Source organism: Pigmentiphaga litoralis, from assembly GCF_048632615.1.
GTDB classification, from domain to species: Bacteria; Pseudomonadota; Gammaproteobacteria; order Burkholderiales; family Burkholderiaceae_B; genus Pigmentiphaga; species Pigmentiphaga litoralis_B.
Genome location: NZ_CP184479.1, coordinates 4,771,563 through 4,828,282 on the forward strand (window position 1 = coordinate 4,771,563; position 56,720 = coordinate 4,828,282).

Below are 56,720 nucleotides of genomic sequence, written 5' to 3' on the forward strand. Positions count from 1 at the left end.
GTGGCCGTCGTAGTCGTGCTGGTGCTGTATGGGCGCCAGGCCTGGCCCTGGACGCGTGTGCTGCTGACCAGCGCGGTGGCCGGGATCGTTGCCTATCTGCTGCTGTATGTGGCCGTGCCGCTGGCCCTGGGACTCAAGCCGTTCGGCGTGTTGCAGGGAGTCGCCGAACGCAGTCTGGTGGACCCGGCGTCGGGTCGCCTGGACCTGTGGCGGCTCTCGTGGTCCATGATCCAGTCGCACCCCTGGCTGGGCGAAGGTCCCCTTCATTTCGCGCATCGGGCCATGGCGCTGAAGGCCAATGCGCACCCGCATGACTGGCTGTTGCAGATCGCAGCCGAATGGGGCGTCCCGGCCGTCGTGGCGCTGACGGCCGCGCTGGTGTGCGGCGTCATGGCCATCTGGCGGCGGGGGCGCGCGGTGGCCCCCGATGACGTGGCCGGACAGGCGCTGCGGGCCACGCTGATGGGCGGTGTCGCGGCCACGATCGCCGATGCCTTCGTATCCGGCTCGATGGTTATGCCCATGAGTCAGTTGTGGATCGTCGTGCTCATTGCGTGTGGGGTGGCGTGGACGAAGCGGATGCCGGCGGCGCCCGGCGCCCGGCCCGACGGCGCCGCTGGCCGGGTCCAACGCAAGGTCTGGACCAGCCTGTTCATGGCGCTGGTCCTGGCCTTTGCCGTGGCGTCCGTGTTGCGCGCCATGCTGCCGGAAGCGCTGGACCTGACCGCGCAGGAGCGCGATTTTACGCCGCCAGCCTACCCGTTCTTCGCCCCGCGCATGTGGCGCAACGGGTATTTCTGAGTGTCGTCACGACGCGGGGAGCCGCCCATGGCGTTGCTGCCGGCTCGGCGCCGCCGACAATCAAGCGCGCCATAAAAAAGGGGTACGCCAGTGCGTACCCCTGTCCAAGACGCGGCCGTTGCCGGCCTCGCCATCACACTCAGTTGTGCTCCGCGCTCTTGCGCGGCGCGAACTCGCGCCGGATCTCCGCAAGGTTGGCGTTGCCACCGTCGTTCAGCATGCCCAGGGCTTCCGTCTTCAATGCATGCACGCATTGCGCCAGGAAGCTGTGCACCGCCGACAACTGTTCGTGCTCATAGTGCGCGCCGATGTGTGCGACTTCTTCGGCGACCGACCGCATGTGGTGTTCGATCTCCGCGCACTTGGCCGCCACCGGCCGGATCACGACGATGCGCCGGTCGAGCGGGTGCTTGTCCCGCACGACATAGCCCGCTACCTCGAGCCGGTCGATCACGGCGGTGGTGCCGCCCGAGCTGATACCGGCCAGGCAAGCCAGCTGGCCTGTCGTGATCGGCTCGAACTCGATGACGAGCTCCAGCGCCTTGACGTCCGCCATGCTCAGGTGAAGGCGTTCGGCCAGTGCCGTCTGGTAGAGCGAGGTATAGACCGTGAGACGCCGGCCCAGCATGGTCACGATGTCGTTGACCATGTTGTCGCTGTCCCGCTCTTCGGACTGCATGGTGTGGGTACCGAGGCTTGCACCGCTCATGGCGCCCATCGCGTTCTCCAGTTGAAACATAGGGACTGCTCCTTGTAGTGGTTTACTTACGGCCGCCGAGCAGTCCGCCCAGCAGGTTCTGCACCGGTGCCAAAGCGCCTGACGTGCCCGTCGTACCGGTTGTGGTCCCCGCTTGGCCCACACCCGAGGTCAGACTGTTGACCGCGCCCGTAAGGTTGGTCAATACACCTCCTACAGGATTAGGCGCCGCCGGATTGGCCGTGCTCACAACCGCGCCAGTGCTGGTCACCGCCTGGCCGACACCCGTCACCACGCCGCCGACCGCCGTGCCGAGAACCGGCGTCGTACCGCCAACCTGCGTGCCGGCCTGGGTCAGCGCGCCGCCGACTTGCGTCACGATGGCGTTGATCGGTGCGCCCAGGCCCGTTTGTGCACCCACGGTCTGCGTGGCGGCTGTCACGGGAGCCACGATGGGTGTGACGATCGGATCGAGCGCCGCGCCGGCCTGTCCGAGGCTTTGCGCGGCGCCGACGTTGACGAGGTTGTCGACGGCGCTGCCGGTGTTGGTCAGCGCCGGCTTGGCGATGGGCAGCGGGCTGGACGAACCGGTATTACCGAGCAGCCCACTGGTGACCGGCGCCAGCACATTGCCGGTGCCACCCACCAATTGGTTGAGGTTGCCGGTAATCGGCACTAGTGCGCCAGGCGCCGTGTTTCCCGTGCCCGGCGTTGTAGCCGCGCCACCCAGAATGTTGCCGACGACAGGCAGGTTGGTCAGCGCCCCGTTGTTGCCTGCAACGACCGGTGCAACGATCGGGGCGACGACTGGACCGACGACTGGCAGGTTGGTCAGCAGACCGTTGTTGCCTGCAACGACCGGTGCAACGATCGGGGCGACGACCGGACCGACGACTGGCAGGTTGCCGACGATGGCGCCCAGGCCCGTCGCGGGTGGCGTGGCGCCCGTGCCCGGGGTGGTGGCGCCACCCAGGATATTGCCGACGACCGGCAGATTGCCGACGACGCTGCCAAGGTTGACGCCAACAGCTGCGCCGACGCCCACGCCAACGCCAACACCGGTTCCGGTGCCAGTGCCAGTGCCAGGCGCCGGGGTCGCGCCACCCAGCAGGTTGCCGACGACAGGCAGGTTGGTCAGCAGACCGTTGTCACCTGCAACGATCGGTGCAACGACGGAACCGACCACCGGCAGATTGCCGACCACCGCGCCAAGGCCCGTGGTCGGCGTCGTGCCGCCATTGCCCGGGACCTGTCCGGCGCCGCCGACGATGCCACTGAGCAGGCCGCCTTCGCCCGTCACGCCCAGCCCCGACGTCAATGCCTGCACCGTACCGGTGGCATTGTTCAGGACCGAGCCCAGCGGGTTCGTGGCGGCAGGCGAGGCGTTGACCAGTGCACCCGCGCTGGCCACCGTGTTGCCCAGACCGGTGACAACGTTATTCAGCGCGGTGCCGCCTACCGGCAAAGACCCACCCGTGTTGGTGCCGGCATTGGCGATCGCGCCGCCCACCGAGGTCAGCAGACCGCTGACCGGCTGGCCCAGACCGGTGGCCGCGCCGACATTCTGCGTCAACGTCGTGGCCGCGCCTGCGACCGGGCTGACCAGCGGGTCGAGGCCCGTCCCGACCTTGCCGAGCGTGCTGGCGAGGTTCAGGTTGGCGACGTTGTCGACGGCCTGGCCCGTGGTGGCCAGGCTGGGTCCGAGCACCGGCGGATTGGCCGCGCCGCCATTGACGTTGCCGATCAGGGTCGTGATCGGGGAGAGCAGGCCGCCTTCGCCGCCGACATTTTGCGTCAGGCTGCTCACGGCGCCCGTCAGATTCGTCAAGACCGTTCCGACCGGGTTCGCGGGATTGCCCGTGCCATCGAGCAAAGCGCCCGTGCTGCTGACGGTATTGCCAAGGCCGGCAACCAGGCCGCTTACGCCGCTGGTCAGCGGCGAGTTGCTGGTGTTCAACGCCGTGCCGACGTTGGTGACCGTGCTGCCCACGGTGCCCAGGACGCCATTGAGCGGCGCGCCCAGGCCGGTGGCCGCACCGACGGTTTGAGTGGCACCCGCGACGTTCCCGGCAACGGGAGTGATGACGGGATCGAGCTGCGTGCCGGCACCGCCAAGGGTGGGCGCCGCGCCTACATCGATGACATTGTCAACGACCTGACCAACACCGCCGAGGACGGGGCCGAGCACGCCGGTAAGGGGCGTATTCGGTGTGCCCGGATTGGTGGGCGTGCCCGTGCCGGTGCCCGGCGTCGTGCCCGTGCCAGTACCTGGGGTCGTGCCAGTGCCAGTACCTGGTGTCGTGCCCGTGCCGGTGCCTGGTGTCGTGCCGGTGCCAGTGCCCGGCGTCGTGCCGGTGCCAGTGCCGGGGTCGTGCCGGTGCCAGTGCCTGGGGTCGTGCCCGTTCCAGTGCCCGGGGTCGTGCCGGTGCCAGTACCTGGGGTCGTGCCTGTGCCGGTGCCTGGAGTCGTGCCTGTGCCGGTGCCTGGAGTCGTGCCTGTGCCGGTGCCTGGAGTCGTGCCCGTGCCGGTACCCGGCGTCGTGCCCGTGCCACTGCCCGGATTCGTGCCCGTGCCAGGATTCGTCGGTGTGCCACCGCCACCGCCGCTGCCGCCGCCGGGCGTGCCGGCATCCCCCGAACCACCGCCGACGAGACCACTGGTTCCGCCGGACGAGGAACACCCCGACAGCGAAGAAAGCGCCAGCAGCATGGCGGCGACCAATACGCGACCGCCTGGTTTTGTGATCTGTGTGTTCATGATGTTCCTCTGTCTTTCTGATGCGGCGTGACTGCCTGATCCCCTCATTGCAAAACGTATGCCAATGCATGGATCGACTGCGAAAAGCCACATGCCCGCGCACCTCGCCGAGGACGCTAAGGTCTTGCAAACACAGGAGAAATCAGGGGCCGCGAGAATTCGCGGCGGTGGGATCGACACACTGCGCGAAGGGCTTGGAAAGCGGCGGAAGAGGGCCAGAACGGCGGGGGCGTTACGTAGCGCCGGAAACAGCGTTACGTAACGAGACTGCGTTATTCGAACTGGAACGAATAGTTGGCGTTGAAGCGCAATGGGCGTCCATTGGCGTTGACCGGACGATCGCCGACAGGCTTGGCCAGATTGAGATCGAGCGCATACCGTTTCTGGTCCGTCACCCGCAGTCCTAGGGCCACGGAAGCCAGCTTGCGCGTCGCCAACGTAAAGCGGCTGTCGTTCAACGACGCGCGCGCGGCATCGGCCACGACATAGGGCTGCACCACCGGCACATACGTCAGGCCCGTGGCAAAGCGCCGGTTGACTTCGAATGCCGCGCCGTAACCCTTGTCGCCGCCGACTTCGCCAGCCGGATAGCCACGCGCGAATCGTTGCCCGCCGAACGTGATCTGCTCTGACGTGGGCAGTGAATTCGAACTGTACTGGCCCAGGGCCGACAACGACAGGCCAAATTGCGCGGGCAGCGTCAACGATTGCGTGCCGCCCAACATAAAGCGCGTGAAGTCGAGGTCGTAGTTCACGCCGATGCCCTGCTGGTTCTGCCGTGCATCCAGCGCGTCCAGTCCCTTGTTGATGCTCGCGGTCAGGCGGCGCGATTGCAGCAAGGAACTGTCGGCGTAAGTGACGTCGGCATGCAGTACCCGCAGATGGGTCGTCAGTTGCGCCGATGCGCCCGTCGCCTGGCTGCGGTACGTATCGCGGCTGCTTGACGCGTAGACCCCTGCGGTTCCGGTCAGTGCCTGCTGGTTGCTGATGATAAAGGGATAGCTGATGCTGACGCCGGCCCGCTGGTTCTGGATCTCGCGGTCCAGTCCTTGCGCCTGCAGGATGTCGTTCTGCGGCTCCGCGCGATAGCTGAATGCATCGGCCTTGATCGTCATGCCATCGCTTCCGATCGGCACCACCACGTTGCCTGCGTAGTACTGCAGTTTGTCGCTTCCGCTGGGCACGGCCGCCATCAGCTGCACCTGCTCCGCCAGCGGGGTAAGGCTGCTCGTGGTCGCCGTCACGATGGCATGGGTCCCGGTGCTCAGGTTGCTGATCCCGGCGTCGAAGCGGAAGGCCTTGTGTTCGACGGCCAGCGTCAGTTCCGTCGCGCCGTCGGCCCGTTTGGGCAAGCTCAGTTCCGGCTTCATCTTCATGCCAGCCACGGTGGCCATCAGGTTCAGCTGACGTTCCAGCGTCTTGCGGGTCAGCGGACGTTCCTGCTCGATGACCCGCGCGTAGTCCTGCAGCTTGGCGATGGCCGGTCCAACGTCGCCGCTGATCTGCGTACTGCCGACGTAGCCTTCGACGACCGTCACCTTGACCAGCCCGCCGGCAAAGTCCTGGTTCTGGATCAACGCGAATGACAAGACATAGCCTTGCTGCCGATACAGCTCGGTGATGCGGTCGGCGGCACCGATCAGCTCGGCCACGGTGGTGGGCTTGCCTGCCAGCGGCTCCAGGATGGCGACGACATCAGCAAAGGGAAGCGCCGTGACGCCGGTCACATCGAAGTTGGCGGGCGTGATGATCCTGGCCAGGGTGGACTGCTGCGCGTCCGATGACGGCGTTTGAGGCGTGACGACCGGCGGCGCAGCTGGCGCGGGATTGGCGGGGCGAGGCGGCAGCGTGTCGAGCGGGTTGCCCAATCCTGGGCTGTCAGCCGCATGGGCCATATAGGGCAGAGCAGCAAGCAGCGCTGCGGGCAGCCAGGCAGTGCGCAGACGAGGGTGATGGGGCATCCGAAAAAGCCTCGGGACAGGTGTTATCAGCACGGGTGATTGGTCGCAAGTTTGGCACACGGACGTGGGTGGAAACACCCTGTGGCGCGATTAACTCAGGGTTAACAGCAGCTTTGTTCACGTTGGGACGATTGTGGGACGGTCGTGGTCGATACTCGCTAACTGAAGTATGTCCAATAATGTTTCTTATTAATTGCTCGCGGAGTTTCGATTTTCCCGTCTGTGATGGTGTGATTACCAATTGGTTATTTCGAAATCAACGTTTGGTCGGTTGATATCGCAGCGGCGAGATATTGAAAGCGTTTGATTTATCCCTGTAGTTTAGCTAGTAACAGAGAGTTACCTGGAAAGAGACAGATGCAACCCGGCGACATCATTCCTTTGCAATTCGACAGCGGTCTGGTCGCTCTTTCTTTTGCGATTTCGGTGCTGGGCGCCTATGTCGCGCTGCTTGCGGCAAGCCGGATCCGGACGCCCGACAACCGCACGCACATGGGTTACGTGGTTGCGTCGGCCGTCGCCCTGGGCGGTGTAGGCATCTGGGGCATGCATTTCATTGGCATGGCCGCTCAGATTATTCCGTCACGCGTGGCTTACGGTGCGCCGTTGACGCTGTTCAGCCTGGTGGTAGCCATGGCCTTTTCCGGTGCTGCCCTGTGGTTCGTCGGCCGCGCGCGGTTCACGCTGGCTCGCTGCGCCATCGCTGGCGTCGTGGCCGGGCTGGGCGTCGTGGCCATGCATTACCTGGGCATGGATTCCATGCGTATGTCGGCGGTCTTCGAATGGAACCGCTGGCTGGTGACCGCCTCATTCGTGGTTGCAGTCGTTGCCGCGACCGTGGCGTTGTGGCTTGCGTTCAACCTTTATACCGAATGGCAGCGCATCGGCGCCGCGGTGTTGATGGCGCTGGCGGTGTGCGGCATGCACTACCTGGGCGTGGCAGCTGGCGCCATCGTGTGCACCGTTCCACGCGACTTCAGTGGCCTGCAGTTCGACGGTGATGTCCTGCCGTATGCCGTCTTCCTGATTTCGCTGGTGAGCCTGATCGTGATGCGCGTGGAAATCTACCGCAGCAGCCGGGACAGCCACCTTCAAATGGCAAGCAAGCTTGAGACGGTGCTGACCACGCGCCAGCAGGTTGAAGGATAGATGCAGTAAACGAATGTTTCGGAATCCATGACAAGATTGGTTGGATACCGCAACTTCGATATCGAGATGCATAGACGCGTTCGAATAAGATTATCGAAAAGTCCACTGAAGTTTCGGGAGTAAATAATGCACACGGTTTCCAGGTTTTTCAAGGACGAGGATGGCGCAACCGCCATTGAATATGGTTTGATTGCAGGGCTGGTGGCGTTGGGCATTATCCTTGCTTTGACAGCACTGGGCGGCGATTTAAGCCAGTTGTTTAATCGAATCTCGACGAAGGTCACAGCCATTACTTGATTCCGTACCGGTCGTTCCTTACCGGCTCCGGGATTTTGGACACCCATATGTTCGACGTCATTCACCTGGTCAGTTTTCTTCTGGTCTGTGCGGTTGTCGCAGCCACTGACCTGAGCGTGCGCAAGGTGTTCAACGTGGTGGTCTGCACGGCGCTGGTCGCGCAGGCGGGCTTTCTTGCGTTGGGTGCGGGTGGCGCGAGCCATCTGGTTACCGAACTGGAACCGGCGGTCACCGGTCTCGTGGTCGGATTCGTGCTTCTGCTGCCGCTGTATGCGTTTCGCGCCATGGGTGCGGGAGACGTCAAGTTTTTTGCGGTGTTGGGATGGTGGATGGGTCCTGCGTCTTTGCTGCCGGTGTTCGTGGTTGCCAGCCTGATGGCAGGCATGCACGCCCTGGTCCAGGGCGCCAGCGGATCCCTCTGGCATGTCGCGGCGCGCGATATCGGTGAACGGCTTGTTGCCGTACTGCCGTTGCGCGCGACGTGGCGTTCCACGACCGACCCGCAGGGAAGCCGGCCACGGCGCGGAATTCCGTACGCCGCCTATATGGCGGTGGGAGCGGTGGGAATGCTGGTCTGGCAATCGTGATTTGCCGGCAGCAATAAGTGGACGTTCAAGGAGTCAATCATGCAACAACACATCACGGATTTCCTTCGGGAAGAAGAGGGCGCCACGGCCATCGAGTATGGCCTGATCGCCGGTCTGGTCGCTGTCGGGATCATCGTGGCGCTGACCGCGCTGGGCACCGACCTGTCGGGATTGTTCACCCGTATTTCAACCAAGCTCAAGAGCGCGACGTAACGAGCCCGCTGGGCATCGCCGTTTGAGCCCCGGGCGGGGCAGGGCCCCGCCCAACCATCACAAGGAGACCGCCACGGCCTGACTTCATGTGTTGCGGCACGCAGTGCCGTTCGTATCCCTCGACAGAGGCAGAATTTTTGGGTTGAGCAGGGGAAGCACGATGCGTGGTACCGGCAAGACGAGGCCTGGCAATGGCCGCCGTGTCGACTATGCACCAGGACGTCAGTCCGGGGTTTATGCGATCGAATTCGCCATTGTTTTCCCGATTTTCTTTTTGTTGTTCTACGGCGTGCTGACGTTCGGCCTGATCTTTACCGCCAAGCAGTCGTTGACGCTGGCGGCCGAAGACGGCGCCCGCGCGACATTGCGATATCGGCTGGTGACGACGTCCGGCAGCTCCGTGATGATGGCGCAGCTCAACGAGCGGCTGTCGCTGGCCTGTCAGGTCGCCGCCGATCGTGTGAGCTGGCTGCAGAACGCGGGCGCCGCACCGACCTGTGAGGCCGTCATCAACGGCCGCTGCGCCAACGCCGACGGAACCGCCGGCGCATCGATGTGCAGTGCGCGCTTCACGGGCGGTGTGCCGAGCGCCAGGGTGTTCTGCGGCTATCAGGCAACCGACCAGTGCCAGGCCACGCTCACGGTCGCCTACAACTACCGCGCCAATCCGCTGGTCCCCACCATGCCAGGGCTGGGGCTGGTCGTACCCGGCAATCTGCAAGGCGTGGCGACCGTCACGCTCGATCCGGCCGTGCTGCAGCGCATGGGGACGGGGGCATGATGCTGCGCGCCGCGTCCCATGCCGCCAAGGCGGATTCGCGCCCGGGCCTTCGCTTGCCGCAGCAGGGCCGGCAACGCGGTGTCGCGGCGCTCGAGTTCTCGCTGGTGTGCATGCTCTTCCTGCTGATCTTTTTCGGTATCGCCAGCTATGGCGCCTTGCTCGTGGTGCAGCAGACCTTGTCGCGCGCGGCGCAAGAAGGCGCTCGCGCCATGCTGCAGGCCTCCATCGCGCCGTCGCCGACCGCCACGGCCAGCGCCATGGGCTGTTCGGCAGCCAATGCTTCGATGGTGTGGCTCAATCAATTTCGCCAGACGCTTGGCCAAGGTCCGGTCGTTTGCGCGCCGACCATACAGCCGTGCACCTACAGCGCGGTGCTGACCTGCGGCACGGTCGAGGTCACCTATGCCAACTACCGCAACTACCCGCTCATTCCTGAACTGGTCCCACTGGGCGCGTGGCTCGAAACGGTCTTCGGGCCGGGCAGCAACTGGATTCCCTCAACCTGACGTCCCGCGGCACCGTGCAGATCGGCGCGACCGCGAGCTGAATCGTTTTCCATAGCCATGCTGACCTATAAGGCCCCGAGTCGATGAACAATGTGACCAAGATCGTTGCAGCGCTGCTGGTCCTGGTGGCCCTGCTGCTGGGCGTGTACGCGCTGATGCTGGTCCGGACGCCGGACGCCCCGCCGCCGGCCGAGGCCAGCAACCCCGTCTCGCAGGCCCAGTTCCAGGTCGTGGTGGCGGACAAGCTGCTGCCTGCCGGCACGGTGATCGACCCCGCGTCGCTGAAGGTCGTCCCGCTGCCGATCCATCCCGCCGGCAGTTTCACGACAGTGGCGGCCCTGGCTGGCAAGATTCCCAAGATCGATATCGGCCCCGGCACGCCCGTCGTGGATGCGACGCTGGCCAAGGGCCTGACGCTGCAATTGAAGGAAGGCGAACGCGCGGTCGCGGTGTCGGTGGACGAGGTGGTCGGCAGCGGCAATCGCGTGACCCCGGGCGACATGGTCGACGTCTTCTTCACCCTCAAGCAATCGCAGGACATCAGCAAGACCCAATCGCGTCTGCTGCTTTCGCGGCTGCGTGTGCTGACGTACGGCCAGGACTCGGTGGACGGCCCGCCGGCATCCGAGGAAACCCTGCGCAACAACGGTCCGGTCGTGCCGCGCACGGCCGTTATGGCCGTTCCCACCGCCGACGTAAATCGCCTGTTGCTGGCGACGCAGAACGGCCGCCTGCAACTGGCGCTGCGTCACCCTACCGATCCCACAGTGCCGGACGTGGCCTTGTTTCCCGAGGTGCCGACGGTGCTGGCGGCCAAGGGCACCTTGACGCCCGAGCAGCGCCAGGCACTTGGCAACGCCGACAACCTGGCCTACGCCGGCAACGAACTGAGCGGCCTGGCGGGCGAGGGGCGCACCGCGCCGCCCCCGCGCGCGCCGTCGCAGGCGGCGGCTCCGCGTCCCGCCGCGCCTCGGCCCGTGGCGGCGGCGCCGACGCCACCGCGTGTCCAGCCGAATACGGTGGAAGTAGTGCGCGGCACGCAGCGTGAAACGGTCAGCTTTTAAGTGGACAGAGCATCGATGACGACAGGACTTTCAAGGATGGATCTCCGCAAATGGCCGCTCGCTGCGGCGCTGGCCCTGTGTTGCAGTGCGCCCGCCAGCGCGGCCGATGACGGCCCGCGGCAGGTGTCCGTTGCCGTGCGCGATCAGTATCAGCTGTCGATTCCGGGTGCGCTTGAACGCGTGGCCGTCGTGGATCCGGAAGTGGCGGATGTCGTCCTGGAAAAGGCCACGGAGACGCGCCGCGGCAGCGTTGCGGTGGTGGGCAGGAAGCCCGGCACGACCATGGTGTCGGTGTGGCTGCGCGGGGTTGAAGCCCCGCAGATCTATCTGGTGCGTGTGACCGGCGACCTGGCGACCTTGCTGCCCGACGAGGGCGTCAAGACCCAGATCTACGGTGATACGGCCGTCATGAGCGGCCGTGCCGACTCCCTGCTGTCGCATCGGCGCGCGGCAGCGGCCGCCGACAACGCGGTGGGCGCGCAGCAGGTCTTCGACAACTCGGTGGTCGAAGCAGGCGGTGTGGTGCAGGTCGAGGTGAAAGTTGTCGAATTCAACAAACAGACGCTGAAAGAGGCGGGCTTCAATTTCTCGGCCAGCAATACCCGCGGTTCCTTCAACTTCGGGCTGGCCAGCCAGATTGCGCCCACCGGCGCCATGTTCGACCTTGGCTTGGGCTTGACGCGCGGAAACTTCCTGCTCGACACCAATCTGCGGCTGCTGGAATCGAACGGTCTGGCGCGGGTACTGGCCGAACCGACGCTGGTGGCACTGTCGGGGCAGAGCGCCAAGTTCCTGGCCGGCGGCGAATTGCCCGTGCCGCAGGCGGGCGGTCTGGGCACCACGACGGTGGTCTACAAGCCCTTTGGCATAGGCCTGACCGTGACGCCGACGGTGCTGTCCAAGGACCGCATCGCGCTCAAGGTTGCGCCCGAGGCCAGCGATCTGGACTACACGAATGGCGTCAACATCAACGGCACGCAGATCCCCGCGATCATCACGCGGCGTGCCGATACCACAGTGGAATTGGGTGATGGCGAAAGCTACGTGATCGGCGGGCTGGTGTCGCGGACGACGTCGTCGAACCTGTCGAAGCTGCCCCTGCTCGGCGACCTGCCGATCATTGGCGCCTTCTTCCGAAGCATGAACTACCAGCAGCGCGAAAAAGAGCTGCTGATCGTGGTCACGCCGCGGCTGGTGCGGCCGATCATGAAAGGCGTGGCGTTGCCCTTGCCGGGCGCGTCGCAGGACAAGCGCGATACCCCGGCGAATGCATGGGGCAGTTATGTGTTGGGAATTGCCAGCGGCGATGAGCTGCCAGGCTTTTCCAAATAGGGCTACGAGGTCGCCCAGGAGCAAGACTTATGAACGCGCGAACCAAGGAGTTGGCCAGTTTGCACGATGCCCGCCGTTTCCTGTTCTTCACGACAGACAACACCGCCGCCCAGCACCTGGCCGCCGCATTGGCCGATGACGGGATGATGGTGCAGGAAGACGCGGCATCCGATCGCCTGTCGGTCAGGCTGGCCGAACTCATTCCCCAGATGGTGTTCCTGGATTTCGGGATCGACGAATCGCAACCCGGCAAGATGGCGCAGGCCACCGAGCTGGCGCGCCAGCTGGCCCGCGTCGCGCCGACGCTGCCGGTGGTCGCGGTCGGCTCGATCACCCGGCCCGAAGGCGCGATCGCCGCGCTGCGGGCCGGTGTGCGGGACTTCATCGACCTGGCCAACGAAAACGAAGTGCAGGACGTGGTGCGCCGAGTCCTGCAGTCCAACGGCGGAGGCCGCTCGCGCCGGCCCGGCCGCGGGCAGCTGATCGTGATTCTGGGTGTGCGGGCAGGGGTAGGCGCAAGTACCCTGGGCGCGCATCTGTCGACGCTGGTCCATATGCAGATGAGCGCCCCCCGGCCGCGCCGGAAGCCGGCCGGAAAGCCCCGCGCCCGGCGCCGGCTCGCAGAAGGCGGCGCTGCTTGACCTGGGTTGGCCCATCGCCGACGGGCAGCTGTACCTGAACGTATCGGGCACTTTCCACTTTGCCGAGGCCGTGCGCAACCTGCGCCGCTTTGACGAAACGCTGGTCAATACGGCGCTGTCGCGCAGCGCAAGCGGTGTCACGGTGATCCCGCTGCCGCGCGACCTGAGCGAGATGCGGACGGTGTCCCATGCGGATTCGCTGGGCCTGCTCGAAAAGCTGCGCGAGCACTTCGGTGTGCTGCTGGCCGACCTTGGCGGGTTCACCAATCCCGAGTTCGTCGCCAGCCTGGTGCGGGCGGCCGATCAGACCTGGCTGGTGACCGATCAGGGTGTCGGATCGCTGGTGTCGCTGGCCGACATCCTGCGCGATCTGGATGGCCGCGACGTCGATCGTTCCCGTCTGCGCCTGGTGGTCAATCGGTATGACGAACGGTACGGCATGACGTCCGACCAGATCGCGGAACGTTTTGGGGTCGAGCTGCTGGCGTCGTTGCCCGACCGCACGCTGGCCCTGATGAGCAGCACCAACCAGGGCCGCCTGCTGCACGAGGTGTCCGATCGTGACCCCTATGTGCGCGCGCTGCAGAACCTGGCCGACGTGTTGTCGGAACGGACCGAGAAGGCAGGCACGAACAAGTGGTTGTCGCGCTGGCTGCCCGGTGTGCAGAAGCACCTGGCCTAGCCATGGGCATGCACCGGGCATTTGAGTTCACTGGGATAGAACAGGAATCATGGACATGACGGCTTCTATCGAATTCGCCGATGACGGCGTGGCCTTCGTCAACACGCAACGCTTTCACGACGTGAAGGCGGCCGCGCACGAGCACCTTCTGAGCCGGATCGAAGAACTGGGCGCGGAGTTTGGCCGGTGGTCGCGCGCGGCCATCCAGCAGTTCGTCGACCTGGAGGTCGACAGCTTCGTGCGCCTGCGCCGGGTGCCGATCAATGAAAGCGAACTGCGCCAGGTGTCCGCCGCCCTGACCAAGGAACTCGCGGGCCTGGGTCCGTTGGAAGACCTGCTGGCCGATGCCGCCGTCGAAGATGTCCTGATCAACGGCTATGACAACGTGTTCGTGTCGCGCCGCGGCATCCTGGCCAAGGAAAGCCTGCGCTTCAGCGATAACAATCATCTGTTGCGGATCGTGCGCCGCATTCTCGCGCCGCTGGGACGGCGGCTCGACGAATCCAGCCCGATGGTGGATGCGCGCCTGCCCGACGGCGGCCGTCTGAACGTGGTGATCGAGCCCCTGGCCGTCGATGGGCCGATGGTGTCGATCCGGAAGTTTCGCAAGGACCCGCTCAAACCCAACGACCTGCTCACCCTGGGTACCTTCAATGAAGAGATCCATCGCCTGCTGAGCGTGGCCGTGCGCGAACGCTGCAACATCCTGGTGTCGGGCGGCACCAGCTCGGGCAAGACGTCGCTGCTGAATGCGCTGGCCTTTTTGTGCCCGACACCGAACGTGTGGTGACCGTGGAAGACACCGCCGAACTGTCCCTGAACCACCCGCATGTGGTGCGTCTGGAATCGCGGCAAGGCGGCTTCGAAGGCGCGGGCGCGGTCACCATTCGCGACCTGATCCGCAACAGCTTGCGCATGCGTCCCGACCGCGTGGTGGTCGGCGAAGTGCGCGGTCCGGAAGTGATGGACATGCTGCAGGCGATGAACACGGGTCACGAAGGGTCAATGGCGACCATTCACGCCAACTCGCCGCGCGAGTGTCTGTACCGGATCGAGATGCTGGCGGGTTTTGCCGGCTTCCAGGGCAGCGAAGACAGCCTGCGCCGGCAGATCGCCAGTGCCCTCGACTTCGTGGTGCAGATCGGCCGCCTGTCGAACGGGCGCCGGCGCATCACTTCCATTTCCGAGGTGACCGGGATGGGTGACAACGTCATCGCCACCCAGGAACTGTTCCGCTACGAAAGTTTCGTGACGCCCGATGGGGAAGAAAAGGATCGCTGGATCTCGCTCGGCATCCATCCTCACACGCCCAAGCTGGCGAAGTACCGCGACCAGTTGCGGGCGCCGACGCCGGATGCGCCGGCGCCCGCCGCGGGCGGCAACGGCGGCTTCTGGTCGCGAGGCCGCTGATGAGCGTCGCGGTACTGGGCATCCTCTGCATGGCGCTGCTGCTGGTCGCGGCGGCGCTGTGGCTCTGGCAGTCGTCGTCGGCGCGCACGCGCCGCAACGCCGCGAGTGCGTTCGTCGAACAGCAGCTTGGCCGGTCGGTGGCGTCGGTGGCGCCCGCGGCGGCCCCGCCTCCAGAGATCCAGACGGGTCGCGCGCCCATGCGCGTTTCGGGCATCGGCGGTCATTGGGACAACCTGTTGCTGCGCGCCGGCATGACAGGCGACACGCGTTTCTATGCGCCCATGATCGGCCTGCTGGTGATCCTGCCCCTGGTGGCGCTGCTGTTCAGCGGCGTGCTCGGGGCGGTCATTACCGCCGGATTGGTTGTCGTTGGCACCTATTTCCGCCTGTGGTACGCAGCGAGCAAACGCAACGCAGCGATGGTGCGCCAACTCCCCGGACTGATCGATGGGCTGGTGCGCCTGATCACGATCGGCAACAGCCTGGGCTCGGCCTTCCATACCGCAGTGCCTGGCGTCGAGCGCCCTTTGTTCGACGTGCTGGAGCGCGCCAATCAGTTGAACCGGGCCGGCATGGAACTGGATGCGTCGCTGTTCTATGTCGCGCGCCTGTATCGCTTTCGCGAACTGGAACTGGTGGCCGCCGTGATCGGCGTCGCGCTGCGTTTCGGCGGCCGCAGCGACATGGTGCTCGAGCGGATGGCGGGCTTCATGCGCGACCTGCAACAGGCGCGCGAAGAATTGCACGCCTTGTCGGCCGAGGTGCGTCTGTCGGCCTGGATCCTGGCGCTGCTGCCGATCTTCGTGGCCGGGTTCATTGTCATTTTCAACAATGCGATGTTCATGGGCATGTGGGACGACGCGTCGGGCAAGAAGATGCTGCTGGGCGCCGTGTTCCTGCAGGTGGCCGGGTCTTTCTGGCTGTATCGCATGGCCAAGTCGGTATGAAGGAGGCCGCATGACCCCGCAACTTCTGACCGCAGCCGCCTTGGTGGCCCTGGCCGCCGCCTTGTTGCTGGCGGGTCTGTCGCTGCTCTCGCGCTCGTCACGCCAGACGCGCAGCCAGCGCACCGTCAATTCCGCGATCACGGCGCGCGAGCAGCCCGAACTGGCAGACGCCATGGCCCGCGCCGCCGCGCCGGGCTCGCGCGACCGCATGCGCGCCATGTTCGACAGCACGGCCGAGCTGGGCCGCAAGTGGGGCGAGGGCCGCATTGGCGCACAACTGCTGGCCGCCGAAGACCGCTTGCTGGTCGATCGCTGCGGCTTCAAGGATCCGGTGCGGGCACGGTCCCAGTTCATCTTCGCGCGCGCGGTGTTGGGACTGGCGCTGCCCCTGGCGATATGGCTGTATCTGGAAGGCTCGCATTCCTTCAAGGTCATTGCCTTCGGTCTTTTCATCGGTTTTGGTATCGGCTACATGCTGCCCAAGTGGGTGCTGCAGAAAGTGGCGAGCGCGCGGGTCAAGCGGGCCGCCGACGAACTGCCGCTGTTGATCGACCTGCTGCGATTGCTGCAGGGCGTGGGCCTGTCCATCGACCAGAGCCTGCACGTCATCGTGACCGAGTTCGGCCGCGTGATTCCCGTGCTGGCGGGCGAGCTCGAAATCGCCACGAACCAGCACGCCCGCGGCCTGGGGCGGGAACAGTCGCTGCAGCGTCTTGCGACCGGCTTCGACAACGAAGACCTGGCCGCCGTGGCCCGGCTGATCGTGCAGGTGGACAAGCACGGCGGCGCGGTGCAGGAACCGCTCAAACAATTCAGCGAACGGGTGCGCGAGCAGCGCCGCATGTTGCTGAAAGAACGGGTCGGCAAGCTGACGGTAAAGATGACCGGAGTCATGGTGCTGACCCTGTTGCCCGCGCTCATCATCGTCACGGCCGGCGCGGGATTCCTGGCCGTGTTCCGCGGTCTGGCTCGATTGGGAAGCTGATGACACACGACACCACATCGCGTTGCCGGAAGGGCGCCGCCACCTTGATCGCGGCGGGCGGCATGCTGCTTGCCGCGGGCTGCACGACGCCGAATGGTTATGGCATGAGCCAGCAGCAGATCAACGAAGAAGCAGTCATGCGCCAACAGGTCGCCAACCAGGAGCCGGTCGCGGACAACCGGGGCATGTATCTGTCGATGATCCGCGAGATGCAGGGCAAGGGACTGTATTTCGCCTCGTTGGCGCACGTCGATGCGTTCGAACAGAAGTACGGCGTGGCGCCCGATGTCGGATTGCTGCGGGCGCACGGCCTGCGCGAATCGGGGCAGGCCGCGCAGGCCGAGGCGGTCTATCGCAAGCTGCAGGATACGTCGGTAGCTGCCGCGGCGTCGCAAGGCCTGGGGCTGGTGGCGGGTGGGCGGGGCGACTTCACGGGCGCGGTTGCCGCGCTGCGCGAGGCGGCCCGGCGCGATCCGACCAATGCCCTGATCGTGAGCGACCTCGGCTACGCCCTGCTGCGCCAGGGGATCTGGCGGCGGCGCGTCTGTCGATCGCGCAGGCCGCCGAGCTTGCGCCCACCAATCAGAAGATCGTCGGCAATCTGGCCTTGTATTTGCTGGTCGCAGGCGAAGAGGGAAGGGCGGACGCGGTGATGGAGAAAGCCGAGATGCCAGCGGCCACGCGTGCCGCCGTGCGCCGCCTGGCCACCGGCCTGCGCGTGCCAGAACAGGCGCGGGCGATGCCTGCGGTGGCGTTGGCCACGGCGGCACAACCGGTGTCGCAGGCGATGTCGCAGACGCCCGGCGGGATGCGTGATCGGGATGCCGCGGCCGTCCAGGGCGCGAGTCCGAGCGCGACCCCACGCGCGCCTGTGCCTGCCTATGCTGCGCCGGCATCGCCGATGAACAGCGCCAATGCCGTCACCGCACCACCGACCGACCGGTCCTTGCCGCCCGAGGCGCCGATGCAATCCCTGCTCGACCGCTTTTCTTCCCCTTAGCCGCCCGTGCCGACCTTGGACTGACGCACGCCTTACCTAGCCTGAATGACGAACGGAAATACGGCCATGACTTCCACCCGCAACACACTGATGTATCGCCTGGCGCAGGCGCTGCCGATTCTGATGACACTTGCCGCGCCGCTGGCGGCGCACGCCCAGAACTCGCCCGTGACCGGGACCATGATGCAGACCGATGGACAGCCGGATGCCGACGCCGCGGCCGCCCGGCAACAGTCGGAAGCCGTTGCCGGCCGCGAACGCGCGCTGCAGGAGCAGGCCATGCAACGGCAGGCCGCCGAACAGACCGCGCAGCAACGCGCGCGGCAACCCGCGCCGCCCGTGGCTGCGCCATCCACGCAGCCAGCCACGGGTCCGTCCGTAGTCCGGCAGTTGCCGAACCCGGCCGCGCCGCAAGCCGCCGCAGCGCAGGCCGCGCCGCAAGCCGCCGCCGCGCAGGCCGCGCCGCAAGCCGCCCCGCAAGCCGCCCCGCAAGCCGCCCCGCAATCCGCGCTGCAATCCGCGCCGCAAGCTGCCGCCTCGCAAGCCGCGCCGCAAGCCGCCCTGCAAGCCGCACCGCCGCGGTCCACTGCCCCCGCCCCGGTCCCTCAGCCCACCATTACCGGCACGCCTCCCGTCGGCGACGTCAGCCGCAGCGCTCTGGCGATGCAGGCGGACGGCCGCTACGCCGGTCCCGCCGTCCCGACCCTCGGCGCCACCACGCGCGCCACTTGGGACCGCTATGTCCAAAGCTTCCGGACGCCTATCCCCGAGTTCTACCCGACGAATTCATCGCCAAAGAATTGAGATCGCCATGACTGCATCGCGCGCCTTCCTCAAGCTACGTGCACAGGCTCCGCTCGCCGGGGGCCGCCACCGCCAGCGCGGCTCGGTGCTGGTGGCGACAGCGGGCGCGCTGCTGGTGTCGGTGACCCTGCTGGCCTCGGCCGATCTCGGCTATCTGTTCTACATGAAACGCGAGATGCAAAAGGTGGCGGATCTGTCCGCGCTGGCCGGCGCGCAGCGCATCGACAAGCGCAATTGCGCACCGGCCATCGCTGCCGCGACAGGCAACGCAAACGTGAATATGAGCCGGTATTCCATGACACTGCCGGCCGCCCAGAATCCGGTCACGTGCGGCCGCTGGGACCCGGCCGCGCCCGCCGCCGCCACGACGGTGGCCACCGAGGTCACGCCCACCGAACGCTATGACGGCAACCTGGTCCGTAGCTACTTCGGCACGCCCGTCACGGGTGCCGACTTCAATGCCGTGAAAGTGGCCTTCACCCAGGAAGTGCCCATGTTCTTTTCTTTCATGGGCACGCGTACCGTCAGCGTGCAGGCCATTGCCATTCGCGACACTCCGCTCGCCACGTTCTCGGTCGGCTCGAAGATCTCGACCATCAACCCGGCGCAAACGCCGTTGGGGGCGGTGCTGCGTCTGGTTGGCGCAAACGTCAACGCGTCGGAACTGGCCGGCTACAACGGCCTGGCCCAGGTCAAGGTCACGCCCAGCGGTCTGTTGCAGGCGCTGGGCATTCCCGTCAGCGCCGATCTTGGCGTGGCCGAATTGAACACCTTGCTGGCCGGCCGCCAGGTGCAACTGGGCACGTTGCTCAACGCCATCACGACCGTGGGCGGGCAGAACGGCCTGGCAAGCGCGAACGTGGCGGTCACCAATGCCTTGCAAACCGCGTTGTCGGTCCCGTCGTTGATGGTCCAGCTGGGGTCCACCGACGCGGTGGGCGGCCTGTTCGCCAAGATCGTCGCGCCGGGCGCCACCGTGGCCTCGGCGCTCAATGCGCAAGTCAGCGCGCTTGATCTGATCACGTCGGCCGTCGGCGTCGCGTCGTCGCAGCGCGCGGTCGACACGGCCATCAACGTCGGCAGCATTGCCGGCATTACCGCGACGGCCAAGCTCGGCATCATCGAACCCCCTTCGATCGGAATCGGCGGGCTGGGGACCAAGGCCTATACGTCGCAGGTACGGCTCTACACCCATGTCACCACCAACGGGGGCGGGTTGGCGAGCAGCCTGCTGAGCCTGCTCGGTACCACCATCGATCTGCCTATCGTCATCGACGTGGTCAGCTCGATGGGCACGCTGACCGATATGAATTGCGGCGCATCCCCGCCCGCTGCCACGATCGCAGTGGACTCGTCGTTGCTCAAGGCATGCGTAGGCAAAGTGAACGAATCCACGTTGTTCTCGACCCGGGAGGTCTGCGATACCGGCTTGCAGGACCAGACGATCGCCAAGGTGCTGAACCTGAATCTGCTGTCGGGCCAGGTGCATTCGAACGCGCTTGCCTCGCCCACCACGCCGGTCACGCTGTCGGTGGGTCAGACCAAGTCCACGGGGCAGAACCCACTCGCAATCGGCGATACGGTGTCATCGCTGGTCAATCAATTGCTGGGCCTGATCCTGGCGCAGCCGTCGTCGGGTGGCACGGGGGGATCGATCGCTGGCATGACGCCCGCAACGGCTGCCGACGTCGCCGACAAATATCTGACCAAATACAGCTACAACCCGACCACCATTGCGGCGCGCATGATCGCCGACGGCGTGACCTGGGGCCGCCCATGCCTGATCGGTGTGCTGACGTGCGCGATGCCGGACGTATGGAAGGGCCAGGTCACGCCGTTGATCGGCACCTGCGACAACACCTGCAAACGCAATGCCCTGATCGCCAGTCTTCAGACCACTGCCAGCAACGGCGTCATCCCGGGTTTGCTGACCGGCGCGGGCGACCTGGTGTCCGGGCTGCTGGGCGGCACGGGCAGCACGACACAGCAGAACCTGCTGCAGTCGCTGCTCAAGCCAGTCATCGAACTGCTCAAGCCCACGCTCAATGCGGTGGGCAGTGCATTGTCTAACGTATTGCTCAACGTGCTCGGCATCGACCTGGGCGTTACCGACGTCAAGCTGATGTCCTTGAGCTGCAGCAACGCCCGGCTGGTCTACTGATGGCCGCCGGTGCATGGACCAGGAAAACGAGCGCAGCATCATGAAAAACCACCGAGCGCAACAGGACGACCTGGACGTCTATGTTTGGGAAGGCAGATCGGATATTGCCGAGCGTGTGGCGCGCGCGCTTGCGGCGCTGAATGTCGATGTCATCCGCGCCGATTCGATTGCCGTATCGAGCGATATGCTGCAGGCCCGCACGTCCGTTGCCGTGATTTCGGTCACGGTGATCGAGCGGCCGAGTTTCAACGCGCGCGACTGGCAGGCGCGTCATGGCATGCCCGTGATCTGGGTGGCGGCCGAGGCGCGCGGCAATGATCCGAGCGTCTATCCTCCGGAGTACTCCAACATTCTGACGCCCGACTTCACCCCCGCCGAACTGCGCGCCCTGGTCTTCAAGCTTGCCGGTGTCGTGCGGGAGAGCGCGCGTCCGGCGCCGATGGCCGACCCATTGATTGCATCGTCCGCCTGCATGCAATTGTTCCTGGCCGAGGTCGATGCATTTGCCGACTGCGATTCGAACGTGCTGGTTCGCGGCGAAACGGGCACCGGGAAGGAACGTGTCGCGCGCCTGCTGCACGAACGTCATCGCCGCTACGGCCGCGGCCCGTTCGTCGCGGTCAATTGCGGCGCCATTCCCGATGGCCTGTTCGAATCGCATTTTTCGGACACGCCAAGGGCGCCTTTACCGGCGCTGCGTTCGCGCACAAGGGCTACTTCGAGCAGGCGCATGAAGGCACCCTGTTCCTGGACGAAATCGGCGACCTGCCGCTGTATCAGCAGGTCAAGCTGCTGCGCGTGCTGGAGCAGAACACGGTCACGCGCCTGGGATCCACCAACGAGATCCCGGTCAACTTCCGGCTCGTGGCGGCTACCAACCGCCCGTTGCGCGACCTGGTGCGGCAAGAGCTGTTTCGCGCCGATCTGTATTACCGGCTTGCCGTGATCGAGCTGATGGTGCCGAGCCTGGAAGAGCGGGGCGCCATCGACAAGATCGCGATCTTCAAGGCGTTTCTTGGCCAGATCCTGCCGGATCAGGACGTGGAAGTGCCGGACTGGCTGGCCACGATGATCGCGCAGACCCGGTTTACCGGAAACATTCGCGAACTGCGCAACATTGCCGAGCGCGTCGGCATTACCGTGCGGCAGTTCCGCGCGTGGGATCGCGCGCGCATCGGCCGCATCTTTTCTTCGCTGGAAGACCGCGCCGATCGGAATGCCGCGGCCAGCGAACGCAATCCGCAAGACATCGCGGAACGCAATCGCATCGTGGTGGCGTTGGACGCCAACGGCTGGCGCCGGCAGGACACCGCATCGTTCCTGGGGATCAGCCGCAAGGTGCTGTGGGAAAAGATGCGCAAGTACCAGATCGTCGGACAGGAAGCCGAGGTCGCTGGAGAATTCGATTGAACCCAAACTATCGCGCCGTCGTCAGGCGCCTTCCATTAAAATGTATCCAACGTTGATCGCAAGCCTCAGACAATCACAAGCAAGGATGGCTGGAATGAAATTGAAGAGCCGCAGCATGATCCAAAGCGTGGGGATCGTAATGCTGTTGTCGGGAATGTCGGCAGGGGCCGCGGCGCAGGGCATCATGTCCTCCGGGTCCACGGTCCGGCCAGTCGTCACGCAAGGCGCACCGGCATCGCAAGGCGCACCGGTTTCGCAAAGCGCGCCCACGCAGCCGGACAACAGCCCGGCCGCCAACAGCACCATCGCCGAATTGCAGGGCCTGATCCAGGCGCGTGGCCTGAACGAGCTGCGCACCACCTACAACGGCAACTATGGCGCAAGCCTGTTGTTCCGCGCCGAAGACCTGGTGTATTACGTGGCCATGTTCCAGCAGAAAAACTTCTGGCGTGTGGTCAAGACGACGTCCGAGCAGCAGGCCGAACAGCTGTATCGCAACTTCGTGGACCAGACCGTGCAACTGGCCGACGTCGACATCCGCCGCATCAAGCTCGACGCCGAGCGGGCCAGCACGGAAAAGCTGATCTCGGTCAACGAAAGCCGCCTGACCGCGCTGCAAAACGACCTGAACGTTCAGCGGCAGCAGGAACAGCAGGTGGCGGCGCGCCAGGATCAGGCCCGTGCCGAAGCGGCTGCGCTGGCCAACGATCGCCAGCAGGCGCGCGAACAGCTCACGACCTTGCAGCGGCAGATCCGTGCGCTGGAAGAGCAGCAGGCGAAGCTGGATGCCGTGGGTACCCAGGCCCCCGGTGATACCGCCCGCCGCGGCAGGTAAGCCTTTGAACGCCGTGCATCGGGGCGGCTCGGTGCAACATTGCGCCCATTTGCACGACAGCAGTTTTTGTTGCTATACTTTCGTTTCTTTGCAGCGCCCGTAGCTCAGTTGGATAGAGTACTTGGCTACGAACCAAGGGGTCGTGGGTTCGAATCCTGCCGGGCGCACCAGAACAAGGCCGTTGTGTATGCAGTAGTCATCATGCAGCGGCTTGAAACGGTCTGAAAGCCAACGCTTTCAGACCGTTTTGATTTAATGCCCCGATGCGCCCGGCGTGTCGTGGTGGCGGTATCTGCAGTATCAGTATTACCCGTACTACCGTATGCGCTGTGCGATTTACAGCAGGAAGCCCGGTCGGCCTGGTTGATTTGAAGCCGCCGCAATTTCCATGTTATAAACACGCCTCGCTACATAGCGCCCGTAGCTCAGTTGGATAGAGTACTTGGCTACGAACCAAGGGGTCGTGGGTTCGAATCCTGCCGGGCGCACCAGAATTTGTTGATTGCATGACACGCGTTGCGCCGGTTGCGGCAACGTTGACCGAAACGGGCGCCCATAAGGCGCCCGTTTTGTTTTGCCCGCCGCGGCCTGCCAGCCCATTACCCGGAACGCCATGAGCATCGATATCAAGACCAAAGCCCAGATCGAAAAGATGCGTCTGTCGGGCCGGCTGGCGGCCGAAGTGCTGGATATGCTGCGTCCCTTGGTCGTGCCGGGCGTGTCGACGGCCGAACTGGACGAGCGCGCCCACGATTACATCGTCACGCGGCTCAACGCCCTGCCCGGCAAGGCCGGCTATCGTGGCTTTGAACACACCTTGGGCACCTCGATCAATGGCGTGGTGTGGAACGGCGTGCCACGCGACAAGGATGTGCTTCGAGATGGCGACATCGTGGGCATCGAAGTCGCACTGATCAAGAACAGCTGGTTCGGTGCAACGACCCGCACTTTCCTGGTGGGCAAGCCCGATGCGGCCGCCAAACGCCTGGTGTCCGCGACCGAGGCCGCGTTGGCGGCGGCCATTGGCGTCGTGCGGGAAGGCGCGCGGCTGGGCGACATCGGGCACGCCATCGAACGCGTGGCCAAGGCCGCGGGCTTTTCGGTGGTGCGGGAATACTGCGGCCATGGAATTGGCCGTGGCTATCACGAAGAACCCGAAGTGGCGCACACCGGGCGGATGGGTTCGGGCTTGTGGCTGAAGAAAGGCATGGTGTTCACGATCGAACCCATGCTGAACGCCGGTGGTCCCGATGTGGAAAACCTGGGTGACACGGTCGAAGTGGTCACTTCCGACGGCGAGCTGTCGGCGCAAGCCCAACACACCGTACTGGTAACCGAAACCGGCGCCGACATCCTGACGGCCTGGCCCAATCGCGAGCGTGCGGCGCCGCGTACGGGTCGCCAGGAAGGATGAGGGTTCAAGCAATGTGTCGGCAGAATGACACACCAGGTCAAGTCAGCACGCGCAGGCATACGTAGAATATCTGTCGTACTGCCTTAGCCAGGAAGCGACGGTGCCCCCCGACAATCTCAAAACCCTGCTGGAACGCGCGGTGATCGATGCCGACCTGCGCGAACGCGTGACCGTGATCCTCTCCGCCTCGTCAGCCCACGTCGCTGACCGGATGGCCATGCTCGCGACGGACCACGGTCTGCCGTTGACGGCCGACGAGTATCGCGTTGCCGTGTCGTCGGTGGCGCAGGTCGTCATCGTGCCCGACAACGGGCCTTGGGTGCATTGACGACGGCGTGTGCGTCCTTACCGGGCGGGCACCAGTTCATAGCCGCGATTGCGCATGCAGGTCATGCTCTGATCCGATCGGCGCATGGCGGCGTCGACCCCCGGTCCGACCTGACCGCGATTGGACGCTTCGAACGATCCCCGCGACATATTCGACGCCTGCTGGCACGCCGCCCGATCGGCCTCCACACGGCTCTCGCTCGCGCCTTCCTTGCGCCATACATAATTGTCGGACGCGCATCCTGCCAGCACGAGCAGCACGCCCGCCAGCACCATTCCTGACTTCATCATTCCAGCCTTGATCGTTTGAACGATTGCGGCCACATGCCGCAATCTCTTGCCGCCATCATTATGGGCGCAATGGCGCCCAGGGCCGCCGTCCTTCTGCGAATCAGGCCGCCGCCTTCCGATTCTTCGCACGGGTTTCCGCTGCCTTCTTCGCCGCCGCGGATCGGCCCGCCGCACCCTTTGTTTCGGCCGCCTTCTTCGCCGCCGCCGACCGGTCGCCCGACGAACGCTTGCTGGCTGCCTTTTTGGCCTGTGACGATAGCGCCTTGGTCGACGCGCCTTCCGTCGACTCCCGTTTCAACGCGGCCTTGGTGGCCTTTGACCGTGTCTTGGACGGTGCCTTCCTGGGCGTCTTGCCGGCTTCCAGATCCTTTTCCGCATGGTTGCGTGTCGACGTCTTCGACGCTTTCTTGGCGGGGGATCCAGCTTCACACCGGCGCGGCGCGCCTCGGACAATCCAATCGCCACGGCTTGCTTGCTCGATCGCACCCCGTGTTTGCCGGCGCGGACCTTGTCGATCTGTTCCTTCACGAATTCACCGGCCTGGGTCGAGGCAGACTTGCCGGCGCGTTTGTCGGCCTGGGCTTTCTTGATGGTGCGGGCTTCGGGCATGGGGGCTCCTGTCAGGACATGCGTTCGAATGGTGACGCGCATGGCCTGGCAGGCAGCAACTTCTGTGCCCCCGTGCCAGGTTCTGCCCCGGTTCTATAATCGCGGCTTCCTTCTGCTGGAGCGCCCCATGGCCCTCTCTTTGCACACTGCGTCCGTTCCGGTGTTCGTCCAGATGCTCGACAGCCTGGCCGCCATCCTGGCGAAGGCAGAGACCTACGCAACAAGCCGCAATATCGAAGCACCCGCGCTGCTGCAGGCGCGCCTGTTTCCCGACATGCTGCCGCTGGTCCGCCAGGTCCAGATCGCATGTGATTTCGCGCGCGGCGTGTGTGCGCGACTTGCCGGGGCAGAGGTGCCATCGGTGCCCGATACGCACGCATCGTTTGCTGAACTGCGCGGCCTGCTGGCATCGACCCGCGACTACATCCAGTCGCTCGACCCGGCGGCCATCGACGCGGGCGCGGATCGCGACATCGTGCTGCGCCCCAATACGCCCAAGGCCAGGCAATTCCAGGGCGCGGCCTATCTGCTCAGCTACGGACTGCCGCAGTTCTTTTTCCACGTGACGACCGCCTACGACATCCTGCGCCACAACGGGCTGGACATCGGCAAGCGCGACTTCATGGGTACCTACTGAATGACATCGCCACCGATCGACGAGGCCGCCGTCAACATGATCGTCCAGCGCACCATGGCGCTGGCCACGCGGATCCAGACCGGCGCGGTCCAGGGTACGGCGATCCGGCGCGATACCGACAAGGTGGTGCAGGACGCGCTGGCTCACTTTCGCAGCTGGAAGCACGCGGATCCGGAAGACACCCGCGCGCTGCTGGTGGACATTCTTCGCACCATGAGCCAGCGGGTGCCCGCATCCCAGCCGCAGTTTGCCGAGGTCATGGTGACCGTGGCGGACCACATCGCGGTCGGAAAGATCACACCCGACGATCACGTCGACACCTAGCGGGGACGCCTGCCATGCCCAGTTTGCCGTTTCGTTCTCTGATTGCCGCCGTGTTGGGCGCCAGCCTGTCCTGCGCATCCAGTGTGTCGGTGGCTGCCGACCCGCAGCAGGTATATCCGCCCGACAGCATGGGCGCCCGGCTCGCCGCCTGTACCGCCTGTCATGGCGCGCAGGGCAAGGCGGGTCCCGATGGGTACTACCCGCGGATTGCCGGCAAGCCTGCCGACTACCTGTTCAATCAGCTGCGGCATTTTCGCGATGGACGGCGGCAGTATCCGCCCATGCAAGGTCTGCTGGAAAACCTGTCGGACGATTATCTGAAGACGATCGCCGGCTGGTTTGCCGACCAGCATCCTCCTTACGAGGCCTCGGCGGCAAGCCGCGCGTCGGCGGCCACGCTGGAACGGGGCAAGACCCTGGCGATGACAGGCGACCCGTCGCGTAAGGTGCCCGCCTGTGCAGCCTGCCACGGTAGCGCGTTGACCGGTGTGCTGCCCGCGATACCCGGATTGCTGGGCGTGCCGCATGACTACATCAGTTCGCAGTTCGGCGCGTGGACCAATGGCCTGCGCAAGGCGTCGGCGCCGGACTGCATGGCGGATATTGCCCGCCGCATGACGCCTGACGACATCAGCGCCGTCGCCGCGTGGCTGTCGCAGCAGCCGGCGGGCGAAGGCCTGCCGGCCGCCTCCTTGCCCGCGCCGCTGCCCCTCGCATGCGGAAGCCAGGCAACGACCGGAGGCGCATCATGATCGGGGGCCAAGACGGGAAGGGCGTTGCCACCGCACGCGTCGCCCGCACCGGCACCCGGCTGCGGCTGGCGTGGATGGCGGTCGGACTGGTGGTCGTGCTGGGCGTGGCCTTTGCGGTGCTGATGTCGATGGGACATCGTGAAGACGAGCGTGATGCGGTGCGTCCGGCAGCAAGCGATCTGTCCGACGCCGCCCGTATCGAACAGGGCCGCTATCTGGCCCTGGTCGGCAATTGCATGGGCTGCCACACGGCCGTCGGGGGTACGCCGTACGCAGGTGGCCGCGCCTTGCCCACGCCCTTTGGCACGTTTTATGGTCCGAACCTGACGTCCGACGCCGAAACCGGTTTGGGCAAGTGGTCGGCCGACGATTTCTGGCGTGCGCTGCATAACGGCAAGGCGCCGGACGGCCAACTGCTGTACCCCGCGTTTCCGTATGCCACCTACACCCAGGTCAGCCGTGACGATGCCGATGCGCTGTTCGCGTATCTGCGGTCGCTGGCTCCGGTCAAACACGCCAACCGCGCGCACGACCTGGTCTTTCCATACGACCAGCGGGAACTCGTGGCGGTCTGGCGCGCCCTGTACTTCCGGCCCGGAAACGACGCGGCCAAGGCGGGCCGACCTGCCGCGACCACGGGCGAGCCTGCAGCAGAGGCCCAACTGCTGCGAGGACGCTACCTGGTCGACGGCATTGGCCACTGCGCCGAATGCCACACGCCGCGCAATCGTCTGGGAGCCCTGCAGCGCGACGCCAGCCTGTCCGGCGCGCGGATTCCTGGCCAGAGCTGGTATGCGCCGCCGCTGTCCGGCGATCCTGTGACGGGACTGGGGAAGTGGTCGGCGCAAGACATTGCCGAATTGCTTCAAACCGGCATTTCGCGCCGCGGCTCCGCGGCCGGCCCGATGGCGGAAGCTGTCCATGTCGGCCTGCAATACGTGCGCGACGACGACGCCAACGCCATGGCGGCCTATCTGAAATCCCTGCCTGGGCAGGGGCTGGATGCGGGCGCCGTCGGCGCGGCGCCCTCGGCCACCGTCATGGAAACCGGCCGCGGCCTTTACGAGGCCCAATGCACCCAGTGTCACAAGTCATCGGGCGAGGGCGTCTATCCGGCCTGGCCGCCGCTCGCGGGCAATCTGTCGGTCACGGCGCCGGATGCCGTCAATGCCATCAGGTTGGTGCTGCGCGGCGGCTTTTCCCCATCGACCGCCGGGCACCCGCAACCGCACGGCATGCCGCCTTTTGGCCAGGCGATGAAAGATCAGGACGTCGCCGCCGTGGTGTCCTATATCCGGAACAGCTGGGGAAATAGCGCGGGCGGCGTTTCGCTGAGCGACGTGCGCAGGGTGCGCGAGGCCCGCTGAAAAACGCATGGGGCAAGGCGCGCCGAGCGGGATCGGCGCGCCTGCGGCCTTACATCTGGGGCGCGGGTCCGTCCCAGTAGGGCTCGGCCTGTTCCAGCGCTTCGCTGGCGCTGAGGGGCTCGTACACAAAGAATTCGAGCCGCCTGGGTTCACCCGATGCGTTGGTCGTTTCAAGCTCGCGACGCACGTAGACCGTGCCGTCGTTGATGGCGACGATGCGGTCTTCGTCTGAATCCGGAACCGGTTCGCCGTGCCGGGTACCACCAATAAACGTCTTGCGCACAGGAAGCTCCTTGTCAGTCATTGCTGCAGTGTAGCAATCCTGGATTTCAGGTTTGCGGCATTCCTCATGCCCTGGTCTTCGAAGTTGGTGTTGAGAACGACGTGGGTGTCGCGGATCGTTCGGGACAGCCTGGCAATGCGTCGGGCCAGTTCGTCGAGTTCTTCGGGACTGTATTCGTACATGAAGCGGCCCGAAGAGGCGGAGGTTCGCGCGTTCCAGGCCTGGGCGTTGCGCCCGTGCAGGCGCACGACGGCCAGGTCGGGGTGCGTGGTGGCCCAGACGGCGGGCGCGGTATTGGGTACGCCGACGGGGCTGTCCACCACCACGTGCACGGCGCCCAGGTCGCGTTCCCAGTCCAGTGTCCGGGCGGCGGCAGATCCGTCGAACCAGCTTGCATCACGAAATTCCACCGCCAGGGTGTGTTCCTGCGCCAGGTGCGCGCAGCGCTCCACATGCCGGATGCTGCGTGCGTGGCGGCGCACCCAGGGCGGAAACTGGAAATGCAGGGCGCCCAGCTTGCCGGCCATGCGCAGGGGTTCGACCGCGATGGTGAAGCGCCGCCACACCTCGGCACGCATGTCCTCGGGCACGTCACGGTAATACACGGCGGCATTGTCGTTGTCGGGCAGCATGCGGCGCAGGTCGCTGGGGAAGGCATCCCGCGGTGTCGGATGCCCGGTGAACAGCCTGAACGCCTTGACGTTGAACATGAAGCCGTCCGGCGTGCGCTGCGCCCATCGATGCGTGGTGGCCGGGTCGGGCAGGCGGTAATAGCTTGCGTCGACCTCGACGAAAGAAAAGCGAGACGCGTAGAACCGTAGCCGCCTTTCCGGCGTGGTGGCATCCGGCGGATAGAAGCGACCGCACGCCAGCAAGGTCGGATCGGTCCAGGATGCGGTTCCTACGTGGATGTCACAGGGCACGGCAGTCGGTTTCAGGTCATCAAGGCTGTATGAATATACAGTATCATGCGTTTCATGAACTGAAGATGAGCGTCATGGAAGCTTCTCCCACCCTTCACGCCGCCACACCGGCATCCGCATCCGACTACCTGTCCGACCTCAACGCGCAGCAGCGCGAAGCGGTTGAATACGGTGTCGGCACGGCGGTCGCGCCGCCCGCCTTGCTGGTGATTGCCGGGGCAGGGTCAGGCAAGACCAACACCCTTGCGCACCGGGTGGCCCATCTGGTGCTGAACGGCGCCGACCCGCATCGCATCCTGTTGCTGACCTTCTCGCGGCGCGCCGCGGTCGAGATGGAACGGCGGGTAGGACGGGTACTGCAGAAGGTGCTCAAGCTGCGTAGCGGTGTTGCGCCGTCCTTGCCGTGGGCAGGCACCTTTCACGGCGTCGGTGCGCGTCTGCTGCGTGAATACGCCGGCCGCATCGGGCTGGCGGAATCATTCACCATCCATGACCGCGGCGATTCCGAAGACATGATCGGCATCGTGCGCCACGAACTGGGGTTTTCGTCGGCGCAAACCCGTTTTCCGCTCAAGGGTACCTGCCTTGCCATCTATTCGCGGGTGGTAAACAGCCAGGCCCCGCTGTCCGAGGTGCTGCAAGGCGCGTTTCCGTGGTGCTCGGCATGGGAAGCGCAGCTCAGGCAGTTGTTTGGCGCCTATGTGCAGGCCAAGCAGAACCAGCATGTACTCGACTACGACGACCTGCTGCTTTATTGGGCGGAAATGATGACCGATCCGGGCCTGGCTGCCGAGGTCGGCGGGTCTTTCGACCACGTCCTGGTCGACGAATACCAGGACACCAACCGGCTGCAGGCAGCCATTCTGCTGGCCATGAAGCCAACGGGGCAGGGGCTGACGGTCGTGGGTGACGATGCGCAGTCCATCTACTCTTTCCGCGCCGCCACGATCCGCAACATCCTGGACTTTCCGGGCCAGTTTGCAGAACCGGCGCACGTCGTCACCCTGGAACGCAACTACCGGTCTACGCAGCCTATCCTGGATGCGTCCAACGCTGTCATTCAGCAGTCCACCGAACGCTACGCCAAGCAACTCTGGACCGACCGCGCCTCGTCGCAACGTCCGCTGCTCGTCACCGTCACGGACGACGCGGGCCAGGCCCGGTGGATTGCCGACAAGGTGCTCGAAAACCGTGAAGCGGGCGTCAAGCTGACGGCGCAGGCCGTGCTGTTTCGCACGTCCAGTCACAGCGCCATGCTGGAACTCGAACTGACCCGGCGCAACATCCCCTTTGTGAAGTTTGGCGGGCTCAAGTTTCTTGAAGCGTCGCATATCAAGGACGTGCTGTCGGTGCTTCGTTGGGCGCAGAACCCGCGCGGCAGGTTGTCCGGCTTCCGGGTCGCGCAGTTGATTCCAGGGATCGGGCCCGTGTCAGCGGGCAGGGTGCTCGATGCCATGGCCAGCGCGCCCGATCCCCTGGCAGCCATGCAAGCCTTCCAGCCTGGGTCCGCCGCCCAGGAAGACTGGCGTGCCTTCAGCCTGACCTATGAAGCCATCGCCGGCGCGGGCGCCAGCTGGCCGGCCGACCTGGAACTGGCGATCCAGTGGTACACCCCGCACCTTGAAAGGTTGCACGAAGACGCGGCGGTCCGCCGGGGCGACCTGGATCAACTGGCGCGTATTGCGGCCACCTATCCGTCGCGCGAAAAATTCCTGACCGAACTGACTCTGGACCCCCCGGATGCGACCAGCGCCGAATCGGGCGCGCCGCTGCAGGACGAGGACTACATGATCCTGTCCACCATCCATTCCGCCAAAGGGCAGGAATGGAAGGTCGTGTACGTGCTGAACGTCGTGGACGGCTGCATTCCTTCCGATATGAGCACGGGCACCAAGGAAGACATCGAAGAAGAACGCCGGCTGCTGTACGTGGCCATGACGCGGGCCAAGGAACAGCTGCAGCTGATCGTGCCGCAGCGCTTCTACGTCACGCAGCAGACCGGCATGGGCGATCGCCACATCTACGGGTCGCGTACGCGGTTCATTCCAGACTCGCTGCTCAAATGGTTTGAACGCATGCCCAAGCCGCCGCAGCCGGCCGGCCTGGCCGAGCGGCGATTGACCCCCGAGGCGGCAAAGATCGATATTGCCAGCCGCTTGCGGGGGCGTGGAAGTAGGGCGGATAGGCCCGTCACAACAGGGGTTGACGGCAAATTACTTTAAGTGTCAAATAGTTTTGTCGATGCGGGTCGGTCGACGTTTTGTCCAGGGTTCAGGACTCGGCGCAACGGAGGCACGATGAATATCGTATGTATCGGCGGTGGCCCGGCAGGCTTGTACTTTGCCTTGCTGATGAAGCAGCGCAATCCCGGTCATCAAGTGGTCGTGATCGAGCGCAATCGTCCCTACGATACCTTCGGGTGGGGCGTGGTGTTCTCCGACCAGACGCTGGGCAATCTCGTCAATGCCGACGAGACCACGGCGCGCAGCATTCTGCAGTCCTTCAATCACTGGGACGACATCGACGTCCACTTCAAGGGCCACACCATCACGTCGGGCGGCCACGGGTTCTGCGGCATTGGCCGCAAACGCCTGCTGAACATCCTGCAGGCCCGCTGTGAAGCCCTGGGTGTGCAACTGGTGTTCGAAACCGAAGTGCTGGACGATCAGGAAATCGCGGCGCGTTACGACGCCGACCTGGTGGTCGCCAGTGACGGCCTGAACAGCCGTGTGCGCACGCGCTACCAGGACACCTTCCAGCCCGACATCGAAAGCCGCTATTGCCGCTTCGTATGGCTGGGCACCAAAAAGCTGTTCCCGGCGTTCACGTTTGCGTTCGAGGAAACGGAGCATGGCTGGTTCCAGGCGCACGCCTATCAGTACGACGGCGACACCTCGACCTTCATCATCGAAACGCCTGACGAGGTCTGGCAGCGTGCCGGCCTCGACACCATGAGCCAGGCCGACGCCATCGCCTTCTGCGAAAAGTTGTTTGCCAAGTATCTCGACGGCCAGCCCCTGCTCAGCAACTCGCCGCATCTGCGCGGCTCGGCCAACTGGATCCGCTTCCCCCGCATCGTATGTGGTTCGTGGGTGCACTGGAATCGCTTCGGCGACAAAAAGGTGCCGGTCGTGCTGATGGGCGACGCCGCGCATACCGCGCACTTTTCCATTGGTTCAGGTACCAAACTCGCGCTGGAAGACGCCATCGAACTGGCGCACTGTTTCGATAAACAGGGCGACGGCAACCTGGAAAACATCCTGGCGAACTACGAAGCCAGCCGCTCCGTCGAAGTGCTCAAGATCCAGAGCGCGGCGCGCAATTCCATGGAGTGGTTCGAGCACGTCGATCGGTATGTCGGGCTCGATCCGGAACAGTTCGCCTATTCGATGCTGACGCGCAGCCAGCGCTTGTCGCACGACAATCTGCGCGTGCGGGACCCGGCCTATGTCGCCCGCTACGAGCAGTGGATTGCCGACCGCGCCTACCGCCAGGCCGGCCTGTCCAAGCCGGCAGGCGACGTGGCGCCGCCGCCGATGCTGACGCCGTTCAAGCTGCGCAACATCGTGCTGCCGAACCGCATCGTCGTGTCACCGATGGCGCAGTACTCCGCCAAGGATGGCGTACCTGGTGACTATCATCTGGTGCACCTGGGCAGCCGCGCCATGGGCGGCGCCGGACTGGTCTTTGCTGAAATGACCTGCGTGTCCGCCGACGCGCGCATCACTCCCGGGTGCCCGGGGCTGTATACCCCCGAGCACACTGCGGCCTGGAAGCGGATCGTCGACTTCGTGCATGCCAACACGCAGGCCAAAATCGCGGTCCAGTTGGGGCATGCCGGCGCCAAGGGATCCACGCGGGTGGCCTGGGAAGGCACCGACAAACCGCTGGTCACGGGCAACTGGCCGCTGGTCTCGGCGTCCGAAACGCAATATCTGGAAGGCATATCCCAGGTCGCGTTCGCCGCCAACCGCGGCGACATGGCGCGCATCAAGGCCGACTTCGTCCGGTCCACGATCGCCGCAGCCGAAGCGGGATTCGACTGGCTCGAATTGCACTGCGCCCACGGCTATCTGCTGTCCAGCTTCATTTCGCCGCTGACCAATCGGCGTGACGACGAATATGGCGGCTCGCTGGAAAATCGCTGCCGTTACCCCTTGGAAGTGTTCGCGGCCATTCGCGAGGTGTGGCCAGCCGACAAACCGATCAGCGTGCGGATTTCGGCGCACGACTGGGCCGATGGCGGCATCACGCCCGACGACGCAGTCGCCATCGCCCGCCTCTTCAAGGAAGCCGGGGCGGACATGCTCGATTGTTCGTCGGGCCAGGTCACCAAGCTGGAAAAGCCGGTGTACGGCCGGATGTTCCAGACGCCGTTCTCCGACCGCATCCGCAATGAAGTCGGCATCCCGACCATTGCCGTGGGCGCGATCTTCGAAGCCGACCATGTCAACAGCATCATTGCCGCCGGGCGCGCCGACCTGTGCGCGCTGGCGCGGCCGCATCTGGCCGACCCGGCCTGGACGCAGCATGAAGCGGCCAAGCTCGGCCACTTCGACCACGTTGGCTGGCCCAAGCAGTACTACGCTGGCAAGCAGCAGCTCGAACGCAATCTGGAACGCGAAAAGCAAATGGCCGCGCAAAGCGCCGGCCTGACGCCGCAACAGATCGCCGCACGGCTGCTGGCCGAGTGACCGGGGCGATGCGCATGTCATCCGACCTTGGGTCTGCCGCCAACGTGCAATCTGTGTCGGCTTCTGCGGCTGGCGGGCAGGCTACGCCGGCTTCCACGGCTGGCGTGCAATCCGGTCCGGCGTCGGCTGGGGGTTTCATGACGGCGCCGGCCCGGTCGCCTGGCCAGGATCTGTCGTCGGTGCTTCCACTAAGCGGCCGGCATGCCTTCGTCACGGGCGGCGCGCGCGGGATCGGCGCAGCCATTGCACGAACGCTGGTTGCGCAGGGCGCATCTGTCACCATCGCCGGCCGGCATGCCGACGCATTGCGGGCAGCGGTGAACGGGCTGGAGGCCAGCCGTCCGGCAGGTTGGGCGCAGGCAGCAGGCGAGGCAAGAACATCAGGCGGGGCGACAGCAACAGGCGATTTGAGGACATCAGTCGGAATGCCAGCCACCGGACGCCCTTCGGATGCGGCCGGCGCCAGTTCGCGCAGCGCTGGCACAGCGACCGGTACCGGCGAGCCGGATGGCGCGTTCGGCGACACTGCCGGCACGAATCCCCGCGCAGCGACCATCGGGTACGTGGCGATGGACGTTGCCGACTCCGAGTCAGTGCGCGCCGCATTTGACGAAGCGCGCAGCCTTGCGGGCACCATCGATATCCTGGTGAACAACGCCGGGCAAGCCGAGTCCGCGCCGCTGGCGCGGACCGACGACGCCTTGTGGCGCCAGATGTTGGACGTCAATCTGTCGGGCTCGTTCTTCTGCATGCGGGCGGCCTTGCCTGACATGGTCGACGCGGGCTGGGGCCGCATCGTTAACATCGCCAGTACGGCGGGTCTGATCGGCTACGGCTACACGGCGGCGTATTGCGCGTCCAAGCACGGCGTGATCGGCCTGACCCGGGCGGTGGCGCTGGAAGTCGCGACCAAAGGCGTGACCGTCAACGCCGTCTGCCCTGGCTTTACCGAGACCGATCTGTTGACGGACGCCGTCGACAACATCGTGGCCAAGACCGGTCGCGACGCGGCCCAGGTGCAGCGTGATCTGGCATCGTTGAATCCGCAGAAACGGCTGGTCAAGCCCGACGAGGTCGCCAACGCGGTGTTGTGGTTGTGCATGCCCGGGTCGGACGCCATGAATGGACAGTCGCTTGCCGTGGCCGGCGGCGAAGTCATGTAGGGATGTCGAGATGACGCGCAAACCCGCAGCGCCAACGCCTGCCGCCCCGGTTGCGGCAGCAACGCCGACCACCGCAGCTGCTGCAACCGGAACTGCTGCAACTCGAATTGCTGCAACCGCAACTGCTGCAACCGCAACTGCGCCTGTCGCGGCGGCCTCTCGTGCCACGACGGCGGCTGCCACGACGGCCACGTCTGCCTCGACGGCTGCTTCCGCCTCGACGGCTGCTTCTGCCGTGGCCGACGTCGCGCCGGTGCTGGACTTCGAGACGCGCATCACTGGCGGGCACCATGAGTCGCTCGTGTTGTGGCTACGCATGCTGTCGTGCACGACACGTGTCGAAAACGAAATCCGGTCGCGCCTGCGCGCCGAGTTCGGCATCACCTTGCCGCGGTTCGACTTGATGGCACAGCTCGAGCGGCAGCCCGAAGGGTTGCGCATGGGAGAGCTGTCGAAACGCATGATGGTGACGGGCGGCAACGTGACCGGCATCACGGATCAGTTGGTGGCCGAGAACCTGGTGGTTCGCGAACCGGCGCCCGATGACCGCCGCGCCTTCATCGTGAAGCTGACGCCTGCCGGACGCCGCGCCTTCGCGCGCATGGCGCAGGTGCATGAGCAGTGGATCGCCGATCTGTTTTCGGGCCTGTCGTCTGATGCAAAGTCGCAGCTGATCGACCTGTTGTCGACGCTCAAGGCCAGCCTGACCTCCCCGCCGACCGCATGACCGCATGACCGCATGACCGCACGACCGCACGACCGCTATACCCGATGGGTGCTGTTCCGACCTTTCGACTCATTGACCTTTTTGCACGCCGCGAACAGGCGAGCGTACGGAGCTGACCATGCGTTACCTACCGGGTGAAAACCGCCTGCTGCACGGCGCGCCAACGACGTTGGCGGACCATGTGGCGCGGCATGTGCTGTTCGAAGTGGCCGATGGCGTTGCGACCCTGACGCTGAATCGTCCGGAGCGCAAGAACCCGCTGACGTTCGATTCATACGCCGAGCTGCGCGACTTGTTCCTGGCCCTGGCGTACGCCGAAGACGTGCATGCGGTGGTGATCCAAGGTGCGGGTGACAACTTCTGCTCGGGCGGCGACGTGCATGAAATCATCGGGCCGCTCACGAAGCTGGACATGCCGTCCCTGCTGGCCTTTACCCGCATGACGGGCGACGTGGTCAAGGCGATGCGTGCCTGCCCGCAACCGATAATCGCGGCGGTGGATGGGGTATGCGCCGGAGCAGGTGCGATCCTGGCGCTGGCGTCCGACATGCGGCTTGCCACGGCGCGCAGCAAGACGGCCTTCCTGTTTACCCGGGTGGGCCTGGCCGGCTGCGACATGGGCGCCTGCGCCTTGCTGCCGCGGGTGATCGGGCAAGGCAGGGCGTCAGAGCTGTTGTATACGGGCCGATCGTTTACCGGAGACGAAGGCGAACGCTGGGGTTTCTTCAATCGTCTGTGCGAACCGGACGCGCTGCGCGAAGAGGCGATGCGGCTGGCCAAGGACCTGGTCGCCGGCCCGACCTTCGCGCACGGCATGACCAAACGCATGCTGCAGCAGGAATGGAATATGGGCGTGTCGGAAGCGATCGAGGCCGAAGCGCAGGCCCAGGCGATCTGCATGGCCACCAATGATTTCCACCGCGCTTACCACGCCTTCGTGGGCAAGCAGCGCCCGGTGTTCGAAGGCGACTGATCCATGGCCGACACCTCTTACCTCGATTGGCCGTTCTTCGAAGACCGGCACCGCGCGCTCGCCGCGCGGCTGGACGCCTGGGCCACGGAACACATTGCCGAGGTCCATGGCCGCGATGTCGATGCCGCCTGCCGCGCGCTGGTGCGCCAGTTGGGGGATGCCGGCTGGCTGGGCCATGCCATTGGCGGAACGGCTTACGGCGGTCACCAGGATGTGATCGACACTCGCGCCATCTGCCTGATCCGCGAGACGCTCGCGCGCCACGCGGGCCTGGCCGACTTTGCGTTCGCCATGCAGGGGCTAGGCTCGGGCGCCATCAGCCTGTTCGGCACCGAGGCGCAGAAGTCAGAATGGCTGACCCGGGTCGCCCGGGGCGACGCCATTGCGGCCTTTGCTTTGTCGGAGCCCGATGCCGGGTCCGACGTGGCGGCGATGTCGTGCGCGGCCACACTGGACGGCGACCAGTACGTTCTGAATGGCGAAAAGACGTGGATTTCGAACGGCGGCATCGCGGATTTCTACGTGGTCTTTGCTCGAACGGGTGATGCACCGGGGTCGCGCGGTCTGTCTGCCTTCCTGGTGCCGGCCGACACGCCTGGATTGACCATTGCCGAACGCATCGACGTCATCGCGCCGCATCCACTGGCCAGGCTGCGGTTCGATGCATGCCGCGTTCCGGCGTCGCACCGCATCGGCGAATCGGGGCAGGGCTTCAAGATTGCGATGTCGACGCTGGACGTGTTCCGCACGTCGGTGGCCGCCGCGGCGCTTGGCTTCGCACGGCGCGCGCTGGACGAAGGCCTGCAACGCGCCACGCAGCGCCGCATGTTCCATCAGACATTGGCGGATTTCCAGTTAACGCAGGCCAAGCTGGCCGAGATGGCGACCGGGATCGACGCCGCCGCCTTGCTGACCTACCGCGCCGCGTGGCTGCGCGATCGCGGGCAGAAGGTGACGAAGGAAGCCGCCATGGCCAAGATGACGGCGACGGAAACCGCGCAGCGCGTGATCGATGGCGCAGTGCAACTGTTCGGCGGGATGGGCGTGGTGAGCGACCATCCGGTCGAGCGGCTGTATCGCGAGATCCGGGCCCTGCGCATCTATGAAGGCGCGACCGAAGTGCAGCAATTGATCATCGCAAGGGAGTTGTTGCGTGCCGTGCCCGTGCCTGTGCCCGCGCTCCCGGCGTGAGTCCCGGCCCGCGCCCTGATCCACCGCCCGCAGCCGAACGCACGCCCACTCCGATCCCGCCTTGGCAAGGCCGATTCCTCATTTCATCAGGACTCCCATGAGCACCCCATCCAGCAGCCATATCGAAGTTCTCCAGCCCGCGGGCTGGCCCCGCCCCAAGGGATATGCCAACGGCATGGCGGCCTCGGGCCGCATGGTGTTCGTCAGCGGCATGATCGGTTGGGACGCCGATGGCGTATTCCAGACGGACGATTTCGTGGGCCAGGTGGCGCAGGCGCTGCGCAACATCGTTGCCACGCTGGCCGAGGCCAAGGCGGCCCCGGAACATATCGTCCGGATGACCTGGTACGTGAAGGACAAGAAAACGTATGTGGCCGCCTATCCGGAGATCGGCAAGGCCTACCGCGAGATCATCGGCCGGCACTTTCCGACCATGACGGCCGTGCAGGTGGCCGACCTGATCGAAGACCGCGCCCAGGTCGAGATCGAAGTCACCGCGGTGGTGCCCGAGCAGGGCTGAGCCGGCAAGTGCGCATCAAGGCGTAACGCGCCGACGATGTGTTCGCAGTTGGATACAGCCTGGAGGCGGCGCCACGCAGCCTGGGGCAAGGCAGCCGGTATAGTCGGGTGAACGCCTTGACTGGCCACGTCAATGAGGAGACTGCCATGACCCGGGACCGTATCGTGATGCACGGCGACTACGACCTTGCGCCCAGTGCCGAGCTTCTGCCCGACAACACGTACGGCGCGCAATTGTTGCTGTCGCGCTATCGCGGCGTGGACGAGACGCGCACCCAGCGGTTCGCGTCGTTCGGCGCGTTTCCCACGGAACGCGAAGCCATCGACCACGCCATCGAATACGGAGTGGACATGATCGATGGCCGCAAGGGTGGCCTCGAGATCTGACCGCGCACGCTGCCGACACCGCCGCTTTACGCACCACTGCGTCACAACAAGGAACGCCCATGACCACGCCCGCGCATGACCTCAAGCCAGGCTATTACTGGTATTACATCGAATCCGACCCGCCATCGATCATCCACATCCGCGACACGGGCGAAGCCAGCCTGATGGGCTCGGACTACGACGTGCCGGCCGAAGACGTCGCGAGCATGATCCAGCGCGGCGAACAATTCGTCTGGATCGAACCGCCGCCGGGCCGCTAGCGCCGCCGGCCCCGACCCAGCCAGCCCTGACGCTGCCGGCCCGGACCCGGCCGGCCCGACCCGGCCGGCCCGACCCAGCCGGCCCAAGTCAGCCAGCCCAAGTCAGCCAGCCCAAGTCAGCCAGCCCCACCCAGCCAGCCCCTTACACCCTGGCCGGCTGCTCCTCGCGCGGGTCCACCACGGTCGCCCGCGCCATTTCCCGCAGCTTGACCTTGGAAATCTTGCCGACGCTGATGCGAGGAAAATCCTCGACGAAATACACGGCCCGCGGGACCTTGAACTTGGCCAGGTCCTGGCGGCACGTGTCGGTTATACGGGCCGCCAGGCCTGCCGGCGCCGCGTCACCTGAACGCGGGATCACGTAGGCAACCGCCACTTCCCCCAACGACGCGTCCGGCCGGCTCACCACCGCCACCTGCGCGACGCCTTCCACCCCCGCAATGACCCGTTCCACTTCGGCTGCCGACACGCCTTCGCCGCCGACCTTGATCAGGTCCTTGTTGCGGTCGCTGAACTGGATGCTGCCGTCATCGTGCAGCGTCACGCTGTCACCCGTACGGAAGTAGCCTTCTTCGTCGAAGGCATCGCGGGTGGCCTGGGGGTTGCGGAAGTATTCGGCAAAGATCGATACGCCCGGCACGCCTTTCACCAGCAGGGACCCGGTCTCGCCAGGGCGGCAGGCATCGCCGCGGTCGTTTTCGATCCGGATGCCGTAGCCCACCGATGGACGGCCGATCGACCCGGGCCGCTGGGGCGCCCACAGGTCCCCCACGATGCCCTGTGCCACCATCTCCGTCATGCCCCAGGCGCCTTGCACCTTCACGCCAAAGACCGCTTCGTGCTGCGGCAAGGACAGGGCGTTGCACCACTGGCGGAAGGCATGACCCGCGGGCACCGGCTGCCCCGCCAGCACATTGCCGCTGAAGATGACGTGCGAGCCCACGGTCGACCGGTACTGCATGGCCGTGGGCCAATAATGCGTGACCGAAAATTTGGGTTGCAGCACGACCGTCGCGCCGGCCCACAACGTCGGCAGCACGGACCAGGACAGGCCCACCACATGGAACAGCGGCAGGAACACCTGCACGATGTCATTGGCGCGAAAGCCTTGCTGCGTCGCGCCCAGCCGGGCCGCCCACAGCGCATTGGCATGCGTCCACAGCACGCCCTTGGGGCGCGACGTCGTGCCGCTCGTAAACAGGATAGACAGGGGCTGCGACGCATCGGGCGCGCGCAGAGGCGCGGGCGGCTGGACGCGCAACGCGTCGAAGCTGTCGGATGCCGACGGCGCCGTCCCGGGCTCGCAAGGGACGCCGGCGTCGCTGGAGGTGATGGCCAGCCAGGCCAGGTCCGGGCAATGAATGGCGAGCTTGGCGGCGAAGCGCGGCTGCGTGATGGCGCCGACCGCCTCGGTCAGTTCGGCCATGTACGTCAGTTCGGGCCCGGCCGCCATGGCATTGGTCGGCACGCAAATGGCGCCGATGTGCGCACACGCGAAGTAGGTAATGAGCAGTTCCGGACAGTTCTCCAGATGCATCAGCACCCGTTGTCCAGGCTGCACGCCACGCGCCTTCAGGCCGGCGCCGACCCGGGCGACGTCATCGGCGAATTGGGCGTAGGTCCAGGTGCGGGCATCCGCCGCATCGAACGGCGCCCAGTGCAGGAACGGGTGCGAGCCGCGTTGCGCCGCGCGCTGTTGCAGCAACGTCGCGGCATCAAGGCGGGCAAATTGCAGAAGGGCATCGGAAAGCGTCATCGTGTTGTCAGTCCTTGCAATCAGGTTGTTCACGGCAGGCAAGGGGAGGGATGTCCACCCGCGCCCCGCGCGGCGTCCACGCGCCCACCTCGAGCCAGTGTTCCAGCATCCACAGCCGGTCCACCCCCCAGATCAACTGGTCGTCGACACGAAAGGTGGGTACGCCAAACACGCCCAGCGCCACGGCTTCGTCGACGGCGGAGCGCAAGGCTTCCTTGACCGCCTCGTCATGCAGGGCGTCATGCAGGTCCGCCGCGGTCACGCCGACGGATTCGGCCACCCCGACCAGCGCCGCCACGTCGCCGATGTCCTGGCCTTCGGCCCAATGCGCCGCGCACAGCCGCCGTGCGTATCGTGCGGCCAAAGCCGGATCCCGCGCCTTCAGGGCCATGAACAGGCGCAGGGACTTGATCGGCGACACGGCGCCGCCCAGCCCGTGTTCGACCAGGGGCACGCCCAACAGCGACGCGAGACGGTGCTTGTCGTCACGCGAGTAGTCGCCTTTCAGCGGCGTCAGCGGCACCGGCTTCAGACCCATGATCTGCAGCACGGTCACGCTCAGCAGAACAGGCCGCCAGTCGACCGTGCGGCCATGCCGCGCGGCCAGCGCCTCGATCTGCGTGGACGCCAGATAGCCGTAGGGCGAGATCGGATCAAAGAAGAATTCGATGGGAGAGGCACTCATCCGGCGCGTCACATTTCCAGCTTGACGTTGGCGGCTTTGGCAATGCCGCTCCAGCGCGCCAGGTCGTTCACGATCTGCTGTGAGAACTCGGCCGAGGTGCTGCTGACCGGCTCCAGACCGAAGGATACGAACTTGGTGCGTACCTCGGGCATGGCCACCACGCGCGCGACTTCATCCTGCAGACGCTTGACGATGGCGGGCGGTGTGCCGGCCGGGACCAGCAGTCCTTGCCACAGGCGCATGTCCATATTCTGCATGCCCAGCTGCTGGAAGGTGGGCACGCCGGGCAGCGAAGGATCTTCCTTTGCCGACGTAACAGCCAATGCGCGCAGCTTGCCGCTTTGCAGCCCGGCGGTAATGGCGACGGGGTCGGCAAACGTGGCGAGCACGTCGTTGCCCATGACCGCATTGACGGCGTCGGTGCTGCCCTTGTACGAGATGTTCTGGAAGGCCGTGCCTGCCTGCAGATTCAGCTGTTCGGCGGCCAACTGGAACGGCGCCGCGGCCGACGAATAATTGGCCTTGCCTGGATTGGCCTTGGCGTAGTTGATGAGCTCGGGCACGGTGCGCGCGGGGCCGTTGGCGTTCACGGCCAGCACCAGGGGCAGGGTGCCGATCAGCGAGACCGGAACGAAGTCCTTGACCGTGTCGTAGCGCATGTTCGAGTACACGGCGGGGTTGACGACCATGGACCCGGTCGCGCCCAACAGCACGGTGTAGCCATCGGGAGCCGACTTCGCCACGTGTTCGCTGGCAATCATCGACAACGCCCCGGGGCGGTTTTCGACCACCACGCGCTGGTTCAGTCCTTCGGACATCTTGGCGGCAACCAGGCGCGCAATGATGTCGCTTCCGCCGCCGGCCGTGAAGCCGACCACGAGACGGATGGGTTTGCTGGGGTAGTCGTCCGCGCTGGCGCCGAAGGCGACGGCAGAAAGGGCAACGGTGGCGAATGCGGCGGCAAAACGCGTCAGTGTCATGCGGGTCTCCGATCAGGGTCATGTCATGGCATGACTTCGTCACGAATAGTAGGGGAGCCCCCGCACAACTGAAGCGCGAAAAAACGATCGCTTCACAACGGGAATCGATCAATCGCCGATCACCGTTCATATTTGAGCGCGCTCATGAAAAGGGCGCAGACCGGATGCTACTCCGTTCCGCGCCCGTTTTGAAGCCTGACGAAAGACCGAGCCTCAGGCCGCCCCAAGGCACACCCGTCGATGCGTCATGCTGCTTCTTTTGCTGCCGGATGCGCCTGCTTGCGATACAGGAATTCGACCACCGCCGCCTTGCATGCGTGATAGTCCGGTTCATTGGCCAGCGCGACCCGGTCACGCGGGCGGGCGAGCTTGACTTCCTGGATCTCGCCTATGGTGGCGGCCGGCCCGTTGGTCAGCATGACGATGCGATCCGACAGCAGCACCGCTTCGTCCACATCGTGCGTCACCATGATCACGGTGCTTTGCGTCTTGGCAACGATCTTCAGCAATTCGTCCTGCAGATGCGCCCGGGTCAGGGCGTCCAGCGCGCCGAAGGGCTCGTCCATCAACAGCACCTTGGGTTCGATGGCCAGCGCCCGGGCGATGCCCACGCGCTGCTTCATGCCGCCGGAAATCTCGTGCGGGTGCTTGTGCGCCGCATGGGTCAGCCCGACCAGTTCCAGCGCGGCGCGAACCCGTTCGCGGACCTGAGCACGGGTTTCCTTGTCGCCGAAGACGCGCTCCACGCCCAGTTCGACGTTTTGCGCGCAGGTCAGCCAGGGCAGCAGCGAATGGTTCTGGAACACGACGCCGCGGTCGGGACCCGGACCGTTGATTTCGCGCTCGGCGCACAGCAGCACGCCGGAGGTCGGCAGCGTCAGGCCGGCGATCAGGTTGAGCAGGGTCGATTTGCCGCAGCCGGAGTGGCCGATCAGGGTGATGAATTCGCCGCGCGCCACCGTCAGGTTGACCTCGCGCAACGCCACGAACGGACCCTTTTTGGTCTTGAAGACCTGGCCGACGTTTTCGATACGAACGAACTTTTCCATGTCGATTCCTTGCTCAGTCAGCCGAATAGGTGAAACGTTTGGCGAGCTGCATCAATGCGACTTCCAGCAGCAGGCCGACGATGCCGATCACGAAGATAGCGATGATGATGTGTTCGACCTTCAGGTTGTTCCACTCGTCCCACACCCAGAAGCCGATGCCCGTTCCGCCGGTCAGCATTTCCGCGGCAACGATCACCAGCCAGGCGGTGCTGATCGACAGGCGCACGCCTGTCAGCATGTAGGGCAGGACGGCAGGCAGCAGCACCTTCTTGATGATCTTCCATTCGGACAGGTTCAGCACGCGGGCCACGTTCATGTAATCCTGCGGCACGCGCGACACGCCGACCGCCGTGTTGATGATCATGGGCCAGATCGAGCAGATGAAGATGGCCCAGATCGCGGCCAGGTTGGCCGCCTTGAACAGCAGCAGCCCCAGGGGCAGCCAGGCCAGCGGCGACACCGGACGCAGCAGGCTGATGACCGGCGAAAACATGGCGTTCAGGGTCTTGAAGCGGCCGATCGCAAAGCCGACCGGAATGCCCACCACGGCCGCCAGGCCAAAGCCGATCGCAACGCGCTGCAAGGACGCCAGCACATTCCAGCCGATGCCCATGTCATTCGGGCCGGCCACGTAGAAGGGATCCGAGAACAGCGCCACGGCCGCTTTCCACGTAACGGCGGGGGTGGGGATCTCGGTCACGAAGGTCGTGATGACCTGCCAGACCAGGATGAACATCACAAAGCCCGCGACCGGGCCCGCCAGCGTCCTGACCACGGACTGGAAGCGTTCCGCGAACGCGCCTGGGCCGGCGGCATTGGCGGGTGCGGCCGGGGCCGCGGCAGCGCGCGCGGGCACGGCCGGGGTGGCAACCGGTGCCTCGGCCGACCGCGAGGCGACGTCCGGATGCAGATCGATGACGGTGGCGGAACCCGCCTTCGATGGGGCCGCCGAGGCGGCCGGCGTAACCGGCAGGGGTTTGGCAATGGCTGTCATGGGATTCTCCTGGTGACCGGGGGTGGCGCTTACGCCTTGATCTTGAAGCTGTCCGCGTACGCGGTCGGGTTGGTGCCATCCCAGGTCACGCCGTCGATCAGCCTGGACGACCGCATGTCGCTCTTGGGCAGCGGCGTGCCCGTGGCGGCCGCGGCCTGCTTGTAGATGTCGATGCGATTGATCTGCCTGGCCACGGCAAGGTAATCCGGATGATCCTTGAGCAGGCCCCAGCGTTTGTGCTGCGTCAGGAACCACATGCCATCGGACAGGTAGGGATAGTTGGCGGCGCCGCCGGCAAAGAACTTCATGGCGTCGGGATCATCCCAGGTCTTGCCCAGGCCGTTGGTGTAGCGGCCCAGCATGCGATCCAGGATCACGTCGGTGTCGGTGTTGACGTAGGACCGGGCGGCGATCGTTTCGGCCGTCTTGCGGCGATTGGATACCGACGCGTCGATGAATTTGCCGGCTTCCAGCACCGCGGCCGTCACGGCGCGGGCGGTATTCGGATACTTCGCCACGAACTCGGCGGTGCAGCCCAGCACCTTTTCGGGGTGGCCCTTCCAGATGTTCTGGGTGGTCTCGGCGGTGTAGCCGATCTTGTCCATGATGGCGCGCGCATTCCACGGTTCGCCCACACAGTAGCCGTCCATCGCACCCACGCGCATGTTCGCGACCATCTGGGGTGGCGGCACGGTAATGACCTTGGCATCATTCATCGGATTGATGCCATAGGTGGCCAGCCAGTAGTACAGCCACATGGCGTGCGTGCCGGTCGGGAAAGTCTGCGCAAAGGTGTATTCCCGCTTCTCGGTCTGCATCAGCTTGGCCAGCGACGGGCCGTCTTTCGCGCCTTTTTCCAGCAGCTTGTTCGACAGGGTGATGGCCTGTCCATTCTGGTTCAGGTTCATCAGCACGGCCATGTCTTTCTTGGGACCGCCGGCGCCCAGATGCATCCCGTACACCAGGCCGTACAGCACGTGCGCCAGGTCCAGTTCATTGTTCACGAGCTTGTCGCGCACGCCGGGCCACGACGCTTCCTTGGACGGCGTGATCTTGACGCCGTATTTCTTGTCGATGCCGAGCACCGAAGCCATGACGACCGACGCGCAGTCGGTCAGCGGAATGAAGCCGATCTTGACCTCCGCCTTTTCAGGCGCGTCGGACCCGGCAGCCCAGGCGCCGGCACGCACCAGCGGATCGACGAGGCTCATGATGCTCACGCCGGCGGCGGCCTTCAAGGTCGTCGTCATCAGCTTGCGGCGTTGCACATCGGATACCGCGGGGCCCTGGGAAGAGGCAACGACGGGCATCGACGGCTTCGGGGTAAACGGCTTCATCCATTGCTCCAGGCAAAAAAACGTCCCGCACGAAAGCGATGCAAAGCATCGTCTCGTTGCGGAACGTCATTGTTCCTACCGCCATGCCGCGGCAAGCAACGACCGTCATTGGCCGTCGAATACCGTTAAGCAAAGCCTGTGCCAAGCTTTAAAAACAGCCTGGAAGCGTTGAATAAATCCTTGCAAATCAAAGCGTTGGCAGGTGTGACGCCACCAGCGTCATGCCTGCTGGCGGGCACGGTCCCAGGGCATGCGGCCACCCCAACCTTGTGCGCTGCACTAGAAGCGTGCGGCTATCCCCGGCCGTGCGAGGCCATGAAATCCAGTACGGGGCCTGCCGGCACCACCGCGCTCGGGTTCACATTCGCATGGCTCATGTAGTAGTGCCGCTTGATGTGATCGAAGTTGACCGTGCCGGCCACGCCCGGCATTTGATATAGCTCGCGCGCAAAGCCCCACAGATTGGGGTAGTCGATCAGCCGCCGCAGGTTGCACTTGAAGTGCCCGACGTACACGGCGTCGAAGCGGACTAATGTCGTGAAGAGCCGCCAGTCGGCTTCGGTCAGGCGATCGCCCATCAGGTAGCGTTGTGTGCCCAGGCGCGCTTCCAGCCAGTCCAGGGTGTCGAACAGGGGAAACACGGCGTCTTCATAGGCGGCCTGGGTCGTTGCAAAGCCCGCCTTGTAGACGCCGTTGTTCAAGGTGTCGTAGACCCGTGCGTTCACCACGTCGATGCCGGCCCGCAGGTCGGCGGGATAGAAGTCGCCAGGCAACGCGCCCACCCCATCGAAAGCCGAATTGAACATGCGGATGATGTCGGCCGACTCGTTGCTGACGATGCTTTTGGTAAAGGTGTCCCACAGCACGGGTACCGTGGCCCGCGTCGTCACGTCGGGGTCAGCCAGGGCATACAGGTCGTGCACGAAACTGGCCTGGTTGACGTGATCGGGCACCACGCCCGGCGCGGGCTCGAACGACCACCCTTGCTTGCCCATCAGCCAGTGCGTGACCGAGACCGGGATCATCTGCTGCAGGCCCTTGAGCTCGCGAAAGATCAGCGTGCGGTGCGCCCACGGGCAGGCCAGGCTCACATACAGGTGGTAGCGCCCGGCCTCGGCCGCGAAGCCGCCGTTGCCGGTCGGGCCGGGGGCGCCGTCGGCGGTGATCCAGTTGCGAAAGACGGCGTCCTTGCGCACGAAGCGCCCACCCGCATCGGCAGGCGGCTCGTGTTCCTGCCAGACTCCATTGATCAGAAGACCCATTGTTTTTCCGCCTGTGCAGGTTCGTCGACCGGGCCGTGGACGAAATGCCGCGGCAGGTGAATGGTGAAGACCGTGTGGCCGGTGGTATCGCTGCACACGCTCATTTCGCCATGATGGCTGCGCACCAATTCCTTGGCGATGTACAAGCCCAGACCCAGCCCCTTGCCCCCGTCATGCCGGAACTTGGTGAAATTGAAGGGCTGGAAGATGTTGGCCTGGACCTCGGCAGGAATGGTGCCGGCATTGCGGATCGCGATCTTGACGCTGTCGGCCTCGGTGCCGTCCACCTTGACCGAAATGCCTTCGTCGGCCGCGCCATGCTGCAGGGCATTGCCGACCAGGTTGGACACCACCTGCGACAGGCGGTCGGCGTCCCATTCCCCGAAGGTGTCGCCGGTGTACGCAAGTTCGACGCGCCGTTCGCCTTCCGGCAACTGGAACTCTTCGACGATGTGTTCGCACAGCACGGTCAGGTCGATGCGTTCCGGGCTCAGTTCCAGCCGGCCCGACCGCACCCGCGCAATGTCGAGCAACTGGTCCACCATGCGCGACATGCGGCCGCCACTGTTGCGGATACGGGCCGCGGCGGTCTTGACGCGCGGTTCGGCCGACACCTGCAACAGCACCTCGGCCGTGTTGACGATGGCCGACAGCGGGTTGCGCAGGTCATGGCCCAGCACCGCGACAAACATCTCATTGGTGCGCAGCAGTTGCGTCATGGTGTCGAGCTGTTCGGCCAGCTGCAGCTTCTGGTGCTGCAGTTGCACGAACACTTCGATTTTGCTGCGCAGAATGTGCGGATCGAAAGGCTTGTACAGAAAGTCCACGGCGCCCGCTTCATAGCCGCGGAAGGTGCGGTGCGTATTGCGGTCGGTAGCGGTCAGGAAAATGATGGGAACGTGCCGGGTGCGCGGGCTGCCGCGCATGAATTCGGCCAGCTCGAACCCGTCCATGCCGGGCATCTGCACGTCGACCAGGGCCAATGCGACGTCGTTATCGAGCAGCAGTTCGAGCGCCTCGGCGCCGGAATAGGCGCGCAGCAGCTCCAGGTCAGGGCGCGCAACAAGGGCTTCGAGCGCGACGATATTCTGTTCGATATCGTCGACGACGAGAATCTTGACGGTGCGGGACATCGTTTTCTCCATTAGCTCGCGGTCTGTCGTCCGACCGTTTCGGTCGAACGCCAGCCGCCCAGCCGGCGCGCCATGGCCGGCAACGTCAAGATTTCTTCGGCCGCATCGCGCTCGATGGCGCTGCGCGGCATGGCTTCGGCAAACGCCGTTGCCGGGTCCTGCACCCAGGTGGCCCCACCTGCGGCCCGGATCGCGGCCAGGCCGGCTGCGCCATCGGCATTGGCGCCGGTCAGCAGCAGTCCCAGCGCCCGGTCGCCCACGCTCCAGGCCACCGATTCAAACAGCACGTCGATGGATGGGCGCGAATAGTTGACGGGGTCATCCATCGACAGCGAGAACGCCCCATCGGTTTCCACCTGGAGATGATAATCCGGTGGCGCAAAATAGATGTGGCCACTACGTACGGGTTCCTTGTCGACCGCTTCACTTACCGGCAGTGCGCAGCGCTCGCTGAAAATCTGGGTGAGCAGGCTTTCGCGGTCGGCCACGATATGCAGGACGACGATGACCGAGGGGGCAAAGTCTGGGGGAAGGGCGGGCAGAAGCACGCCCAGCGCTTCGACCCCGCCGGCCGATGCACCGATCACCACCGTGGTGACTCGCGACGGAATGCCGGCAACGCTGGGCCGCGCGTCGGGCACACCGCCCGGGGGTATGCCGCTTTCAATAGGCGTCATGGCTCATCTTTTCTGAAAAATCCGGTCTTGGGGCGCAAAATCGTCAAAGTCTTCCGCACAGGCCCCGAATCGCAGGCTTTCCTTGCTGCCCAGCCCCAGGAAGCCGCGGCGGATCAGGGCGTCCTTGAACAGCGTAACGGCGCGGTCCTGCAGTTCGTGGTTGAAATAGATCAACACATTGCGGCAGGACACCATATGCACTTCCGAAAACACGCTGTCGGTCGCCAGGCTGTGATTGGCAAACACCATCTGCGACTTCAGGCCGCGCGCGAACGAGGCCGCGCCATACGCCGCGTGGTAGTAGTCCGACAGCGAACGCTTGCCGCCCGCCGCCAGGTAGTTCTTGCTGAAGCCCGCGATCCGGTCGGTCGGATAGATGCCCGCCTCGGCCAGGCGCAGCGCTTCGGGATTGATGTCGGTTGCATAGAACAACGTGCGGTTGGCCAGGCCTTCCTCTTCCATCAGGATCGCCAGCGACCACAGTTCCTCGCCCGAACTGCAGCCCGCCACCCAGATCTTGACCGACGGATAGGTGTGCAGGATAGGCACGACCTTGTCCCGGATCGCCTTGAAGTAGCTGGGATCGCGGAACATCTCGCTGACTTGCACCGTCAGGAACTGCAGCATCTGCGGAAAGACATCCGGGTCGTGCAGCACCCGGTCCTGCAGCTGGGACAGCGACCGGCACCGGAAATAGGTCAGCGCCTGGGCCATGCGCCGGCGCAGCGACGACGCCGAGTAGTTCCGGAAGTCGTGCTGGTACTTGTGATAGATCGCCTCCAGCAGCAGCCTGAGCTCAAGGTCGAAATCGGCGTGGTTGATCGGCATGGCGGGGCGCCCGGGCGTTTACTGCGGCAGCCACACGCGGCACAACGACAACAGCTTGTCGACGTCCAGCGGCTTGGAAATGTAGTCGTTCGCGCCTGCATCCAGGCAACGCTGGCGGTCCGCCGGCATGGCCTTGGCGGTCAGCGCAATGATCGGCAGCTTCTTGAATTCGCTGCGCTTGCGGATTTCCTGCATGGCGGCGATGCCATCCATCTCGGGCATCATGATGTCCATCAGCACCAGGTCGATGTGCTGATGGCGGGCCAGCACGTTCAGGGCCTCGCGGCCATTGCGGGCGATTTCCAGATGCGCGCCCAGCGGCTCGATCACCTGCGACAGCGCAAAGATGTTGCGCACGTCGTCTTCGGCCAGCAGGATGCGGCGGCCTTCGAATGCCGAGTCGCGTTTGCGCGCTTCCTTCAGCATGCGCTGCTGCTCGACCGGAAGGTCCGATTCCACGCTGTGCAGGAACAGGGTCACCTCGTCCAGCAGCCGTTCGGGCGACCGCGCGCCCTTGATGATGATGGACTTGGAATACCTGCGCAGCCGCTGCTCTTCGTCGGAAGTGAGCGAGCGGCCCGTGTAGACGATGACCGGCGGGAAGCTGTGCTCGGGGTTGTCGCCCACCTTTTCAAGCAGGTCATAGCCCGACCCGTCGGGCAGCACCAGGTCCATGACCATGCAGTCGTACGTCTTGTCGCGCAGGCGCTCCAGCGCCTCGGCCACGGTACCCACGCCTTCCAGTTCCACGTCCTGGGTCTGCAGCAGCAGCTGGATGTTCTCGCGCAGCGCCGGGTCATCCTCGACCACCAGAATGCGGCGCATGCGCTGGCGCAGCTTGGCTTCCAGGGACAGAATCGCCTGGGCCAGTTCGTCGCGCGCCGACGGCTTGAAGGTGTAGCCGATGGCCCCCAGCAGCAGCGCGGTTTCGGTATGGTCGGCCACCGACACCACATGAATCGGCAGGTGACGCGTTGCCGGGTCGCGTTTTAGGCGTTCCAGCACCAGCAGACCGGAATTGTCGGGCAGGCCCATGTCGAGCAGGATGCCGCTGGGGCGCAGCGTCTGCGCCAGGCGAATACCCTCGGCTGCCGTATTGGCGTGGACGCAATCGAAGTCCAGCTCGTGCGCCAGGTCGTACAGGATCCGCGCGAAGTCCGGGTCGTCCTCAATGACCAGAATCAGGCGCGAGCCGCGCGTCAGGTTGTTGCGATCGTCGGCAATGTCTTCGGGCGCAACCACCACCGGCAGGGGGTCCGAGGCCGTGACGATAGGGCGGGGCTGGGACGCGGGCGTGTGCACACCCACGGTCGACGTGGTCGCGGCGCGGGGGCGCGTCGCCGGCGCCTGCGGGCTGGCCGGCGCGGTGTGCGTGGCAGGTGCTGCCTTGGGCTCGGCAGGGTTGGATGCCTCGGCGCGAATCGCAACGGTCAACGAGAACGTGCTGCCCTGACCCGGGGTGCTCGCCACCGTGATGTCACCGCCCAGCAGGTGGGCGAATTCGCGCGAGATCGACAGGCCCAGGCCACTGCCGCCGTACTTCCGGCTGGTCGTGCCATCGGCCTGGCGGAAGGCTTCGAAGATCACGTCCTGCTGTGCCGCGGGAATCCCGATGCCAGTGTCAATCACGTCGAAGCGCACGTTGTCGGCGTCCACGGCCGACGCGCGCAGGACCACCTCGCCGCTGTCGGTAAACTTGAAGGCGTTGGACAGCAGATTCTTCAGGATCTGCTGCAGGCGCTGGTTGTCGGTCACCAGCACTTCCGGCGCGTTGTCGGCCTTCTCGATCCGCAGTCCCAGCTTTTTCTGCGTGGCTACCGGCTGGAACGATTGCTGCAGCGACGACAGCACCGTGTTCAACGCAACCGGTTCCGGCGTGATTTCGATATGGCCGGCTTCGACCTTGGACAGATCCAGAATGTCGTTGATCAACACCAGCAGATCCGTATTGGACGAATAGATGGTGTTGGCGTAACGCACCTGCTCGCTCGTCAGATTGCCGTCCTTGTTGTCGGCCAGCAGCTTGGACAGGATCAGCGAACTGTTCAGCGGCGTGCGCAGCTCGTGCGACATATTGGCCAGGAATTCCGACTTGTACTGGTTGGCCCGTTCCAGCGTCTCGGCGTTCTCCGCCAGGCGTTTTTGCGCTTCGATCAGGTGCCGCTTCTGGCGTTCCAGGCTTTGTGTGTGTTCTTCCAGTTGCACATTGGTCTGTTCCAGCTCGGCCTGCTGCGTTTCCAGGCGGGCCTGCGAATCCATCAGCGCACGGCTGCGTTCTTCCAGTTCCTCGTTCGAAACACGCAGCTCTTCCTGCTGGACCTGCAGTTCCTCGCTCTGCCGCTGCGTTTCTTCCAGCAGCTCTTCCTGCCGCGTGCGGTACGCCGCCGAACGCAAGGCCGCGCCGATGCTCTCGGCCGACGACTCGACCACTTCCAGTTCGTCTTTCAGGTCGGCCTTGGCCGACATGAAGCCCAGTTCCACGGCGCCCACCACCCGGCCGTCGGCCGTCAACGGCGCAATCAGGACGCGGGCTGGCGTCGCTTCGCCCAGCGCGCTGCCCACCTTCAGATAGCTGGCTGGAAGGTCGGTCACGACCGCTGCCTTGCGATCGGCCACGGCCTGGCCCAACAGACCTTCACCCACCCGCACGGTGGCCGGCGCGGCATTGTCTTCCGGCAAGGCCCAGGCGCCGGCGCGACGCAGCGTCTGGCCTTCCAGCACATACAGCGCGCCCACCTTGGCATCCAGGTACTTGGACATGGTGCCCAGGACCTTGCTGGCAATCTCCTTGGCGGTCAGCTCACCTTGCATGTCCTGACTGAACAGCATACGGCCTTGCTGAATCCATGCCAGCCGGCGCAGCGTGGCGCTCGACGTAATGTACAGGTGGGCGACGAAGGCCAGCGACCACGCGGTCAGGGCGCCCATGATCCGGTTGACGGCCGGATTCCAGCTATTGGTCAGGCTGACGTTGGGCGAAATGAAATAGCCGATCAGCAGCAGCAGGCTGGCGGATGCCGCGACGTAGAAGGGCGTGAACCGGTCGCTGGACAACAGGCACACGATGACCGGCGCCAGATAGAAGATCCAGACCGCGATGCCCAGCGGCGTGGCTGCATCGGCGGCAAACACCGCGCCGAGCATGGCCAGAATGATCAGATACAGATGCAGCGGCTTCAGGTGACGCGATAGATTCATAGTCAGGGGCGACGCAGCGGGAAGGACGACAGCAATGAAAACACCGCGCGCACGGGAACCCTGAAGCAACTCTAGACCAGTTGCCCAGGCCGCCGACGGGGTTACGGGACGCTACGCATTGTATCGACGCAATCCTCACGCGGGGCACCGACGGCCTGGCAGCACGTAACTGAACGCAATTACTGTTTCCGCGGCGGCTACAACTTGCGTGTCGGCGTCAGTGCGCTTCCCCGGCTTGAGTGAAGATGTGGCGGCTGGCGGCAAGCAGATCGGCCCGCGGCGCGCCCAGCTGGATGGCCAGGCTGACCTGCAGCGGCACGTATTTGGTGGCTGACACCAGCACTGGCTGATCCCCGGGTTGGCCAGGCCATACGATCGCCAGGCAGTGCGCATGATGCGGCGCGCTTCCGTTGTACTTGCTGACCACGGCGCCGGTGCGCATTTCCACGGCTGTGCCCGCCCGATGATCTATTTCAAACTGCGGCAGGCCGCCCAGAAACTGGATATAAGGATGCAGGTCGGCCATGGTTTCCCCCTGTGTTTTCGATAATCCATGCTACTCCTGCCTAGCCTCTGATATCTATTGCATGGCCGTGCGATGTGTGTCGGAATACGGCGCAGTTGCCATCCCTTGTCGCGCAGCGGCATCAACGTCACCCGCAGGAATGTGTTGGCATGAATTTGCGACAGATGGAAGTGTTCAGAGCCGTGATGCTGACCGGCGCGGTGGGCCGCGCGGCGGAGTTTCTGCACGTCTCGCAGCCAGCCGTGAGCAAGGTATTGGCCAGTGCCGAAGAACGTACCGGCCTGCGCTTGTTCGATCGGGTCAAGGGCCGCCTGATCCCGACCGAAGACGCCAAGCGGCTTTACAGCGAGGTGGCGCATCTTTGGGAAAAGGTCGAAAAGATCCGTATGCTGTCGCATGACCTGGCCAATCCGGTCAGCCGGCGCCTATCCGTGGTGACGTCACCCAGCCTGGGGGTCAGCCTGTTGCCGCGGCTGATCGCCGACCTGCAGGCGCAGGAACCCGACCTTCTTACCCGCGTCGACTTCCATGTGGGCGGCGATCTGGATCAAAGCGTGCTGGACCAGAATGCCGATCTGGCCGTTACGTCGCTGCCGATCGACCATCCGAATGTGTCGACGCTGGCGCGCTACGAATGCGCGCTGGTGTGCGTGATGCATGCGGACCATCCGCTGGCGGGCAAGCGGGTCATCGCGCCGGCCGATCTGATCGGCCACAAGCTGATCGAATTTCCCCACACGCTGTTCTACGGGCTGAGCCAGGCGCAGGTCTACGAAAAGGCGCTGGACCGGCTGGATGTCAGCGTCGAAGTGCACGCCAGCCACAGCGCCTGTTGGTTTGCGTCCGCCGGCACCGGGGTTGCCGTGGTGGACGCGCTGACGCTGGCTGGCGACGCATTCCCGGGCCTCGTGGTGAAACCCTATAAGGTCGCGGCCAAGGTCAAGGTGCAGATCGTCCACAGCATGTTCTGTCCGCCATCGCGGGCCGGCCTGAGCTTCGTGTCCGCCTTCGACAAGCGCTGGAAGACCATGGTCAAGGGCGGCAAGGCGGGCTGACGCGGCCTACGGAGCAGTGGGCCGCGCGGGTGGCGTGCGTTGGTCGGGCGGATGCTCCGGAGCTTCGTGCTGTTTGCTGCCGAAGGTCAGCGCATATTGGCGGGTGAACGCGGCGCCGAAAAAGAAAATCTGCGCCGAATAATAGATCCACAGAATCAGCGCAATAACGGAGCCCGCCGCGCCATATGACGACGCGATCGACCCCTGGCCCAGATAAATGGCGATCAGCACCTTGCCAACGGTAAACAGCGCCGCCGTGACCACGGCGCCCAGAATCACGTCGGACCAGGCGATACGCGTACTGGGCAGCATTTTGAACACCACCGAAAACAGCGTGACCACGACCCCGAACGCAAAGACATTCGATATCACGCGGGCGGTCACGGCATACGCCGACCCCAGCCACATATCCCCCCAATAATTCTGCAAGGCCGCCAGGCCCGCGTCCACCACCAGCGACATCAGCAGGAACAGCGCCAGCACCAGCACCAGGCCAAACGACAGCACCCGCGTGCGCATCAATCCCCACGCGCCGGATTTCCTGCCCGGTTCGACATCCCACAATTCATCCAGGCTTTCCTTCAGTTCATTGAAGGCGGTGGTGGAGGAAAATATCAGCAGGCCTGCCGAAATCATCGCGGCGATCAGGCCATTATCCGAATGCTTGGCGCTTGCCAATACCGTCTGGATGACTTCGGCTCCCTGCGTTCCCAGCAGCCCCCGCATCTCGTTGACCAATTGCGAGCGCACCGCCTCGTCGCCAAAAAAGAAGCCGGCCACCGCGATGACCAGCAACAGCGTGGGCGCTAGGGAAAACACCATGTACAGCGCCAGCGCCGCGCCTTTGCTGGACGCGCGATGCGACGACCACCGTTCGGCGGAATCAAGGAACAGTCTGACGGCGACGTTCTGGCGGATACGTTCGATCCAGGGGGCAGTTTCATGGGTGATGACTGACGTGGGGGTGCGGGTATTTTCGGCTGAGCAGGCGAGTGCGTCAGCAGTAAAAACAATCCGACGCAATTGGCGATTGCCAGCGGGCACTGCGTAGCTGGCCCGACCCCGACACGTCAATACCCGATTCCTCGAAAACAACGGTATGCCTCCAAGGGAACATCAGTAAGGGATCGCACTAGTCCTTGTTTAAGCCATTTGGGGTAAAACGGTCGTACGAACTTCGTGATGCGGCCGCGTGGCCTGGCCTGTCCGAAGTCGCCATCTTCGTGATCAAGGACCACCATGAAAGTACTGACTGGGATAATGGGCGCGGCAATGCTGCTGGCGGGGGCCTCGGCGTACGCAGATCAGGCCGGATCCATTGTTTTGGGAGCAGGTTGGTACCGGCTCAGTCCGCAGGAAAAGGGCGAACCCCTGCGCAT

The 56,720-nt window shown here is 64.9% G+C and carries 54 protein-coding genes, 2 tRNA genes and 4 pseudogenes (2 of these 60 cut by a window edge); 40 read left to right on the top strand and 20 right to left on the bottom strand.

Annotation, left to right across the window (positions count from 1 at the left end; all coding sequences use genetic code 11):
* Positions 1-801 carry the 3' portion of an O-antigen ligase family protein gene (locus tag ACNANG_RS22010; protein ID WP_420224800.1) on the top strand. It extends 699 nt beyond the left edge of the window, so 801 of the gene's 1,500 nt are visible here — the last part of the coding sequence; its start codon lies beyond the left edge, outside the window; it ends in the stop codon at positions 799-801.
* A 139-nt stretch (positions 802-940) separates the two neighbouring features.
* On the opposite strand, the gene ACNANG_RS22015 is transcribed toward ACNANG_RS22010, so the two are convergent.
* The 3 genes from ACNANG_RS22015 to ACNANG_RS22025 all read right to left on the bottom strand — a co-directional run bounded on the left by ACNANG_RS22015 (position 941) and on the right by ACNANG_RS22025 (position 6,216).
* On the bottom strand, positions 941-1,540 hold the full coding sequence (locus ACNANG_RS22015) for a MarR family winged helix-turn-helix transcriptional regulator (RefSeq protein ID WP_420224801.1): 600 nt from the start codon (positions 1,538-1,540) through the stop codon (positions 941-943).
* Positions 1,541-1,562: 22 nt separating this feature from the next.
* The gene (locus ACNANG_RS22020; protein WP_420224802.1) at positions 1,563-4,325 is read right to left on the bottom strand and encodes a beta strand repeat-containing protein; all 2,763 of its coding nucleotides are present in this window, start codon (positions 4,323-4,325) and stop codon (positions 1,563-1,565) included.
* Between the two features lie 202 nt (positions 4,326-4,527).
* Positions 4,528-6,216, bottom strand: coding sequence for a ShlB/FhaC/HecB family hemolysin secretion/activation protein (locus ACNANG_RS22025; protein ID WP_420224803.1), 1,689 nt, complete (start codon positions 6,214-6,216; stop codon positions 4,528-4,530).
* Positions 6,217-6,573: 357 nt separating this feature from the next.
* Here ACNANG_RS22025 and ACNANG_RS22030 point away from each other — a divergent pair, with 357 nt between their 5' ends.
* From ACNANG_RS22030 to ACNANG_RS22140, 23 genes and pseudogenes are all read left to right on the top strand, one after another.
* Positions 6,574-7,365 (top strand): MHYT domain-containing protein, encoded by a 792-nt coding sequence (locus ACNANG_RS22030; protein ID WP_420224804.1) that lies wholly within the window; start codon positions 6,574-6,576, stop codon positions 7,363-7,365.
* 123 nt (positions 7,366-7,488) lie between these two features.
* Entirely contained in the window at positions 7,489-7,662 is a 174-nt protein-coding gene (locus tag ACNANG_RS22035) for a Flp family type IVb pilin (protein WP_420227632.1), read from the top strand.
* A 47-nt stretch (positions 7,663-7,709) separates the two neighbouring features.
* Entirely contained in the window at positions 7,710-8,249 is a 540-nt protein-coding gene (locus ACNANG_RS22040; protein ID WP_420224805.1) for an A24 family peptidase, read from the top strand.
* A 39-nt stretch (positions 8,250-8,288) separates the two neighbouring features.
* Complete coding sequence (locus ACNANG_RS22045; RefSeq protein ID WP_420224806.1) at positions 8,289-8,462, top strand: Flp family type IVb pilin; 174 nt, start codon at positions 8,289-8,291, stop codon at positions 8,460-8,462.
* A 160-nt stretch (positions 8,463-8,622) separates the two neighbouring features.
* Entirely contained in the window at positions 8,623-9,243 is a 621-nt protein-coding gene (locus ACNANG_RS22050) for a TadE/TadG family type IV pilus assembly protein (RefSeq protein WP_420224807.1), read from the top strand.
* Positions 9,240-9,749, top strand: a complete 510-nt coding sequence (locus ACNANG_RS22055; RefSeq protein ID WP_420224808.1) for a TadE/TadG family type IV pilus assembly protein — start codon at positions 9,240-9,242, stop codon at positions 9,747-9,749. Before ACNANG_RS22050 ends, ACNANG_RS22055 begins: the two co-directional genes overlap by 4 nt.
* An 83-nt stretch (positions 9,750-9,832) precedes the next feature.
* On the top strand, positions 9,833-10,813 hold the full coding sequence (cpaB, locus tag ACNANG_RS22060; RefSeq protein WP_420224809.1) for a Flp pilus assembly protein CpaB: 981 nt from the start codon (positions 9,833-9,835) through the stop codon (positions 10,811-10,813).
* 36 nt (positions 10,814-10,849) lie between these two features.
* The gene (locus ACNANG_RS22065) at positions 10,850-12,145 is read left to right on the top strand and encodes a type II and III secretion system protein family protein (protein WP_420224810.1); all 1,296 of its coding nucleotides are present in this window, start codon (positions 10,850-10,852) and stop codon (positions 12,143-12,145) included.
* Between the two features lie 29 nt (positions 12,146-12,174).
* Entirely contained in the window at positions 12,175-12,786 is a 612-nt protein-coding gene (locus tag ACNANG_RS22070) for a hypothetical protein (RefSeq protein WP_420224811.1), read from the top strand.
* A gap of 70 nt (positions 12,787-12,856) precedes the next feature.
* The gene (locus ACNANG_RS22075; RefSeq protein ID WP_420224812.1) at positions 12,857-13,468 is read left to right on the top strand and encodes a hypothetical protein; all 612 of its coding nucleotides are present in this window, start codon (positions 12,857-12,859) and stop codon (positions 13,466-13,468) included.
* Positions 13,469-13,517: 49 nt separating this feature from the next.
* Positions 13,518-14,878: pseudogene (locus ACNANG_RS22080) on the top strand (CpaF family protein).
* Positions 14,878-15,825: a type II secretion system F family protein gene (locus tag ACNANG_RS22085; RefSeq protein ID WP_420224813.1), complete on the top strand. Its 948-nt coding sequence runs from the start codon at positions 14,878-14,880 to the stop codon at positions 15,823-15,825. The pseudogene ACNANG_RS22080 and the gene ACNANG_RS22085 overlap by 1 nt, the downstream one beginning before the upstream one ends.
* Positions 15,826-15,835: 10 nt before the next feature.
* Entirely contained in the window at positions 15,836-16,810 is a 975-nt protein-coding gene (locus ACNANG_RS22090) for a type II secretion system F family protein (protein ID WP_420224814.1), read from the top strand.
* The gene (locus tag ACNANG_RS22095) at positions 16,810-17,463 is read left to right on the top strand and encodes a tetratricopeptide repeat protein (protein ID WP_420224815.1); all 654 of its coding nucleotides are present in this window, start codon (positions 16,810-16,812) and stop codon (positions 17,461-17,463) included. Before ACNANG_RS22090 ends, ACNANG_RS22095 begins: the two co-directional genes overlap by 1 nt.
* A gap of 14 nt (positions 17,464-17,477) precedes the next feature.
* Positions 17,478-17,810 carry a hypothetical protein gene (locus tag ACNANG_RS22100; protein ID WP_420224816.1) on the top strand — a complete coding sequence of 111 codons (333 nt, stop codon included), beginning with the start codon at positions 17,478-17,480 and terminating at the stop codon, positions 17,808-17,810.
* Between the two features lie 66 nt (positions 17,811-17,876).
* The gene (locus tag ACNANG_RS22105; protein ID WP_420224817.1) at positions 17,877-18,614 is read left to right on the top strand and encodes a DUF3613 domain-containing protein; all 738 of its coding nucleotides are present in this window, start codon (positions 17,877-17,879) and stop codon (positions 18,612-18,614) included.
* Positions 18,615-18,621: 7 nt separating this feature from the next.
* Complete coding sequence (locus ACNANG_RS22110) at positions 18,622-20,775, top strand: TadG family pilus assembly protein (RefSeq protein ID WP_420224818.1); 2,154 nt, start codon at positions 18,622-18,624, stop codon at positions 20,773-20,775.
* A gap of 40 nt (positions 20,776-20,815) precedes the next feature.
* Positions 20,816-22,185 (top strand): annotated as a pseudogene (locus ACNANG_RS22115) (sigma 54-interacting transcriptional regulator).
* Between the two features lie 94 nt (positions 22,186-22,279).
* A complete protein-coding gene (locus ACNANG_RS22120; RefSeq protein ID WP_420224819.1) occupies positions 22,280-23,020 on the top strand; it encodes a DUF2968 domain-containing protein in 741 nt (246 codons plus the stop codon).
* 93 nt (positions 23,021-23,113) lie between these two features.
* Positions 23,114-23,190: transfer RNA gene (locus tag ACNANG_RS22125), tRNA-Arg, on the top strand.
* A 244-nt stretch (positions 23,191-23,434) separates the two neighbouring features.
* Positions 23,435-23,511, top strand: a tRNA-Arg gene (locus tag ACNANG_RS22130).
* 122 nt (positions 23,512-23,633) lie between these two features.
* Entirely contained in the window at positions 23,634-24,434 is an 801-nt protein-coding gene (gene map, locus ACNANG_RS22135) for a type I methionyl aminopeptidase (protein WP_420224820.1), read from the top strand.
* 100 nt (positions 24,435-24,534) lie between these two features.
* Positions 24,535-24,762, top strand: a complete 228-nt coding sequence (locus tag ACNANG_RS22140; RefSeq protein WP_420224821.1) for a hypothetical protein — start codon at positions 24,535-24,537, stop codon at positions 24,760-24,762.
* A 17-nt stretch (positions 24,763-24,779) separates the two neighbouring features.
* On the opposite strand, the gene ACNANG_RS22145 is transcribed toward ACNANG_RS22140, so the two are convergent.
* Both ACNANG_RS22145 and ACNANG_RS22150 read right to left on the bottom strand, forming a co-directional pair.
* The gene (locus tag ACNANG_RS22145; protein WP_420224822.1) at positions 24,780-25,052 is read right to left on the bottom strand and encodes a hypothetical protein; all 273 of its coding nucleotides are present in this window, start codon (positions 25,050-25,052) and stop codon (positions 24,780-24,782) included.
* Positions 25,053-25,152: 100 nt separating this feature from the next.
* Positions 25,153-25,661, bottom strand: a pseudogene (locus ACNANG_RS22150) (DUF6496 domain-containing protein).
* A gap of 127 nt (positions 25,662-25,788) precedes the next feature.
* Here ACNANG_RS22150 and ACNANG_RS22155 point away from each other — a divergent pair.
* From ACNANG_RS22155 to ACNANG_RS22170, 4 genes are all read left to right on the top strand, one after another.
* The gene (locus ACNANG_RS22155) at positions 25,789-26,298 is read left to right on the top strand and encodes a DUF1993 domain-containing protein (protein WP_420224823.1); all 510 of its coding nucleotides are present in this window, start codon (positions 25,789-25,791) and stop codon (positions 26,296-26,298) included.
* Positions 26,299-26,622, top strand: a complete 324-nt coding sequence (locus ACNANG_RS22160; protein WP_420224824.1) for a hypothetical protein — start codon at positions 26,299-26,301, stop codon at positions 26,620-26,622.
* 14 nt (positions 26,623-26,636) lie between these two features.
* Positions 26,637-27,374, top strand: a complete 738-nt coding sequence (locus tag ACNANG_RS22165) for a c-type cytochrome (RefSeq protein ID WP_420224825.1) — start codon at positions 26,637-26,639, stop codon at positions 27,372-27,374.
* A 74-nt stretch (positions 27,375-27,448) separates the two neighbouring features.
* Positions 27,449-28,741: a c-type cytochrome gene (locus tag ACNANG_RS22170; RefSeq protein WP_420227633.1), complete on the top strand. Its 1,293-nt coding sequence runs from the start codon at positions 27,449-27,451 to the stop codon at positions 28,739-28,741.
* 49 nt (positions 28,742-28,790) lie between these two features.
* Here the strand turns inward: ACNANG_RS22170 and ACNANG_RS22175 are convergent, their stop codons facing one another.
* Positions 28,791-29,024 (bottom strand): hypothetical protein, encoded by a 234-nt coding sequence (locus ACNANG_RS22175; protein ID WP_420224826.1) that lies wholly within the window; start codon positions 29,022-29,024, stop codon positions 28,791-28,793.
* Between the two features lie 17 nt (positions 29,025-29,041).
* A complete protein-coding gene (locus ACNANG_RS22180) occupies positions 29,042-29,947 on the bottom strand; it encodes a DUF72 domain-containing protein (RefSeq protein WP_420224827.1) in 906 nt (301 codons plus the stop codon).
* A gap of 74 nt (positions 29,948-30,021) precedes the next feature.
* Between ACNANG_RS22180 and ACNANG_RS22185 the strand changes: the two genes are divergently transcribed.
* The 10 genes and pseudogenes from ACNANG_RS22185 to ACNANG_RS22230 all read left to right on the top strand — a co-directional run bounded on the left by ACNANG_RS22185 (position 30,022) and on the right by ACNANG_RS22230 (position 39,861).
* Entirely contained in the window at positions 30,022-32,169 is a 2,148-nt protein-coding gene (locus tag ACNANG_RS22185) for an ATP-dependent helicase (RefSeq protein ID WP_420224828.1), read from the top strand.
* Positions 32,170-32,244: 75 nt separating this feature from the next.
* The gene (locus ACNANG_RS22190) at positions 32,245-34,641 is read left to right on the top strand and encodes a bifunctional salicylyl-CoA 5-hydroxylase/oxidoreductase (RefSeq protein WP_420224829.1); all 2,397 of its coding nucleotides are present in this window, start codon (positions 32,245-32,247) and stop codon (positions 34,639-34,641) included.
* Between the two features lie 137 nt (positions 34,642-34,778).
* Positions 34,779-34,919, top strand: a pseudogene (locus ACNANG_RS22195) (hypothetical protein); the annotation flags it as partial.
* A gap of 147 nt (positions 34,920-35,066) precedes the next feature.
* On the top strand, positions 35,067-35,804 hold the full coding sequence (locus ACNANG_RS22200) for an SDR family NAD(P)-dependent oxidoreductase (protein WP_420227634.1): 738 nt from the start codon (positions 35,067-35,069) through the stop codon (positions 35,802-35,804).
* A gap of 235 nt (positions 35,805-36,039) precedes the next feature.
* Entirely contained in the window at positions 36,040-36,531 is a 492-nt protein-coding gene (locus ACNANG_RS22205; RefSeq protein WP_420224830.1) for a MarR family winged helix-turn-helix transcriptional regulator, read from the top strand.
* Positions 36,532-36,649: 118 nt separating this feature from the next.
* Entirely contained in the window at positions 36,650-37,504 is an 855-nt protein-coding gene (locus ACNANG_RS22210) for an enoyl-CoA hydratase family protein (RefSeq protein ID WP_420224831.1), read from the top strand.
* Positions 37,505-37,507: 3 nt separating this feature from the next.
* Entirely contained in the window at positions 37,508-38,695 is a 1,188-nt protein-coding gene (locus ACNANG_RS22215) for an acyl-CoA dehydrogenase family protein (RefSeq protein ID WP_420224832.1), read from the top strand.
* 121 nt (positions 38,696-38,816) lie between these two features.
* Entirely contained in the window at positions 38,817-39,215 is a 399-nt protein-coding gene (locus ACNANG_RS22220; RefSeq protein WP_420227635.1) for a RidA family protein, read from the top strand.
* Between the two features lie 146 nt (positions 39,216-39,361).
* Positions 39,362-39,601: a hypothetical protein gene (locus tag ACNANG_RS22225; RefSeq protein ID WP_420224833.1), complete on the top strand. Its 240-nt coding sequence runs from the start codon at positions 39,362-39,364 to the stop codon at positions 39,599-39,601.
* Between the two features lie 59 nt (positions 39,602-39,660).
* The gene (locus tag ACNANG_RS22230) at positions 39,661-39,861 is read left to right on the top strand and encodes a hypothetical protein (protein ID WP_420224834.1); all 201 of its coding nucleotides are present in this window, start codon (positions 39,661-39,663) and stop codon (positions 39,859-39,861) included.
* Between the two features lie 142 nt (positions 39,862-40,003).
* Here ACNANG_RS22230 and ACNANG_RS22235 read toward each other — a convergent pair whose 3' ends face one another.
* From ACNANG_RS22235 to ACNANG_RS22290, 12 genes are all read right to left on the bottom strand, one after another.
* Positions 40,004-41,617 carry a class I adenylate-forming enzyme family protein gene (locus tag ACNANG_RS22235; protein ID WP_420224835.1) on the bottom strand — a complete coding sequence of 538 codons (1,614 nt, stop codon included), beginning with the start codon at positions 41,615-41,617 and terminating at the stop codon, positions 40,004-40,006.
* Between the two features lie 7 nt (positions 41,618-41,624).
* On the bottom strand, positions 41,625-42,302 hold the full coding sequence (locus ACNANG_RS22240) for a 2-hydroxychromene-2-carboxylate isomerase (RefSeq protein WP_420224836.1): 678 nt from the start codon (positions 42,300-42,302) through the stop codon (positions 41,625-41,627).
* Between the two features lie 8 nt (positions 42,303-42,310).
* Complete coding sequence (locus ACNANG_RS22245; RefSeq protein ID WP_420224837.1) at positions 42,311-43,282, bottom strand: Bug family tripartite tricarboxylate transporter substrate binding protein; 972 nt, start codon at positions 43,280-43,282, stop codon at positions 42,311-42,313.
* A gap of 245 nt (positions 43,283-43,527) precedes the next feature.
* Positions 43,528-44,331, bottom strand: coding sequence for an ABC transporter ATP-binding protein (locus tag ACNANG_RS22250; RefSeq protein ID WP_420224838.1), 804 nt, complete (start codon positions 44,329-44,331; stop codon positions 43,528-43,530).
* A 13-nt stretch (positions 44,332-44,344) separates the two neighbouring features.
* A complete protein-coding gene (gene ntrB / locus ACNANG_RS22255; protein WP_420224839.1) occupies positions 44,345-45,325 on the bottom strand; it encodes a nitrate ABC transporter permease in 981 nt (326 codons plus the stop codon).
* Between the two features lie 29 nt (positions 45,326-45,354).
* Positions 45,355-46,662, bottom strand: a complete 1,308-nt coding sequence (locus ACNANG_RS22260) for a CmpA/NrtA family ABC transporter substrate-binding protein (protein WP_420224840.1) — start codon at positions 46,660-46,662, stop codon at positions 45,355-45,357.
* Between the two features lie 293 nt (positions 46,663-46,955).
* A complete protein-coding gene (locus tag ACNANG_RS22265) occupies positions 46,956-47,924 on the bottom strand; it encodes a glutathione S-transferase family protein (protein WP_420224841.1) in 969 nt (322 codons plus the stop codon).
* Complete coding sequence (locus ACNANG_RS22270) at positions 47,912-49,057, bottom strand: ATP-binding protein (RefSeq protein WP_420224842.1); 1,146 nt, start codon at positions 49,055-49,057, stop codon at positions 47,912-47,914. Before ACNANG_RS22270 ends, ACNANG_RS22265 begins: the two co-directional genes overlap by 13 nt.
* Positions 49,058-49,068: 11 nt before the next feature.
* Positions 49,069-49,734: a chemotaxis protein CheB gene (locus tag ACNANG_RS22275; RefSeq protein WP_420224843.1), complete on the bottom strand. Its 666-nt coding sequence runs from the start codon at positions 49,732-49,734 to the stop codon at positions 49,069-49,071.
* A gap of 3 nt (positions 49,735-49,737) precedes the next feature.
* Entirely contained in the window at positions 49,738-50,562 is an 825-nt protein-coding gene (locus ACNANG_RS22280; protein ID WP_420224844.1) for a CheR family methyltransferase, read from the bottom strand.
* An 18-nt stretch (positions 50,563-50,580) separates the two neighbouring features.
* Complete coding sequence (locus ACNANG_RS22285) at positions 50,581-53,760, bottom strand: response regulator (RefSeq protein ID WP_420224845.1); 3,180 nt, start codon at positions 53,758-53,760, stop codon at positions 50,581-50,583.
* Positions 53,761-53,977: 217 nt separating this feature from the next.
* A complete protein-coding gene (locus tag ACNANG_RS22290) occupies positions 53,978-54,286 on the bottom strand; it encodes a hypothetical protein (RefSeq protein ID WP_420224846.1) in 309 nt (102 codons plus the stop codon).
* Positions 54,287-54,435: 149 nt separating this feature from the next.
* On the opposite strand from ACNANG_RS22290, the gene ACNANG_RS22295 reads away from it, so the two are divergent.
* A complete protein-coding gene (locus tag ACNANG_RS22295; protein ID WP_420224847.1) occupies positions 54,436-55,341 on the top strand; it encodes a LysR family transcriptional regulator in 906 nt (301 codons plus the stop codon).
* Between the two features lie 6 nt (positions 55,342-55,347).
* Here the strand turns inward: ACNANG_RS22295 and ACNANG_RS22300 are convergent, their stop codons facing one another.
* Positions 55,348-56,163: a YihY/virulence factor BrkB family protein gene (locus ACNANG_RS22300; protein ID WP_420224848.1), complete on the bottom strand. Its 816-nt coding sequence runs from the start codon at positions 56,161-56,163 to the stop codon at positions 55,348-55,350.
* A 417-nt stretch (positions 56,164-56,580) separates the two neighbouring features.
* On the opposite strand from ACNANG_RS22300, the gene ACNANG_RS22305 reads away from it, so the two are divergent.
* Positions 56,581-56,720, top strand: partial view of an OmpW/AlkL family protein gene (locus ACNANG_RS22305; protein WP_420224849.1) — the 5' portion only. The gene runs 592 nt beyond the window's last position; the window shows 140 of its 732 coding nt (coding positions 1-140); the start codon lies at positions 56,581-56,583; its stop codon lies beyond the right edge, outside the window.

Bases quoted from the DNA above. Each gene is read 5' to 3' on its own strand.
- cpaB (WP_420224809.1), top strand. From the start codon at position 9,833: ATGAACAATGTGACCAAGATCGTTGCAGCGCTGCTGGTCCTGGTGGCC.
- ACNANG_RS22210 (WP_420224831.1), top strand. From the start codon at position 36,650: ATGCGTTACCTACCGGGTGAAAACCGCCTGCTGCACGGCGCGCCAACG.
- ACNANG_RS22155 (WP_420224823.1), top strand. From the start codon at position 25,789: ATGGCCCTCTCTTTGCACACTGCGTCCGTTCCGGTGTTCGTCCAGATG.
- ACNANG_RS22295 (WP_420224847.1), top strand. From the start codon at position 54,436: ATGAATTTGCGACAGATGGAAGTGTTCAGAGCCGTGATGCTGACCGGC.
- ACNANG_RS22200 (WP_420227634.1), top strand. From the start codon at position 35,067: ATGCCAGCCACCGGACGCCCTTCGGATGCGGCCGGCGCCAGTTCGCGC.
- ACNANG_RS22265 (WP_420224841.1), bottom strand. From the start codon at position 47,924: ATGGGTCTTCTGATCAATGGAGTCTGGCAGGAACACGAGCCGCCTGCC.
- ACNANG_RS22190 (WP_420224829.1), top strand. From the start codon at position 32,245: ATGAATATCGTATGTATCGGCGGTGGCCCGGCAGGCTTGTACTTTGCC.
- ACNANG_RS22170 (WP_420227633.1), top strand. From the start codon at position 27,449: ATGGCGGTCGGACTGGTGGTCGTGCTGGGCGTGGCCTTTGCGGTGCTG.
- ACNANG_RS22290 (WP_420224846.1), bottom strand. From the start codon at position 54,286: ATGGCCGACCTGCATCCTTATATCCAGTTTCTGGGCGGCCTGCCGCAG.
- ACNANG_RS22070 (WP_420224811.1), top strand. From the start codon at position 12,175: ATGAACGCGCGAACCAAGGAGTTGGCCAGTTTGCACGATGCCCGCCGT.
- ACNANG_RS22215 (WP_420224832.1), top strand. From the start codon at position 37,508: ATGGCCGACACCTCTTACCTCGATTGGCCGTTCTTCGAAGACCGGCAC.
- ACNANG_RS22250 (WP_420224838.1), bottom strand. From the start codon at position 44,331: ATGGAAAAGTTCGTTCGTATCGAAAACGTCGGCCAGGTCTTCAAGACC.
- map (WP_420224820.1), top strand. From the start codon at position 23,634: ATGAGCATCGATATCAAGACCAAAGCCCAGATCGAAAAGATGCGTCTG.
- ACNANG_RS22225 (WP_420224833.1), top strand. From the start codon at position 39,362: ATGACCCGGGACCGTATCGTGATGCACGGCGACTACGACCTTGCGCCC.
- ACNANG_RS22145 (WP_420224822.1), bottom strand. From the start codon at position 25,052: ATGATGAAGTCAGGAATGGTGCTGGCGGGCGTGCTGCTCGTGCTGGCA.
- ACNANG_RS22100 (WP_420224816.1), top strand. From the start codon at position 17,478: ATGCCAGCGGCCACGCGTGCCGCCGTGCGCCGCCTGGCCACCGGCCTG.
- ACNANG_RS22090 (WP_420224814.1), top strand. From the start codon at position 15,836: ATGACCCCGCAACTTCTGACCGCAGCCGCCTTGGTGGCCCTGGCCGCC.
- ACNANG_RS22040 (WP_420224805.1), top strand. From the start codon at position 7,710: ATGTTCGACGTCATTCACCTGGTCAGTTTTCTTCTGGTCTGTGCGGTT.
- ACNANG_RS22260 (WP_420224840.1), bottom strand. From the start codon at position 46,662: ATGAAGCCGTTTACCCCGAAGCCGTCGATGCCCGTCGTTGCCTCTTCC.
- ACNANG_RS22160 (WP_420224824.1), top strand. From the start codon at position 26,299: ATGACATCGCCACCGATCGACGAGGCCGCCGTCAACATGATCGTCCAG.
- ACNANG_RS22030 (WP_420224804.1), top strand. From the start codon at position 6,574: ATGCAACCCGGCGACATCATTCCTTTGCAATTCGACAGCGGTCTGGTC.
- ACNANG_RS22280 (WP_420224844.1), bottom strand. From the start codon at position 50,562: ATGCCGATCAACCACGCCGATTTCGACCTTGAGCTCAGGCTGCTGCTG.
- ACNANG_RS22245 (WP_420224837.1), bottom strand. From the start codon at position 43,282: ATGACACTGACGCGTTTTGCCGCCGCATTCGCCACCGTTGCCCTTTCT.
- ACNANG_RS22185 (WP_420224828.1), top strand. From the start codon at position 30,022: ATGGAAGCTTCTCCCACCCTTCACGCCGCCACACCGGCATCCGCATCC.
- ACNANG_RS22300 (WP_420224848.1), bottom strand. From the start codon at position 56,163: ATGGTGTTTTCCCTAGCGCCCACGCTGTTGCTGGTCATCGCGGTGGCC.
- ACNANG_RS22240 (WP_420224836.1), bottom strand. From the start codon at position 42,302: ATGAGTGCCTCTCCCATCGAATTCTTCTTTGATCCGATCTCGCCCTAC.
- ACNANG_RS22085 (WP_420224813.1), top strand. From the start codon at position 14,878: ATGAGCGTCGCGGTACTGGGCATCCTCTGCATGGCGCTGCTGCTGGTC.
- ACNANG_RS22065 (WP_420224810.1), top strand. From the start codon at position 10,850: ATGGATCTCCGCAAATGGCCGCTCGCTGCGGCGCTGGCCCTGTGTTGC.
- ACNANG_RS22020 (WP_420224802.1), bottom strand. From the start codon at position 4,325: ATGCATTGGCATACGTTTTGCAATGAGGGGATCAGGCAGTCACGCCGC.
- ACNANG_RS22230 (WP_420224834.1), top strand. From the start codon at position 39,661: ATGACCACGCCCGCGCATGACCTCAAGCCAGGCTATTACTGGTATTAC.
- ACNANG_RS22235 (WP_420224835.1), bottom strand. From the start codon at position 41,617: ATGACGCTTTCCGATGCCCTTCTGCAATTTGCCCGCCTTGATGCCGCG.
- ACNANG_RS22270 (WP_420224842.1), bottom strand. From the start codon at position 49,057: ATGTCCCGCACCGTCAAGATTCTCGTCGTCGACGATATCGAACAGAAT.
- ACNANG_RS22120 (WP_420224819.1), top strand. From the start codon at position 22,280: ATGAAATTGAAGAGCCGCAGCATGATCCAAAGCGTGGGGATCGTAATG.
- ACNANG_RS22045 (WP_420224806.1), top strand. From the start codon at position 8,289: ATGCAACAACACATCACGGATTTCCTTCGGGAAGAAGAGGGCGCCACG.
- ntrB (WP_420224839.1), bottom strand. From the start codon at position 45,325: ATGACAGCCATTGCCAAACCCCTGCCGGTTACGCCGGCCGCCTCGGCG.
- ACNANG_RS22110 (WP_420224818.1), top strand. From the start codon at position 18,622: ATGACTGCATCGCGCGCCTTCCTCAAGCTACGTGCACAGGCTCCGCTC.
- ACNANG_RS22050 (WP_420224807.1), top strand. From the start codon at position 8,623: ATGCGTGGTACCGGCAAGACGAGGCCTGGCAATGGCCGCCGTGTCGAC.
- ACNANG_RS22025 (WP_420224803.1), bottom strand. From the start codon at position 6,216: ATGCCCCATCACCCTCGTCTGCGCACTGCCTGGCTGCCCGCAGCGCTG.
- ACNANG_RS22105 (WP_420224817.1), top strand. From the start codon at position 17,877: ATGACTTCCACCCGCAACACACTGATGTATCGCCTGGCGCAGGCGCTG.
- ACNANG_RS22285 (WP_420224845.1), bottom strand. From the start codon at position 53,760: ATGAATCTATCGCGTCACCTGAAGCCGCTGCATCTGTATCTGATCATT.
- ACNANG_RS22055 (WP_420224808.1), top strand. From the start codon at position 9,240: ATGATGCTGCGCGCCGCGTCCCATGCCGCCAAGGCGGATTCGCGCCCG.
- ACNANG_RS22165 (WP_420224825.1), top strand. From the start codon at position 26,637: ATGCCCAGTTTGCCGTTTCGTTCTCTGATTGCCGCCGTGTTGGGCGCC.
- ACNANG_RS22015 (WP_420224801.1), bottom strand. From the start codon at position 1,540: ATGTTTCAACTGGAGAACGCGATGGGCGCCATGAGCGGTGCAAGCCTC.
- ACNANG_RS22095 (WP_420224815.1), top strand. From the start codon at position 16,810: ATGACACACGACACCACATCGCGTTGCCGGAAGGGCGCCGCCACCTTG.
- ACNANG_RS22275 (WP_420224843.1), bottom strand. From the start codon at position 49,734: ATGACGCCTATTGAAAGCGGCATACCCCCGGGCGGTGTGCCCGACGCG.